General features: G+C 63.1%; 51 protein-coding genes (2 of these 51 running past the window's edge). 25 read left to right on the forward strand and 26 right to left on the reverse strand.

Features of this window, described 5'->3' with window-relative positions; translation table 11 throughout:
* Together AC1D10_RS13065 and AC1D10_RS13070 are read right to left on the reverse strand one after the other, a co-directional pair.
* On the reverse strand, nt 1-53 hold the beginning of the coding sequence (locus AC1D10_RS13065) for a sarcosine oxidase subunit beta (RefSeq protein WP_477272271.1). It extends 1,201 nt beyond the left edge of the window; only the first 53 of its 1,254 coding nucleotides appear in the window; it begins with the start codon at nt 51-53; the stop codon falls past the left edge of the window.
* Nucleotides 54-149: 96 nt separating this feature from the next.
* Complete coding sequence (locus AC1D10_RS13070; RefSeq protein ID WP_477272273.1) at nt 150-809, reverse strand: TetR/AcrR family transcriptional regulator; 660 nt, start codon at nt 807-809, stop codon at nt 150-152.
* A gap of 272 nt (nt 810-1,081) precedes the next feature.
* Here AC1D10_RS13070 and AC1D10_RS13075 point away from each other — a divergent pair, with 272 nt between their 5' ends.
* Together AC1D10_RS13075 and AC1D10_RS13080 are read left to right on the forward strand one after the other, a co-directional pair.
* Nucleotides 1,082-2,521 carry an aldehyde dehydrogenase family protein gene (locus AC1D10_RS13075; protein ID WP_477272275.1) on the forward strand — a complete coding sequence of 480 codons (1,440 nt, stop codon included), beginning with the start codon at nt 1,082-1,084 and terminating at the stop codon, nt 2,519-2,521.
* 82 nt (nt 2,522-2,603) lie between these two features.
* Nucleotides 2,604-3,179: a DUF1349 domain-containing protein gene (locus AC1D10_RS13080; RefSeq protein ID WP_477272277.1), complete on the forward strand. Its 576-nt coding sequence runs from the start codon at nt 2,604-2,606 to the stop codon at nt 3,177-3,179.
* A 28-nt stretch (nt 3,180-3,207) separates the two neighbouring features.
* On the opposite strand, the gene AC1D10_RS13085 is transcribed toward AC1D10_RS13080, so the two are convergent.
* From AC1D10_RS13085 to AC1D10_RS13100, 4 genes are all read right to left on the reverse strand, one after another.
* Complete coding sequence (locus AC1D10_RS13085) at nt 3,208-4,428, reverse strand: glycosyltransferase family 4 protein (RefSeq protein ID WP_477272279.1); 1,221 nt, start codon at nt 4,426-4,428, stop codon at nt 3,208-3,210.
* 124 nt (nt 4,429-4,552) lie between these two features.
* Nucleotides 4,553-6,088: a mercuric reductase gene (locus AC1D10_RS13090; RefSeq protein WP_477272282.1), complete on the reverse strand. Its 1,536-nt coding sequence runs from the start codon at nt 6,086-6,088 to the stop codon at nt 4,553-4,555.
* On the reverse strand, nt 6,078-7,409 hold the full coding sequence (locus tag AC1D10_RS13095) for a glucoamylase family protein (RefSeq protein WP_477272284.1): 1,332 nt from the start codon (nt 7,407-7,409) through the stop codon (nt 6,078-6,080). Before AC1D10_RS13095 ends, AC1D10_RS13090 begins: the two co-directional genes overlap by 11 nt.
* Nucleotides 7,410-7,636: 227 nt before the next feature.
* Nucleotides 7,637-8,416, reverse strand: coding sequence for a helix-turn-helix transcriptional regulator (locus tag AC1D10_RS13100; protein ID WP_477272286.1), 780 nt, complete (start codon nt 8,414-8,416; stop codon nt 7,637-7,639).
* 160 nt (nt 8,417-8,576) lie between these two features.
* On the opposite strand from AC1D10_RS13100, the gene AC1D10_RS13105 reads away from it, so the two are divergent.
* From AC1D10_RS13105 to AC1D10_RS13135, 7 genes are all read left to right on the forward strand, one after another.
* Complete coding sequence (locus tag AC1D10_RS13105; RefSeq protein ID WP_477273095.1) at nt 8,577-10,706, forward strand: hydantoinase/oxoprolinase family protein; 2,130 nt, start codon at nt 8,577-8,579, stop codon at nt 10,704-10,706.
* Nucleotides 10,707-10,719: 13 nt separating this feature from the next.
* Entirely contained in the window at nt 10,720-12,924 is a 2,205-nt protein-coding gene (locus AC1D10_RS13110; protein ID WP_477272288.1) for a hydantoinase B/oxoprolinase family protein, read from the forward strand.
* Nucleotides 12,921-13,415: an acetone carboxylase subunit gamma gene (locus AC1D10_RS13115; protein WP_477272290.1), complete on the forward strand. Its 495-nt coding sequence runs from the start codon at nt 12,921-12,923 to the stop codon at nt 13,413-13,415. The genes AC1D10_RS13110 and AC1D10_RS13115 overlap by 4 nt, the downstream gene beginning before the upstream one ends.
* 4 nt (nt 13,416-13,419) lie before the next feature.
* A complete protein-coding gene (locus AC1D10_RS13120; RefSeq protein ID WP_477272292.1) occupies nt 13,420-14,190 on the forward strand; it encodes a glucose 1-dehydrogenase in 771 nt (256 codons plus the stop codon).
* Between the two features lie 57 nt (nt 14,191-14,247).
* A complete protein-coding gene (locus AC1D10_RS13125) occupies nt 14,248-15,075 on the forward strand; it encodes an SDR family NAD(P)-dependent oxidoreductase (protein WP_477272294.1) in 828 nt (275 codons plus the stop codon).
* 82 nt (nt 15,076-15,157) lie between these two features.
* Entirely contained in the window at nt 15,158-15,508 is a 351-nt protein-coding gene (locus AC1D10_RS13130) for an ABC transporter permease subunit (RefSeq protein ID WP_477272296.1), read from the forward strand.
* 207 nt (nt 15,509-15,715) lie between these two features.
* Nucleotides 15,716-17,029: an O-antigen ligase family protein gene (locus AC1D10_RS13135; protein ID WP_477272298.1), complete on the forward strand. Its 1,314-nt coding sequence runs from the start codon at nt 15,716-15,718 to the stop codon at nt 17,027-17,029.
* Between the two features lie 293 nt (nt 17,030-17,322).
* Here the strand turns inward: AC1D10_RS13135 and AC1D10_RS13140 are convergent, their stop codons facing one another.
* The gene (locus tag AC1D10_RS13140; RefSeq protein ID WP_477272300.1) at nt 17,323-18,588 is read right to left on the reverse strand and encodes a polysaccharide biosynthesis/export family protein; all 1,266 of its coding nucleotides are present in this window, start codon (nt 18,586-18,588) and stop codon (nt 17,323-17,325) included.
* Between the two features lie 83 nt (nt 18,589-18,671).
* The gene (locus AC1D10_RS13145) at nt 18,672-19,349 is read right to left on the reverse strand and encodes a sugar transferase (RefSeq protein WP_477273097.1); all 678 of its coding nucleotides are present in this window, start codon (nt 19,347-19,349) and stop codon (nt 18,672-18,674) included.
* A 602-nt stretch (nt 19,350-19,951) separates the two neighbouring features.
* On the opposite strand from AC1D10_RS13145, the gene AC1D10_RS13150 reads away from it, so the two are divergent.
* Nucleotides 19,952-20,224: an exopolysaccharide production repressor exox gene (locus AC1D10_RS13150; protein ID WP_477272302.1), complete on the forward strand. Its 273-nt coding sequence runs from the start codon at nt 19,952-19,954 to the stop codon at nt 20,222-20,224.
* Nucleotides 20,225-20,294: 70 nt separating this feature from the next.
* On the opposite strand, the gene AC1D10_RS13155 is transcribed toward AC1D10_RS13150, so the two are convergent.
* The 6 genes from AC1D10_RS13155 to AC1D10_RS13180 all read right to left on the reverse strand — a co-directional run bounded on the left by AC1D10_RS13155 (nt 20,295) and on the right by AC1D10_RS13180 (nt 26,208).
* Nucleotides 20,295-22,139 (reverse strand): ABC transporter ATP-binding protein, encoded by a 1,845-nt coding sequence (locus AC1D10_RS13155; protein ID WP_477272304.1) that lies wholly within the window; start codon nt 22,137-22,139, stop codon nt 20,295-20,297.
* An 8-nt stretch (nt 22,140-22,147) separates the two neighbouring features.
* The gene (locus AC1D10_RS13160; RefSeq protein WP_477272306.1) at nt 22,148-23,146 is read right to left on the reverse strand and encodes a phosphoenolpyruvate carboxykinase (ATP); all 999 of its coding nucleotides are present in this window, start codon (nt 23,144-23,146) and stop codon (nt 22,148-22,150) included.
* Nucleotides 23,143-25,107, reverse strand: a complete 1,965-nt coding sequence (locus AC1D10_RS13165) for a lasso peptide isopeptide bond-forming cyclase (protein WP_477272308.1) — start codon at nt 25,105-25,107, stop codon at nt 23,143-23,145. The genes AC1D10_RS13160 and AC1D10_RS13165 overlap by 4 nt, the downstream gene beginning before the upstream one ends.
* On the reverse strand, nt 25,104-25,511 hold the full coding sequence (locus AC1D10_RS13170; protein WP_477272310.1) for a lasso peptide biosynthesis B2 protein: 408 nt from the start codon (nt 25,509-25,511) through the stop codon (nt 25,104-25,106). Before AC1D10_RS13170 ends, AC1D10_RS13165 begins: the two co-directional genes overlap by 4 nt.
* 94 nt (nt 25,512-25,605) lie before the next feature.
* Complete coding sequence (locus AC1D10_RS13175; protein WP_477272312.1) at nt 25,606-25,920, reverse strand: PqqD family protein; 315 nt, start codon at nt 25,918-25,920, stop codon at nt 25,606-25,608.
* Nucleotides 25,921-26,055: 135 nt separating this feature from the next.
* Nucleotides 26,056-26,208 carry a lasso peptide gene (locus tag AC1D10_RS13180; protein WP_379101437.1) on the reverse strand — a complete coding sequence of 51 codons (153 nt, stop codon included), beginning with the start codon at nt 26,206-26,208 and terminating at the stop codon, nt 26,056-26,058.
* A gap of 517 nt (nt 26,209-26,725) precedes the next feature.
* Between AC1D10_RS13180 and AC1D10_RS13185 the strand changes: the two genes are divergently transcribed.
* From AC1D10_RS13185 to AC1D10_RS13220, 8 genes are all read left to right on the forward strand, one after another.
* Nucleotides 26,726-27,850 (forward strand): nucleotidyltransferase family protein, encoded by a 1,125-nt coding sequence (locus tag AC1D10_RS13185; RefSeq protein WP_477272315.1) that lies wholly within the window; start codon nt 26,726-26,728, stop codon nt 27,848-27,850.
* A 94-nt stretch (nt 27,851-27,944) separates the two neighbouring features.
* On the forward strand, nt 27,945-28,967 hold the full coding sequence (locus AC1D10_RS13190) for a glycosyltransferase family 2 protein (RefSeq protein ID WP_477272317.1): 1,023 nt from the start codon (nt 27,945-27,947) through the stop codon (nt 28,965-28,967).
* Nucleotides 28,968-29,264: 297 nt separating this feature from the next.
* The gene (locus AC1D10_RS13195; RefSeq protein WP_477272319.1) at nt 29,265-29,666 is read left to right on the forward strand and encodes a hypothetical protein; all 402 of its coding nucleotides are present in this window, start codon (nt 29,265-29,267) and stop codon (nt 29,664-29,666) included.
* 151 nt (nt 29,667-29,817) lie between these two features.
* The gene (exoK, locus tag AC1D10_RS13200) at nt 29,818-30,681 is read left to right on the forward strand and encodes an endo-1,3-1,4-beta-glycanase ExoK (protein ID WP_477272321.1); all 864 of its coding nucleotides are present in this window, start codon (nt 29,818-29,820) and stop codon (nt 30,679-30,681) included.
* A gap of 67 nt (nt 30,682-30,748) precedes the next feature.
* Entirely contained in the window at nt 30,749-32,080 is a 1,332-nt protein-coding gene (locus tag AC1D10_RS13205; protein ID WP_379101445.1) for a UDP-glucose dehydrogenase family protein, read from the forward strand.
* A gap of 67 nt (nt 32,081-32,147) precedes the next feature.
* Nucleotides 32,148-33,590: a GMC oxidoreductase gene (locus tag AC1D10_RS13210; protein WP_477272324.1), complete on the forward strand. Its 1,443-nt coding sequence runs from the start codon at nt 32,148-32,150 to the stop codon at nt 33,588-33,590.
* A 14-nt stretch (nt 33,591-33,604) separates the two neighbouring features.
* On the forward strand, nt 33,605-34,054 hold the full coding sequence (locus AC1D10_RS13215) for a hypothetical protein (protein ID WP_477272326.1): 450 nt from the start codon (nt 33,605-33,607) through the stop codon (nt 34,052-34,054).
* 68 nt (nt 34,055-34,122) lie between these two features.
* Nucleotides 34,123-35,202, forward strand: a complete 1,080-nt coding sequence (locus tag AC1D10_RS13220) for a glycosyltransferase (protein WP_477272328.1) — start codon at nt 34,123-34,125, stop codon at nt 35,200-35,202.
* Nucleotides 35,203-35,226: 24 nt separating this feature from the next.
* Here AC1D10_RS13220 and AC1D10_RS13225 read toward each other — a convergent pair whose 3' ends face one another.
* Nucleotides 35,227-36,249, reverse strand: a complete 1,023-nt coding sequence (locus AC1D10_RS13225) for a phosphoribosyltransferase (RefSeq protein WP_477272330.1) — start codon at nt 36,247-36,249, stop codon at nt 35,227-35,229.
* Nucleotides 36,250-36,300: 51 nt separating this feature from the next.
* On the reverse strand, nt 36,301-37,797 hold the full coding sequence (locus AC1D10_RS13230) for a lipopolysaccharide biosynthesis protein (RefSeq protein ID WP_477272332.1): 1,497 nt from the start codon (nt 37,795-37,797) through the stop codon (nt 36,301-36,303).
* Between the two features lie 184 nt (nt 37,798-37,981).
* Between AC1D10_RS13230 and AC1D10_RS13235 the strand changes: the two genes are divergently transcribed.
* From AC1D10_RS13235 to AC1D10_RS13260, 6 genes are all read left to right on the forward strand, one after another.
* Complete coding sequence (locus tag AC1D10_RS13235; RefSeq protein ID WP_477272334.1) at nt 37,982-39,172, forward strand: glycosyltransferase family protein; 1,191 nt, start codon at nt 37,982-37,984, stop codon at nt 39,170-39,172.
* 25 nt (nt 39,173-39,197) lie between these two features.
* Entirely contained in the window at nt 39,198-40,193 is a 996-nt protein-coding gene (locus tag AC1D10_RS13240) for a glycosyltransferase family 2 protein (RefSeq protein ID WP_477272336.1), read from the forward strand.
* Nucleotides 40,193-41,143 carry a glycosyltransferase family 2 protein gene (locus AC1D10_RS13245; RefSeq protein ID WP_477272338.1) on the forward strand — a complete coding sequence of 317 codons (951 nt, stop codon included), beginning with the start codon at nt 40,193-40,195 and terminating at the stop codon, nt 41,141-41,143. Before AC1D10_RS13240 ends, AC1D10_RS13245 begins: the two co-directional genes overlap by 1 nt.
* Nucleotides 41,133-42,083: a glycosyltransferase family 2 protein gene (locus tag AC1D10_RS13250; RefSeq protein WP_477272340.1), complete on the forward strand. Its 951-nt coding sequence runs from the start codon at nt 41,133-41,135 to the stop codon at nt 42,081-42,083. The genes AC1D10_RS13245 and AC1D10_RS13250 overlap by 11 nt, the downstream gene beginning before the upstream one ends.
* A 74-nt stretch (nt 42,084-42,157) precedes the next feature.
* Nucleotides 42,158-43,054, forward strand: a complete 897-nt coding sequence (locus AC1D10_RS13255) for a UTP--glucose-1-phosphate uridylyltransferase (protein ID WP_477272342.1) — start codon at nt 42,158-42,160, stop codon at nt 43,052-43,054.
* 233 nt (nt 43,055-43,287) lie between these two features.
* Entirely contained in the window at nt 43,288-45,675 is a 2,388-nt protein-coding gene (locus AC1D10_RS13260) for a polysaccharide biosynthesis tyrosine autokinase (RefSeq protein WP_477272344.1), read from the forward strand.
* 318 nt (nt 45,676-45,993) lie between these two features.
* On the opposite strand, the gene AC1D10_RS13265 is transcribed toward AC1D10_RS13260, so the two are convergent.
* Nucleotides 45,994-47,076, reverse strand: coding sequence for an acyltransferase family protein (locus AC1D10_RS13265; protein ID WP_477272346.1), 1,083 nt, complete (start codon nt 47,074-47,076; stop codon nt 45,994-45,996).
* A 126-nt stretch (nt 47,077-47,202) separates the two neighbouring features.
* Nucleotides 47,203-49,110 carry a propionyl-CoA synthetase gene (locus AC1D10_RS13270; RefSeq protein WP_477272348.1) on the reverse strand — a complete coding sequence of 636 codons (1,908 nt, stop codon included), beginning with the start codon at nt 49,108-49,110 and terminating at the stop codon, nt 47,203-47,205.
* A gap of 113 nt (nt 49,111-49,223) precedes the next feature.
* Here AC1D10_RS13270 and AC1D10_RS13275 point away from each other — a divergent pair, with 113 nt between their 5' ends.
* Nucleotides 49,224-50,021 (forward strand): DUF2259 domain-containing protein, encoded by a 798-nt coding sequence (locus AC1D10_RS13275; protein ID WP_477272350.1) that lies wholly within the window; start codon nt 49,224-49,226, stop codon nt 50,019-50,021.
* 345 nt (nt 50,022-50,366) lie between these two features.
* On the opposite strand, the gene dhaK is transcribed toward AC1D10_RS13275, so the two are convergent.
* The 8 genes from dhaK to AC1D10_RS13315 form a co-directional block, all read right to left on the reverse strand.
* The gene (dhaK, locus tag AC1D10_RS13280) at nt 50,367-51,353 is read right to left on the reverse strand and encodes a dihydroxyacetone kinase subunit DhaK (RefSeq protein ID WP_477272352.1); all 987 of its coding nucleotides are present in this window, start codon (nt 51,351-51,353) and stop codon (nt 50,367-50,369) included.
* A gap of 45 nt (nt 51,354-51,398) precedes the next feature.
* Nucleotides 51,399-51,821 (reverse strand): hypothetical protein, encoded by a 423-nt coding sequence (locus AC1D10_RS13285; RefSeq protein ID WP_477272354.1) that lies wholly within the window; start codon nt 51,819-51,821, stop codon nt 51,399-51,401.
* A 9-nt stretch (nt 51,822-51,830) separates the two neighbouring features.
* The gene (gene ptsP, locus AC1D10_RS13290) at nt 51,831-53,417 is read right to left on the reverse strand and encodes a phosphoenolpyruvate--protein phosphotransferase (RefSeq protein ID WP_477272356.1); all 1,587 of its coding nucleotides are present in this window, start codon (nt 53,415-53,417) and stop codon (nt 51,831-51,833) included.
* Nucleotides 53,401-53,703, reverse strand: a complete 303-nt coding sequence (locus tag AC1D10_RS13295) for an HPr family phosphocarrier protein (protein ID WP_379101480.1) — start codon at nt 53,701-53,703, stop codon at nt 53,401-53,403. The genes ptsP and AC1D10_RS13295 overlap by 17 nt, the downstream gene beginning before the upstream one ends.
* Nucleotides 53,704-53,724: 21 nt before the next feature.
* Nucleotides 53,725-54,114: a dihydroxyacetone kinase phosphoryl donor subunit DhaM gene (gene dhaM, locus AC1D10_RS13300; protein WP_184873275.1), complete on the reverse strand. Its 390-nt coding sequence runs from the start codon at nt 54,112-54,114 to the stop codon at nt 53,725-53,727.
* Complete coding sequence (gene dhaL, locus AC1D10_RS13305; protein ID WP_477272359.1) at nt 54,111-54,713, reverse strand: dihydroxyacetone kinase subunit DhaL; 603 nt, start codon at nt 54,711-54,713, stop codon at nt 54,111-54,113. The genes dhaM and dhaL overlap by 4 nt, the downstream gene beginning before the upstream one ends.
* Before the next feature lie 72 nt (nt 54,714-54,785).
* The gene (locus AC1D10_RS13310; RefSeq protein WP_477272361.1) at nt 54,786-56,429 is read right to left on the reverse strand and encodes a dihydroxyacetone kinase subunit DhaK; all 1,644 of its coding nucleotides are present in this window, start codon (nt 56,427-56,429) and stop codon (nt 54,786-54,788) included.
* A 76-nt stretch (nt 56,430-56,505) separates the two neighbouring features.
* Nucleotides 56,506-57,180 carry the 3' portion of an ABC transporter ATP-binding protein gene (locus AC1D10_RS13315; protein ID WP_477272363.1) on the reverse strand. It continues 339 nt past the right edge of the window, so 675 of the gene's 1,014 nt are visible here — the last part of the coding sequence; its start codon lies beyond the right edge, outside the window; it ends in the stop codon at nt 56,506-56,508.

Below are 57,180 nucleotides of genomic sequence, written 5' to 3' on the forward strand. Positions count from 1 at the left end.
TGGCCGGCCAGCCCCTCCTTGAAGAGCGACAAAGCGGAATAAGTTGTGGTCATGGCGTGCCGGGCAAGGCTGATCTCGGAGGGTAAAGCGTAGTGGTATTGTACATATATGTCTAGTACACCTGTCGATGCTGCACGCAGCGGATGGGGCTAGCGTTTGCGCGAAATCGTCTCCTCGACATAGCGCGAGAACTCCTCGACATCCTCTGCCTGAGGCTCCTGGCCGGTGAAGCTGCGCAGATAGGCGGCGACGTGAGGCAAACGGCTGCTCATCGGCTCGTTCAGCTCGAGCGAGTAATAGCCGATCTGCATGAAATAAAGCACGCGGGCCCGCACGAACGCGTCTTCCTCGTCATAGCCATGACGCATGAACATGTCGCGAATGGCACTGACGCGCTCCTCGTCGGCCGCGTCGAGCGCGCGCCGGATGGCAGGCGAGCGGCGCGCCCAGGCCCTGATCGCGAAGTCGAGTTGCGGATCGAACAACCTCTCGTCGACCCAGCATTCGAAAATGCTCATCACCCCGCGGATCACGGTCGCGGAGGGCCGCCGGGCGCGTTCGACGATAAACCTGGTGTTGGTCTGCCGCCAGTAGTCCAGCAACTGGTCGAGCAGGTCCTGCCGGCTCTTGAAATACCAGTAGAAGCTGGAGCGTGACACGTCGAGCTTCTGGCCAAGCGTCAGCACGCGGACGCGTTCGACGCCATCAGAGATCAACGTTTCAAGTGCAAGCTTCAGCCAGTCTTCGCGAGTGGCCTTGATGTTGCCGGTGGCGCCGGCGCGCTGGATCGTCGTATCGGTGGCTTCCATCAGCACGACGCATGACACGCTGCATCAGGCAAATCAAGGCTATGGACATATATGTACAGGGCGATTCGATCAGGCCCAGCGATACCCTCACGGATGTCAGCCGGTTGGGGTTCGGTTTGGCGCTGCCGCCCGCCGCGTCATCGGCGTGACGCCAGCCCAGGGATTTTTGTCGCGGCGCTAGCCCACTTGCGTGCTTTCCCGCAAGGCAATTGTCTGGCAAATACCAATTCAGACAGATGCCGCCGCGCGGCCAATCAGCAGGAAGACAGAACATGACCCCGTTTCGACAGAACCTCATCGATGGCGAATGGGTTGGCGACGCCGGCTCCCGCAACATCAACCCCTCGAATACCGGAGATGTCGTCGGCGACTATGCCTCGGCCGGAGCCGCCCAGGCGGGGCAGGCGATCGCCGCAGCCAAGGCGGCGTTTCCGGCATGGTCCCGTTCCGGTCCGCTGGCGCGTCACGCGGTGTTGAAGAAAGCCTCGGACGAGATCCTGGCGCGCAAGGACGAGATCGGCCGAAACCTGGCGCGTGAGGAAGGCAAGACGCTGGCCGAAGGGATCGGCGAGACTATTCGCGCCGCCCAGATCTTCGATTTCTTTGCTGGCGAAACATTGCGCCTGTCCGGCGAGGTCGTGCCAAGCGTGCGGCCTGGCGTCGGCGTCGAGATCACGCGCGAGGCGGTCGGCGTGGTCGGCATCATCACGCCGTGGAATTTCCCGATCGCCATTCCGGCCTGGAAGATCGCTCCGGCGCTGGCCCATGGCAACACCATCGTCTTCAAGCCGGCGGAGCTGGTTCCCGAGAGCGCCTGGTCCATCGTCGATATCCTGCATCGCGCCGGCCTGCCGAAAGGCGTGCTCAATCTCGTCATGGGCAAGGGCTCGGTCGTTGGCCAGGCCATGCTCGACAGTCCCGACGTCAACGCCATCACCTTCACCGGCTCGGTCGGCACAGGCAAGCGTGTCGCCGCCGCAAGCATCGAGCACATGCGCAAGTTCCAGCTCGAAATGGGCGGCAAGAACCCGTTGGTCGTGCTGGACGATGCCGACCTGGCGGTCGCTGTCGATTGCGCGCTCAATGGCGCCTTCTTTTCGACCGGCCAGCGCTGCACGGCCTCGTCGAGGCTCATCGTGACCGACGGCATCCATGACCGTTTCGTCGATGCCCTCAAGGATCGCATGAGCAAACTGGTCGTCGGCGACGCGCTCGACGCACAAACCCAGATCGGTCCGGTCGTCGACGCGACCCAGTTGAAGCAGGACGAAGACTACATCGCCATCGGCCGCGCGGAAGGCGCCGAGCTTGCCTTCGGCGGCGAGCGGCTCGACCGCAAGACGCCGGGCTTCTACCTGCAGCCGGCGCTGCTGACCCAGGCCACCAACACCATGCGCAGTTCGCGCGAGGAGATCTTCGGACCTGTCGCCAGCGTCATCCGCGTCAAGGACTACGATGAGGCGCTGACTGTCGCCAACGATACGCCCTTCGGGCTGACCTCGGGCATCTGCACGTCGAGCCTCAAGCACGCCACGCATTTCAAGCGCAATTCGGAGGCCGGCATGGTGATGGTCAATCTGCCGACGGCGGGTGTCGACTTCCATGTTCCCTTCGGCGGTCGCAAGGGGTCCAGCTACGGACCGCGCGAACAGGGTCGTTATGCCGCGGAATTCTATACCACGGTGAAGACCGCCTATACGTTCGCAGGCTGATCGGGCGCAAGGTGATTGGACGCCGGCCGATCGGGCCGGCGAGCCGCACGCACATTTGAGAACACCGGACCGGGGCAAGGCGATGACATTGCAAGACCTGACCTGGCTCAACCCGCCGCCGCACCATGCCATGGATGGCGATACGATTCGCGTGCGCACCGGCAAGGAGACCGATTTCTGGCGCGAGACCTTCTACGATTTCTGGCGCGACAACGGCCACTTCCTGTACCGCAAGGTCGAGGGCGATTTCACCGCCGAAGTCACGGTCGAAGGGCGCTACGAGGTGCTTTACGACCAGGCCGGATTGATGGTCCGGCTGAGCGAAACGCACTGGATCAAGGCCGGCATCGAATACACCGACGGCGTGATGTATTTTTCTGTCGTTGTCACCAACAATGCCTCGGACTGGTCGCTGGCCACCATTCCGGCCAGTCCGCTCGGTGTGCGGATCCGGTTGACCCGTCATGCCGAGACGATCCGCATCCAGTATCTCGATGCTTCCGATGGCCACTGGAAGCCCGTGCGGCTCGCCTATTTCCCGATCTCGAAGGCGGTCGATGTCGGCATGATGTGCTGTTCGCCGCAACGCGAAGGTTTCGAGGTCACATTCTCCGGTTTCACCGTTGGTCCGCCGATATCACGGGAGCTGCACGACTGAAGCCTGCGCTTCTGCGCTGAAGCATTGGTCATGAGCCGGCCTCCTCCAGCCCCAACCCATCGCGAACAGCATTGCTGATGGCTTGCGGGCCGAACCTAGCCCAAACAGCTTGATGCGCGCTGATACGCTGCCGTGCTCTGCGGTCCGTGTCCAGGCAAAGGCTGACGGCCATGTCGGCAAGCCCTCCATCGGTATCCGACAGCAGCAACTCTTCGTTATCGACCAGGCCCAGCCCCTCGGCCGCCAACGGCGTGGCAATCACCGGTACGCCCCAGGCCATCGCCTCCAGGATCTTGATGCGCGTGCCGCCGCCTGCCGCGAGCGGAATGATGGTGAGATGCGCCCTGGACAGGAGAGGCGCCATGGTTTCGGGGTTTTCGACGAGCTCCACAGCGGGCAATCGCGCCAGCGCCCGCACGGCAGGCTTCGGGCGGCGCCCTGCAATAACCAGTCTCGCCGCCGGCAAAGTCTGCCGGATGCGGGGCAATATGCTGCCGGCTAACCGCTTGGCGGCATCGACATTCGGCGGATAGTCGAGATGGCCGACCAGCAGGATGACCGGAAAGTTCGTGTCGGCCGCAGGTTCGTCGGGCAGCGTTTCGGGGATATCGCCGGCGTGGGGAATTCCGTTCGGAACGACATCGATCGGCATATTGTACGGAAAAAGGGTCATCAGCCTTTCGCGATCCTCGTTCGAGCAGACCCAGACCCTGTCGACAAGGGAAAGCGCCTTTCTTTCGAGGCGCCTGATGGCAAGGGCCGTGGCGAGCCTGGCCGCGGCGGACCGCGCTCCATCGGCGCGATGCACTTGCCCCGCCAGGTCGGACTCGACATTGTGCATGTCGAGGATGAGCTGTTTGGTCAGCGGTCGCAAAGGCCGCAGCAGCTTGAACAGGCCGATGCCCTCGACCACAATGGTGTCCGGGTGGAAGTCTCGAACGAGCGTCTCCAGCCGCGCCAAAGCGGAGCGCGAAATGCGATGCTCTGCCCTTAAGCGCCACCAGCCGATCGACGCGGAGCGGGCCTCTCCCTCGATCGCCAGGGCCTCGATGCGGATCGGCGGATCGGGCGCGTCCGGCACCAAGGCCTGCGAACGCACCGACACCAGGCAGACGGGACCGAATGCCGCTGCGGCTAGAGCATTGCGGTGGTTCCGCAGATCTCCGCCGGAGGCCGGTGGAAAGGCAGGATCGTGCGACACGACCAGCACGCGCCGTCCGGCGCTTTGCGGCTCTATTCCAGACGGCATTCGAGGCGGTTCCGCAATCACAAAGACAGCTTCGACTTGTTTAGCCGAACGGCGCTTTCGTCAAGCACTGGATCCCCTTCCGGTGCGACAGTCTAATCATGGCCGGCCAGCATGCGGTAGGACGCTAGGGCCACCGCCTGGACCACGCCAGCCAACGCGCCGACAGCTGCCTCCAAAATGAGGTGAACCGGGTTCGCCGGTAGGCGTCGCCGGCCATCTTTATGCCTTGTGCCTGCGTTGGGAAGGGATGGATGACATCGGCCAGCGCGTGCAATCCCATACCGGATTTGATGGCGAGCGACACCGCGTTGATCATCTCGCCGGCATGGCTGGCAACCACGGTGGCACCCAGGATGCGATCCGACCCTTCCTTGACGTGGATTTTGACAAAACCCTCTTCTTCGCCGTCCATGACCGCGCGGGCGACATCGTGCATCAGCACCGTATAGGTCTTGACCGGGATGCCGTTCTGGCGCGCTTGTGCAGGATAGAAGCCGACATGGGCGATTTCCGGATCGGTATAGGTGCACCACGGAACCACCAGCTCGCTCAGCCTCTTGCGACCGAGAAACAGAGCGTTCTGCACGACGATGCGGGCCGATGCCTCCGCGGTATGGGTGAATTTGTAGTCGAGGCAGACATCGCCCGCCGCGTAGACGCGCGGATTTGTGGTCCGCAGATAATCGTCGACCTTGATGCCGTCGGGATCGTATGCCACCCCGGCGCTTTCCAGGTCGAGACCGTCGACATTGGGTGAGCGGCCGATGCCGGTGACGATCTCGTCGACGGAAATCGTCGTCGTGTCGTCGTCCCGCACCAGGTCGGCGAGCTTCTTGCCGCCTGCCGTCCGCACCGCCACCACTTCGGTGTTGAGCCGAACCTCGATCCCCTCGCGCGCCAGCGCGTCCGAAAGGACCTGGGCGGCGTCGCGCTCCTCGCCAGGCAGGAACATCGGGTCCCGCTGCGCCAGGATGACTTTCGCACCCAGCAGGCAGAAGGCCTGCGCGGCCTCGCAACCGAGCGGTCCGCCGCCGATGACCAGCAGCCTTGGCGGGCAGGCTGTGAGGTTGAACATCGTCTCGTTGCTGAGATAGCCGGCTTCGGCCAGCCCCGGAATCGCCGGCAGGCCTGGACGGGCGCCCGTTGCGATCAGCGCCTTCCTGAAACACAGCGTCTTGTCCGCCACCATGACCGCGTCCGGTCCGGCAAATCGCGCTTCGCCGAAATAGAGGTCGATCCCTTCCGACGCGATGGTCGCGGCCGAATCGGCGCGGCTGATCCGCTGCCGGATCTGACGCATCCGCGTCATGGCCCGCTGAAAGTCGACGTGAAGAGGGTCCGGCGTATCGCCGCCAAAACTTTCTGCGTCGCGCATATCGGCATAGAGCCTGGCCGTGCGGATGATCGACTTCGACGGGATGCAGCCGACATTGACGCAGGCGCCGCCGATCAGGTTGCGCTCGATGAGCGCGACCTTTGCGCCGAGGCCGGCCGCTTCGCGAGCGGCGGTCAGCCCGGCCGGCCCGGCGCCGATGACGACGAGGTTGTAGGGACCGTCCGGCTCGGGGTTCTTCCAGTGCGGTGGGTGGGCGTGCTTGATCAGATTGACATCATTGCGGTCGACAGGGAAGGCGCTGGCCCCGGTTCGGTCACCCCACATAGGCGCCATCCCCCGACAGCCAGCCGCCGTTGAAACCCGCTTTGCCCAGGCCGCGACGGATGTGCTGGTTGGACCGCATCAGCTCCCAGATCAGGCGCGAGCGATGGTTCTCGATCATCATCACCACGATGCCCTGGTCCAGACCGTAGTGGCCTTCGGACACCCAGCCGTGCCGGCCGAATTTTCGCCGGTTGGCCAGTGTCGGATTGAAGCCGCTCGGCAGCCGGAAATTGTCGATCACTTCGGGGTAGCGATCACCGAGATGGCGCAACGCCGCCAGGCAGATATCCGGCGCGAAAGGCAACGACGCCGGATAGGACCATGGGGCGATCGTCCCGTCATCCGGCCCGAAAGGCGCGCCACGCGCGGCATAGCCTGAAAATCGGCGGCGCTGCCGCTCCACGCTGGTGCGAAAGCCGCCCGGCCCGTCGCCTGCCGAAAGTCCCCACAAATTCTCGTCGTAGCCGTAATAGCCATAGGGGTTGTGCCGCGCATAATCGCGGTGAAGGTAGGTCGAGCGCCGGCTGTTTTCGAAATAGTCCGAATTCTTCTCGCGCATGAAAGCGTCGCGGATGCCGGCGAAATCGATCCAGGCATGCGAGAACTGGTGCATGAACAGCGGTCCGCCATAGAGCACGTCGTAGCCGTAGATGTTTTCCCACTGGTAGGTCGCCGTCCAACCGTCGTAGCTGTCTTCCGAGGTCGGGCTGTCGGGCGAGGCCATCGACAGCACGTAGAGGATCGTGGCTTCGTTGTAGCCCTCCCAGCCATAGTGGAGAAAGCCGCTCTTCGGCTTCCAGCCCTGCCGCAAGGTTGGACTGGTGCCTTGCGCCCATCGCCAGTCGACACGCCGGTAGAGCGCCTCGGCCAACTGGCGGATTTCGGCTTCCTCGTCATCGCCCCCGGAGAAATAGGCGCCCGCCACCAGCATGCCGGCAATCAGCAATGCCGTGTCCACCATCGACAGTTCGCAGCGCCAGACGCGCAGGCCGGTTCGCATGTCGAGAAAATGGTAGTAGAAGCCTTTGTGACCGGTGACGTCGTCGCCATTGCCTTGCGCGCTGGTCCGGAAGAAACGCAGTGCGGCGAGCGTCAGCTTCACAGCCGCCTCGCGCGTCATCCAGCCGCGCTCGACCCCGATCGGGTAGCAGGACAGGGCGAAACCGACGACGGCGATGCTGGCCGGCGAATTCGGCCGCGACGTGTCGGCGACCAGCCCGTTTTCCGGGTTCACGTTCTCAAGGAAATAGTCGAAGGCCGCACGCTGGTAGCGGTCCAGAAGTTCATCGTCGGACAGTGCGGCAGGCTCTGCTTTAGGCAAACGATGCAAACTCCAGCCTGATGGCCGCAGCTTCCGTCGATTGCCGGGCGGCGGCACGATGCCGGCGGCTTGTCGCGCATGCCGAACAGTCACTCCGTGTCATGGCTTTCCCGCAGTCTCTTCCTGGATCATCCCCGATTCGAGCGTTGGCAACTATACGCGTGTCCGGCCTCGTTCGTTACCCGTCACGCAGAATTGTAGTTACAACCGCCCGACGCAGGATGCCCTTATCGGTCGGCCTGATGCTGGAAGAACTGCAAAAACAGTTCCCGCTCTGTGGTGATGTCGAGCTTCTCATAGATGCGCCGGCGATGGTTCTTGACGGTGCCGACGGTGATGACGAGGCGCTCGGCGATGTTCGCGGTCGGGTGACCGGCGAGGACCAGCTGGACAAGTTCGCGCTCGCGCAGCGACAGCTCCGGCCACAGGCTCGCCGGGATGGTCGGCTCCTGCCGGGGCGAGGCGCCGGGGCCGGTCGGCGCCGACGTGCGTGAGAAATCGGTTCCGCGCGCCTTGATATCGAGCGCGTGCAACGCCTCGAACACCGGCAGCCGCTCGTCCAGAAGTGCGATCTCGCTGTCCTTGAATGCGGTGGTCGAGCGGTCGAGGAAGATGCCGAGGCACCAGTCGCCGCCATCCGCCAGCATAATGCCGACCTCGTCGCAGATTTCCGACTGTGCGAGGAAGCCGGCTATATACTGGCCGCGCTTGGCCTCGTCGTCGGCAAGCCGTTTCAGCGGCATGATGCCGAGCCTGCGCTCGCGCCGCCACGAGGCATAGAACGGGTCGAACACGTAATAGCTGGCGAGATAACGCTGCACCATCTCGTCTGAGAAGCGCCGGTGCTTGACGAATTCCGGCGTCTTCGTGGCTGAATAGCGCGTCACGGTGACGAGATCGTGCTCGATGTCCGCGCCGATCAGGTCGATCAGGCAGTCGACATGCCTGTCCGTGCCGGTGGCGGCGATCGCCTTAGCGAGCGGCGCCCAGATATTGCCCATGCGCATGCCCTTTTCTCGGCGATCTCAACCCAACCGTCATTGTGTCTTTAGGCATATGGCGCGAGGCCGCCCATCGAATCTAGCCTAGCGTCAACCTAGACCAGATCCCGAGGCGACCGTGACCCAACCCAACCTCACAGGCCCCACCGTTGGCAATCCGCCAGCCATCGGCAATCCAATCGTCATCGGTATCGACGCCGGCGGCACCATGACCGACACGATCCTTGTCGATCAGGACGGCCACTTCAAGATAGGCAAGTCGGCGACGACACCGAAGAACGAGGCCGAGGGCTTTCTGGCTTCGGCCGAGGATGCTGCGGACGCCTGGGGCATCTCGCTGGAGCAGCTGTTTTCCGGTGTCAACGTCGTGCTCTATTCCGGCACCGGCATGCTCAACACGCTGCTGTCGCGCACCGGGCGCCGGCTCGGCCTGATCACCACCAAGGGCCTCGAGGACATGATCCTGATGGGCCGCGGCCTGCAGGCCTGGGCTGACTATTCCTATGCCGACCGGCTGCATGCGGTCACCCATCATCACCCCGATCCGCTGGTGCCGCGCCGCCGTACCCATGGCGTCACCGAGCGCATCGACCAGTTCGGCGACATCGTGCTGCCGCTCTACGAGCATGAGGTTTCCGCCGCCGCCAAAAAACTGATCGCCGACAAGGTCGAGGCGATCTGCATCATGACCATCTTCTCGCACGTCAATCCGGTGCATGAGAAGCGCATCGCCGAGATCTGCCGCGCGGAAGTCGAGAATGCCGGCGCCGACATCATCGTCTACACCAGCCATGAGGTCCGTCCCGTCATCCGCGAGCAGTCGCGGCTGAACTCGGTGCTGATCGAGGCCTACGCCACGTCGCGCGGCCGCAAGCAGCTCAAGGGGATCGAAGACGTCTCGAGAAAATACGGCTTCAAATATGGCGTGCAGACGCTGCTCTCCTTTGGCGGCCTGACCTCGATCAACCATCCGCGCCTGCACGAAACGATGATCTCCGGCCCGATCGGCGGCATCCTGGGTGCTGCCTATGTCGGCAAGCTGATCGGCAATGACTCGCTCATCTGTTCCGACATGGGCGGCACCTCCTTCGACATGGGCGTCATCACGCGCGGCCAGACGCGGATCGAGAACGAGCCGTTGATGGACCGTTTCAAACTCAACGTGCCGACGCTGCATCTCGACACCATCGGCGCCGGCGCCGGCATGATCCTCAAGGTCGACCCGCTGACGAAAAAAGTCAGCCTCGGGCCGGAAAGCGCCGGCTCCGACCCCGGCCCGATCTGTTTCGATCGCGGTGGCACCGAGCCCACCATCGCCGACTGCGACGCCATCCTCGGTCGCCTCAACCCGCATTACTTCCTTGGCGGCAAGGTCGTGCTACAGGTCGAAAAGGCCCGCCGCGCCTTCCAGGAGAAATGCTCCGACATATTGGGCGTCGGACTGGAGGAAGCCGCCGAAGGCATGATCGACATGCTGGAATCCGACGCCAACAATGCGCTGCGCCGCGTCATCTCGGGCCAGGGCATCCACCCCTCGGAATTCACGCTGCTGTCCTATGGCGGTTCGGGTCCGTTGCATCTGGCCGGCTGCTCCAGAGGCATCGGCTTCAAGGACATCATCACCTTCCAGTTCGCCGCCGCCTTCTCCGCCTTCGGCTGCACCACGGCCGATTTCATGCGCCGGCATTCGGTGTCGACACAGCACGATATCCCCTCGCGCGCCGACGAGGCGACGCTGGCCGCCTTCGGCGCCAAGGTCACGACGGTCTGGAACGATCTGACCAAGGCGGCGGTCGACGAGATGATCGCCGACGGCCACGCCAGCGAGAAGATCAAGACCGTGCCGTTCCTGATGATGCGCTACACCGGTCAGCTCGAGGACGTCGAGGTGATGGCGCCGCTTGCCGAGGTCAATTCGGCCGACGACATGCGCAAGGTGCTCGACGAGTTCGAGGCGGTCTACGCCAAGGTCAACCACCGCGTTTCGCGCTATGGCGAGGCCGGCTTCACCATCACAGAACTCGGCCTGATCGCCACCGCCGACAAGGTCAAGCCGGTGCTGCTCAAGCGGCCGCTCGGTGCTTCCAATCCGGCATCCGCCCACAAGGGTGTGCGTGAGGCCTATATCGGTGGCCGCTGGCACAAAGCCAATCTCTACGAAATGGATCTCCTGCAGCCCGGCCATGAAGTGATCGGCCCGGCCATCATCGAACATCCCGCCACCACGCTCGTCGTCCATCCGCAAGACCGTGTCTTCGTCGATGAATGGACGCTGCTGCACTACACCCACGCTTGAGAGGGCGATCGCCATGTTGGACAAACCTGCCTCGGCCCTGCGCCTTCGCGAAAGACTGCTCGATTCCGAGCGGCTGATGGAAGAGACCGGCTGCTATGACGGCATCACGGAACTCACGCTGCGCAACCAGGATCCGTTGAAATTCGAGACGCTGCACACCAAGCTGCGCGCCTATTGCGTCTCGGCCCGCGAAATGGCCCGCCGCATCTCGGCGTCGCCCGGCGTGCGCGAGGTCGGCGAAATGGTGGTCGCCATCTACACCCCCGAGGGCGACGCCATCGCGCTGTCCAACGGCATCATGGTGCATGTCCACACAATGAGCCGCTTCATCAAATGGATGATCAAGAACAACTACGAGGAAAACCCGCGCATCCGCGAAGGCGACATCTTCGCCAACAACGACGCCTTCATCGGTACCGTGCAGGTGCCCGACGTGATGGACGTGGTGCCGATCTTCCATGAAGGCACGCTGGTCGGCTGGGCCGGTGCCGTCTGCCACGAGCTGGAAGCCGGCGGCATCACACCGGGCGGCGACGTGTGTCTGGCGCAGGAGCGCTTCACCGAAGGCTTGTTCGTCTGCGCCGAGAAGATCGGCGAGAATGACGAGATCCGCCGCGACTACGTCATTCGCTGCGAGCGCAATTTGCGCATGCCGATCTACTGGGTGCTGGACGAGAAGGCCAAGGTCGCCTCCTGCATCGACATGCGCGAAAGCGTCAAGCAGCTGATCTCCGAGATCGGCCTCGACCACTGGATGAAGGTGTCGAAGGAGTTCATCGAGGAAGGCCGCCGCGCCCAGCTCGCCCGCACCCGCCAGCTCACCGTTCCCGGCATCTATCGCGGCCACACCTTCTACGGCCACGTCACGGCGGGAAAGCCGGGCTTCCAGATGCTCGGCGACCCGGACTGGCTCTACAACATCCCGATCGAAATGGAGATCACCACGGACGGCAAGATAGCCATGGACTTCGAGGGCACCCAGCCCTGGGGCTACCATTCGATGAATTGCACGCCGGCCGGCATGGACGGCGGCATGTTCGTCACCTTGACCCAGCACATGAATTTCGAGGGCCTTGTCAATGACGGCGCCTGGATGGCGACCGAGCTGAAATTGCCGCATGGCACGTGGACCAACCCGGACAACGAGATGGTGGCGACCGCCACATCATGGGCCTTGCTGTTGCCGGCCTATGGCGTGTTCCAGCGGCTGCTGTCGCGCAGCTTCGTGGCGCGCGGCTTCGTCGAGGAAGCCTTCGTCGGCCAGGTCAACAGCCCGATGATCGAGATGGGCGGCGAGAGCCAGTACGGCACGCCGTTCGGCATGGCACATTTCGAATGCGCCGCCGCCGGTTCCGGCGCGCTCGCCATCAAGGATGGTCTCGACACCGCCTATGTCGGCTGGAACCCGGAATCCGACATGGGCAACATCGAGGTCTGGGAACAGTCGATGCCGATGGTCTATATCGGCCGCTCGATCGTCCCCAACTCCGGCGGTGCCGGCAAATATCGCGGCGGCTGTTCCTTCGTCTCGACCTGGCTGATCAACAAGACCTCGCATCTGCGGCTCCACACTTCGGAGCACTCCTCGCGTGTGTTCGACAATGGCGGCATGTGCGGCGGCTATCCGGCGCCGACCTGCCAGAAGCACCGCGCGGTGCGCAATTCCAACATCCACGAACTGGCGGCGAGGGGCGAGCCGCTGGCGCATGCGCCCGGAATCGACCCGCATGTCTCGGACTATGAGAAGAACATCGGCGGCGACCATGTCGTGGTCGAGGGCCCCTACATCACCTCGCCGCACAAATCAGGCGATATCTTCAGTCATTCCTACAATGGCGGCGGCGGCTATGGCGATGTGCTGGAGCGCGATCCGATCAAGACGGCATGGGATGTCGAGAACGGGTTCCTGACCCGCGAAGCGGCGGACCAGGTTTTCGGCATTGTGCTGAAGGATGATGCCGACGGTTATCCCACGGCCGATATCGACGCTACGGTCGAACGCCGCGCCGCCATGCGCAAGCAACGCCTGGCGAAGGCAATCCCGGTGGCGGACTGGATCGCCGCCGAGCGTGGTCGTGTCGAAAAGGCCGACTTCGCCCCCGAGGTGAAGAAAATGTATGCCAGCGCGATCAAGCTGTCGTCGCGCTTCACCAAGGATTTCAGTGATTTCTGGAACGTCGACGCGAGATCGATCTTCACGCCGGGAGCAAAGCCATGACCTCGTACAGCAAGGAAGTCATCCGCGATCTGGCTGCCGGCCAGCTGCCCTGGCCGCAGACCCGGCGCATCATGAGCGCCTACAAGGACGATGACCGCTTTTTCAAGATGGTCGCCGTCTACCAGGATCGCGTCGCCTGGAAGGATCCGATCCTGTTGCCTGTGTCGGATCACCTGTTCATCTGCCAGAGCGGCGACGAGCGGATAACCCGCTGCGAATGCGGCCATTCCTTTGGCGGCTACCGCAAGAACTGGAAGCTGAACGCCGCGATCAACGTGCGCAATACCGAGGAAGCGCTGCGCGAGATCTATCCGAACAGCGATCTTCCCGACCCCGAATGGATGGAAATCCGCGAGTTCATCTGCCCGGAGTGCGGCACGCTGCACGAAGTGGAAGCGGCGGCGCCCGGCTACCCGATCGTGCATGACTTCGAACCCGACCTCGAAGGTTTTTATCGCGAATGGCTGGGAAAACCGCTCCAGGGAACCTGATGTTGTGAACCGGGTCGCAGGCAAGGTAGCGCTCGTCACCGGGGCCGGCATGGGCCTCGGGCGGGCCGCTGCGTTGCTGCTTGCGGCCGAGGGGGCGAAGCTCGTCGTCACCGACATCGACGAGGCGGGTGCTCGACAGACCGCCGAGCAGATCGAGCAGGAAGGCGGCGAAAGCCTCTCGCTTCGCCATGACGTCTCCAACCCCGACGACTGGCCGCCAGTGATGGCGGCTGTTGAGCAAAGATTTGGACGGCTCGACGTGCTGGTCAACAATGCCGGCATCGCGATAGCCAAAAACATCGAGGACACCTCGCTGCAGGAATGGCGGCGCACCATGGCCGTCAATCTCGACGGCGTCTTCTTCGGCTGCCAGCAAGGCGTCGCCCTGATGAAGCAATCGGGTGGCGGCTCGATCATCAACCTGTCCTCCATCGACGGCATCATCGGCGAGGCCGATCTCGCCGCCTACTGCGCCTCCAAGGGCGGCGTGCGCACGCTGACCAAGGCGGTCGCCGTGCATTGCGCCGAGCAGCGCTATGGCATCCGCTGCAACTCCATCCACCCCGGTTATATCTGGACGCCGCAGACCGAGAACTATCTGCGCGATCTCGGCACGCTCGACCAGGAAAAGGCCAAAGCGCTCGCCCGTCATCCCATAGGCTTCCTCGGCGAGCCCAACGACATCGCCTATATGGTCCTCTACCTCGCTTCGGATGAATCCAAATTCGTCACCGGCTCCGAAATGGTCGTCGATGGCGGCTATCTTGCCGTGTGAATCTCAAATCGTCCCGGGCCTGTTCGCCCGCACCGAACTGTCTGGAGACAATGCCCGATGACAAACCTTTCCGGCCGCAGCGCGATCATCACCGGCGGGTTTTCCGGCATGGGCTTCGCCATCGCCACGGCACTGGCCGAAGCCGGCGCCAATGTCGCTGTCGGCTCCTACATCGCGCCCGCCGGCACTGACAAATCCGATGCAGCCTACTATCCCGGCGCCGACGAAATCGAGCGCGTGCGTTCGGCTCTTGCCGCCCATGGTACAAGGGTCCACGCCGCCCATCTCGACGTCCGCGACAGCGATGTCACCACCCGTTTCGTAGCGGATGCCGAAGCGGTTATCGGCCTCGCCGATATTCTGGTCAACGCCGCCGGCACCACCGCCGAACAGCCGGTCTGCGGCCATTCCGACGCGCTTTGGGACAAGATCGTCGACACCAATCTCACCGGCGCCTTCCGCGCCACCCGCGCCGTGCTGCCGGGCATGATCGAGCGCGGCTGGGGCCGCATCGTCAACATCGGCTCGACCGCCGCCTCCGTCGGCTGGAAGGACAATCCAGCCTACTGCGCTTCCAAGGCCGGACTTCTCGGTCTGACTCGCTGCGTGGCGCTGGAAGGCGCGGCGCATGGCGTCACCTGCGTCATGATCAGCCCGACCTGGGTCGAGACCGAACTGATGCGCCGCAACATGGCGCAGGTCGTCGAGCGCGAAGGCAAGGGGCGCACGGCAGAGGAAGCGATGGCCGAAATCGCCAGCGGCAACCCGCAGCAGCGTATGCTGCAGCCGCAGGAGATCGCCGCTCTGGCCGTGTTCCTGTGCTCGGATCTGGCCAAGGGCATCACCATGGAAAACATACAAATCACCGGCGGAGCACTGTGGTAGCGTTCTTGCGGGATGGTTGCGGTCTTCATGGGAGGAGGCCGGCACAAGGTAAGGGAAAAGTCCAACCGACAGGGGAATTGATATGAAATGGACCAAAGTCTTGAAAGGCGCCATCGTGCCGCCGATCCGCTATGTCGAGCATGGCCTGCGGCATGTCCGGGGCGATGTCGTCGAGGCGGTCGAACAGATGGGCGCTACCCCGGCGCAGACGCTGTTCCAGGCAAAGCTGCCGCTTGCGCTGCCCGTGGTCATGCTGGGGCTTAACCAGACCATCATGGCGGCGCTGTCCATGCTCGCCATCGCCGCCCTGGTCGGCACGCGCGATCTCGGACAAGCGGTCTATGTCGCGCTGGGCAAGGCCGATGCCGGCATGGGCCTGATCGCCGGCCTGTCGACCGCCTTTCTGGCGATCCTTGCGGATCGCCTGATCTAGGCAGCGGTGGCCGGACGAGCGACGACCTGATCTCCGCGTTTCCCGCAGGCTGTAAGACAAGGTGACCGGATTTGCCATTGAGCGCAGGGCACAATAGGTTATATTGCACTGCACAATGGAGACGCCGTTTATTGCACGCCCTTGTTCGCGGAAATGCCGGATGGCCAATGGCCCGCCGGCCCTGGGTCGCGCTGGCGGGACTCTGAGATGAAGATTCCAAAGTCCTTGCTGGTCGATCCCGAGAAGAACTCGGTCTATGGCAGCTTTGCCGTGGCCGTCTCGATCTGGGCGTTTTCCTACTCGGTCATTTTTGGCCAGGTGCTGATCCTGGCCTATTACGCGGTCTGGCTTCCGCTCATCCTGGTCGACTACCGGCGGTTCTTGCGGCAGCTGTCCAGTGCCTGGCTGCCGCTGCTGTTTGCCGCCTATGTCTGCTTCTCGGTCTTCTGGTCGCAGGCGCCCGGCGTCACCGCAAGGACGTCAATCCAGTATTTTTCCCATATTGCCTGCGCCTACGTCGCGGCACGCACCGTCAGCGTGCGCACATTGACCATAGGCGCCCTGGTCGGGATATTTGTCGTCCTGCTCTATTCGCTGCGGGTCGGAAACTATTCCGAGGACGTTCTCGACGGCACCTACAACTTCGTCGGCGCCTTCGCCTCCAAGAACCAGATCGGCTTCGTCGCCTCGCTCGGCATCTATTTCTGCGTTGTATTCATTGCTTTCTACCGGCGCGGCTGGCTGAGCCTCGTCTTGGCTGTGCCTATCGTTCTGTTGTCGGCCTATCTGCTGGTCGTTTCGCACTCCGCCACCTCAATGGCCTCGATACCGGCGGTTCTGGCGCTGGTGGCGCTTCTTGCCATGAGCAAGCTGCTGTCGCGGCGCTATCGCCGGGTGATCTTCCTGGTCGGCGCGGGCCTGCTGGTCGTGGTTGCCTTCGTCGCCTTGAACCTCGGGTTGATGGACTTCGTCCTTGGCCTCTTCGGCAAGGATTCAACGCTCACCGGGCGGACTTATCTGTGGGAGCAGGGCTGGAACGCGGTGCAGAAAGCACCGATTCTCGGCGTCGGCTATGCCGCCTATTGGGTGCAGGGCTTCGCCGAAGCCGAGCGGCTGTGGAACGAATTCTACATCACCACCCGCACCGGCTTCCACTTCCACAACACCTATATCGAAGCACTCGTCGAACTCGGCTTCGTCGGGGCGACGCTGGTCTCGCTGCTCATGCTGCGCACGCTCTACGGCCACGTCGCGGCAGTGATCTTCGGGGCATGGCAAGCGGATTCGGTGATCCTCATCGGTGTGATGGTGTTGCTGCTGATCCGCTCCTTCGTCGAGGTCGAGATTCTTAACCCGTACATCATGGGCTCTTTCCTGATGTATTTCAGCTTCTTCAAGCTGGCGCGGCTGCCTGTTACCCGCACGCGATGGAGCCCCGCCTTCGAGCAGGCGGAGGCGACGAAGAGAGAGGCTGGCTGGCCGAGGCATGCCGTCGGTCCAGCGGTGGCTGACCAGTCGTGAGCGATCGTTTCGCCGGCTGAAGCCGGACTCGTGCATGTCGCCCAAAACTGCGCTGCGGTTTTGGGCGATATGCATAAAAGTCAAAGGCTTCAACGCAACGCGCTTAAGGGCGGATCTTCGGCCAGGCGGCCTGGGGCTCAGGCGAGAAATCCATCCTTCGGCGCCATGGAGCATGATCCCGAAAGGTGGTCTTCGCTGGAGATCCTGCTCAGACAAATAGATAGAGCCCAGCACCGATTCGATCGGTACGGGGCTCTGGGCCGAAACGCTGGATCGTGCTGGCGATCGCGGGCTTACTGGCTGGCCATCGGCGCCAGCTTGACCTTGATCACGTCGCCGGGCAGCACCGGGGTATCTTCCTTCGCCGCGATTTCGCTGGTCTTGCCGTCGACGACCCGCACCAGGGCGTAGAGCAGGCTCGATTGCTGGTCGGTGTCGCTGGCGACTCTCGTCGCGGGATCGCTGGCCTGGGCCATCAGGCCTTTCTGCATATTCACCTTCAGCGCGGCCTCGTTCAGGTCGGCTTCGGTCTGCTGGCGGTCGGCGGCGAGGCTTGAACTCAAGGTGTTCTGGGCATCGATGGCGTCCTGCGCGGCCTTGCTGATTGCCTGCTTGGCGGTGAGGATGGCCGTTTCGTAGTCCAGGATCTTGCCCTGCAGGTCGGCGACGGACTGCCGCGAATCCAGCAGTCGGGCGTTGGCGATCAGGCCTTTCTGAGCCAGCGGGCCGATGCTGGTGAGCTGCTGCTGTGCCAGGTCGACCTGCTGCTGCTGGTTGACGATCTTCTTCTGCAGCGATTCGATCTCGGACTGCAAAACCCCTTTCAGATCGTCGAGCGCCTCGAGCTTGAGCTTCAGCGCCTTCTGGTCGGAGGTCAGGATCGTCATCTCGTCGGCGACGATGGCCTGCAACCGCGGATCGCCCTCGACCTCCTTCGGCACGTCGAAGCTCGCCTTGCCGGCCATATCGGCGTCGATGCGGGCGCGCCTGACGATCAGCCGAATGCGCTGGTCGTCAGAGATATCGAAGTTGCCCTTGGCGGTAACCAGGTCCTTGCCGAGTTGCGGACCGTAGTCGGCGTTTCGCCTGATGCCGCCGGCGACGCTGATCGCCTTCAGCACGGTCAGGTCGGGCACATAGGGAAATTGGCCGGGGTTCTGCACCTCGCCCGAGATGTAGAATGGCCGGAACTGCGCCATTTCGACCGAGGCTTCCGGCTTGTCCGACAGAGCGAGCTTGCGCTGCAGTGCCGCGCCGATCGCCGCGGCGATTTCGCCTGTGGTCTTGCCGGATGCCGGCAACTCGCCGGCGAACGGCACGGACAGAGTGCCGGACGGGCCGACCGTGTACTCGCCATTCACCGCCGACCAGTCACGGAATGTGCCTTCGACGGTCTGCCATTCGGCAACGCGGATGGTGAGCTTGTCCTGCGATCCGAGGCGGTACTCGCCGGCGGCGGCGATGTGAGGGATGACCAGCGACACGGCAACGCATGTAGCCAGCAAACGCGCCCGCCGCAGGCGGCCGGGAAACGGGCCGCTGCGAAAGGCTTCGAACATATCTGTTTTCAACTGAACGTTCCGATCCGCTTTAGCCCCATCGCCCGATGAGCTTGCCGCCGCTTGTCTGACATCGCAGCCGGTCAGTAAGAGCCGCGCGACATCCAGACCGCCGGAACGGTCTTGATGATGATGCGAACGTCCTCGAACAGCGACCAGTTCTCGACATAGTGGCGATCGAAGGCGACGCGGCTGTCATAGGACACATCGTTGCGGCCGCTGACTTGCCACAGGCCGGTCAGGCCCGGGCGGGATTTCAGGTAATACACTGCGGAGGTGCCATAGATCTCAAGTTCGTCGCGCACCACCGGCCGAGGTCCGACAAGGCTCATGTCGCCCTGCAGGATGTTGATGATCTGCGGCAGCTCATCGAGGCTGAGTTTCCTCAGGACTGCTCCGACGCGAGTGACGCGCGGATCGTTCTTCAGCTTGCGGGTCGCTACCCATTCCGCGTTGGCGTCCGGGTTGGTGGCGAGATAGGCGGCCAGCACCTTGTCGCCATCGGGAACCATGGTGCGGAACTTCAGACAAGGAAAAATCCGTCCGCCGCGCCCGATACGCCTGTGGCCGTAAAAAATCGATCCGCCGTCAGAAAATTTGACGAGCAGAGCGATCATGACAAACAGCGGGCTGAGAGCGATCAAGCCAATCAGTGAACCGGTGATATCGAAGCTGCGTTTAAGCAGGCCGCCGATCGGCGGCGGAAAATCAATGTCAGCCTGCGAAAAGCCCGCGGTGGCCGACTTGGCAACGTCCCTCATGCCGTAAACTCCATGCGTTGAACGAATGGTTCGCCGCAAGATACCAAAAAAATGTTGCAGCGCAACACACAATTTACCAACCCGTTGAAATAGTCGCGTCATGAATTGACCAAATAATAAGCTAGACATGCACAAATTTCGGGATATTTAGCATATTTGTGACAATAAACGGGCACAGTCGAAAAAATAAGGACCTTTTTGGGGCGATTTTTGGGCAGGCCTACCTATCTGCCGAGATGTGGTGGGCATTAGTGCTTCAGCACACCATGATGCTTGGGGCAAATCATATAAAATACTACTTAATATTGCCTGGTTTACTCGAAAAAGATGATGGCCGGAGACCGGCTTATATCCCGTCGCGTGCATTGCAGCATGGCTGAGTCGATCGCGAAGGCTCAATCAAAAATATCTGGCGTTGCCCTTGCCGCCTACTGCTCGCTTTAATAGAATTGCAAATTATATCTGTCAGAGTGGCGACAGGTAGAAAAGGCCGGAAGCAACCGGCCGAGAGTGGGCGACCTTAACAAGCCCACATGACAAGGGACGGCGCTCGGGTGGGGCAAACGTTAAATATACCCGAGCCGGTTTATGGGCTGTTGGGTATGGCACTTCCAAAATTCATCCTCGGGATGATATTCGCTCTTGCAATCGTCGTCGCCTGGTCCTGGCTGGGCGGTGCGTCGATCGGCACGACGCTGGTGCGCGTCATCATTTGCGCCGTTGTCATTCAGGCGGGCTACTTCGTGCTCGTCTATGCCATGATCGCCAGGAGCGCGCCGACGCCGGCCGAGAGGAGTCGCGAAGCCGAAAGAAAGCTGAATGCGCCCGAAGTGACCGAAGGCGAGAAGCTCGGCGCCAGGCGTAGCCTGCACTAGGCTGTGTCGATATTCAGGCGGTGCGGGCCTGAGACAAATCTCGACAGATCCCAACCTCACTGACGGACCCTCAGGCTACGTCGGCAGCTTCCCTTTCGGATTGCTCGCCCGACAGCATCCTCGACAGTCGGCTGCCGGCTTTTTCCTTCAGCCGCTGATATTGCCCGACTTCGACGATGCGACCGTTTTCCATCGCCACCACCCAGTCGGCGAAAGCGATCATCGACGGCCGGTGCGCAATGGTCAGGATCGTCATCGTGCCGCGCAATCCATCGATCGACCTGGCGATCAGCGACTGGTTCTGCCAGTCGAGCGCGCTGGTGGCCTCGTCCAGGATGAGCAGGGACGGCTTGCGCAGCAGCGCGCGAGCCAAGGCGATGCGCTGACGTTCGCCGCCCGAGAGCCGCACGCCACGGTCGCCGACCACCGTTTCGAGCCGGAGGTCGAGCCGTTCGACGAATTCGCCGGCGTGCGCCGAGTGCAGCGCGGCCCACAGCTCCTCATCGCTGGCCTGCGGCGCGGCAAGGCGCAGGTTCGCCGCGATCGTGTCATGCAGCAGGAACACGTCCTGCGGCACATAGGCCACCTGATCGCGCCAGCTGCGGCGATTGCCAGAATCGATCTCGACGCCATCGACGAGCATCTTACCGGCGGTCGGCTCGAGCAGGCCAAGCAGCATGTCGGCGATCGTGCTCTTGCCCGATCCGGAGGGACCGATCAGGGCGGTGACCTTGCCGGCCGGAAGGCCGAACGTGATGTCCTTGACCACCATCTTGGCAGGGTCGTCGCCATAGCCGAAGCAGGCGCCCCTGACGTTCAGCCCGGTGGCCAGCGACAGCTTGCCGCCTTCGCCGGCTCCGGCATCGCCGGGCTCGCGTTCGGCGTCGAAACGCGCCTGCAGGCTGCGCATCGCGGCATAGGCGGGCAGGTTGATCAGCACCTGCTGGGCCTGCGTCTGCATGTCCATGAAGCGCGGCGCGATGCGCATGAAAACCAGCAGCAGGACGACGATCTCGGCCAGCGACAAGTTGAAGCGGACCAGCGCGACATAGATGAACAGGCTCAAGCCAACGACGCTCGCCACCTGGAACACCGCGGTGCCGATCGTGCTGTTGCGCACATAGTCGACGTTGTCGGCCTTCATCTTTTCGAGCGTCGCTTGCAGCTGCGCGAAATAGGTTGCCTCGACGTTCAGGCTCTTAGCCACCTTGATGCCGCCGAGGAACTCCGAAACCGTCCGGTACTGATCCTGCCGATTGGCCGTCAGAACCCGGCCAAACGCCGTGGCCCGTGCCCGGAAGGGCTGCAGCGCCACGAACATCAGGATGCCGATGACGACGGCAAACAGCGTCATCACAGGCGAGATGAACACCGAAACCAGCAGATAGCCGGCCAGAAGCACGGCGATCTGCACCAGCATCAACAGCGAGAAGGCAGCGCCCTGGACACGATCGATATCGCCAGTCAGGGCATGGTCGAGGTCGGAACTGCGCATGCGTGTGAAGACGCCCCACCGTGCCTTGCCGATGCTCTCGAACAGGTTCATCCGCACGCGGTTGATGAAATCGAACAGCAGTCTGGCCATGTAGACCGACTTGAAACGGTTGAACGCCGCCTGCACGGCAACAAGCCCGACCAGCACACAAAGCACCGTCGTCAACTGCAACGTTCCGTCCGGCACCAGCCAGCGCACGACTTCATTGTTCGGCAACTTGACCGCAAAGTCCTGGTCGGCGCGTCCGACCAGATGCAGCAGCGGCACAAGCAGCAGGATGGAGATGCCTTCGGTCAGGCTGCCCAGGATCAGGAAGAGCAGCGCCGTCCAGGTTCGCCTCCCGCCGATCTGGGCAATGACGGCGCCGAACGCGGCAACCTCTCGCAACAGCGACAGGCGAAGGAGCGAGGACTTCGACATGATTGCTCTCACGCTCGCCGACGACCAGCCGACAAACCCCCAGCCGCCAGATCCGTTGTGATCAGCTCCACGGCCTCGCCGATTCTGTCGAGGCCGGCCGGGATTTCGAGGCGGCGAACGCCGACATGGTCCGCGAGCCGCGCGCATTGCCGAAGATGCATTTCCGCAAGATCGCTGGGCAGGGCCGCGCGGCCAAACCGTGTCACATAGGAGAACTTGATGATGGCCGGCAGGGCCGCGATGCCTGGCAGGGGCGTGATGTCAGCTCTTTCACCGCGCGCCAGGATATAGATCCTGGTCGCGGGCACCCTGTTGCCGGAAAAGGCGCCATTCAGTCTATGCTGCATCTTGTCGATTGCCGGATGCACTTGCGGCCGCACCACCGCGTCCCCTAGCGAAATCGCCGCCGCGGCGTCGGCCGCCAGCTTGATCTGCGGAAAACCCGGAACGATCATCGGCTCACGCGGGTTGGCGAGGTCGAGGGCCACCACGTCATCGGTAAGCAGTTCATGCCCGATCCGGATCATCGCGCTTGCCGTCGTCGACTTGCCGGCACCCTTGTCGCCCATGAAGATGGCGCTCGTGCCGGCGACCGCAATGGCGCTGGCGTGCAGGACGAGCAGACCGCGCCGATGCAGCAGCAGTGCCATGACCGGCCCCAGCAGCGGAAACGCGATCAGCGCGTCGTCGACGCCGGGCGCCGGCTCGACGTCGATGCGGCAGCCATCGCTGATCAGGAACGCGCCGACAGCATGCCACGCCAGATATTGCCGGTCGGGTTCGAAGCGAAAATCGGTCGCGGCTTCGGAGGCGGGTTTCGGCGGGTCGATCGGGCCGACGGCGATCACCACATCGGCCGCCCCCGGCGCTGCCGGCTCCAGTTCGGGCAACGTCACCTCGGACGCGATGGTCAGTCCGTAGGCGCGGTAGAAGCGGCGCTCTCTCACGGCCCGGCTATGCGGGCGGGGATCACCGTATACGGCGAGCGGCTCGTTGCGCGGCATCATGCGGCGCTCCCGCTATGCTGGAGCTGCCGTAGCCAGAGCGACAGCGATGCCGAGCGCCAGACATACTGGACATCCAGAGGCGCCGCTCGATCGGGCCGGCGCTGCAGCCGCGCATAGGCAGCACTCACCTGGCGCAGGTTGACGTAGGGCGCGATGCGGCTCGCATCCGAGATCAGCAGCTGTTCCAAGAGGTCGCGGTGGTTGCGCAGCATGCCGTTGACGAGATTGGCGGTGAAGTCGATCTTGTCGCGTCGCCACTGAACCGCTGCCGGCAGGACACCTTCCATGGCGCGGCGCAGAACATAGCGGCCAAAGCCGTGGCTGAGCTTTTCCTCACCGGGCAGGCCCAGGCAGAACTCGACCAGCGGCTTGTCCCAGAACGGATAGCGCGGCTCGACGCCGAAATTGGCCGCGGCCTTGTCGAGCACCTCGAAAGCATGCGGGACATAACCGTTCGACAGGATCCAGCGATGGCTCAAGGCGTCGCTGGCCTGGACGCCGGGCGGCATATATCCGGCTCGGTGAAATCGGTCCACAAGCTCGGTGCGCCTGGCCAGGTCCGGATTGATCAGGTCGCGCCAGCTTCGGCCGCGCGGCGCCTGCGCCGGCCTGCGTATCTTGTTCAGGGCGCGGTTTGCCAAATGTCTTAGTTTAGCGATCCGCCAGGCCGGCCCGTAGAGGGTCAGGAACTGGAAATACAGGCCCAGCGTGCTGTCGCCATAGGTGTCGGAGGCACTGCGGATCTCACGCCACAAATCCATCCATCGGCCGGCATTGGCAAGTTCATGCAGATGGCCATGACCTTGTGATACGACCTCGTCGCCGCCATGGCCGTCCAGCAGCACCTTGATGCCCTTGGCGCCTGCCGTCCGGTAGATGCCGCGGGTCAGGGTCAGGCCCGGAGCCAGGAACGTCCCCTCCTGTTCCTCCAGCACCCGTTCGAATTCGGCGAATGGCGCATAGTTGCCGACTGGGATCAGCGTTCCATCGACCTTCTGCTGGTCAAGCACGGAATCGATGAACGGCCGCTCGTCCATTGGCGAGCCCTTCTCGAAAATCAGCGAGAAGGTGGGCAGCCTCGGCTTGTGTTCGGCGGCGTTTTGCAGGCCGGCAACACAGGCGATCGAGGAGGAATCGAGGCCGCCGCTCAGCATCGCGCCGACCGCCGAGGTTCCGCGCATGCGGTTGCGCACCGACTGCGAGAACAGATGGGCGAATTCCTCAGGCGCATCCGACCGCATCGGTCGTGGCGACGGCTCGATCTGCCAGTAGCGGCGCAGCGTCACCTGTTGGCCGGTGACGGTAAGGCTGTGGCGCGCCGGCAAGCTGAAGATGTCGCTGTAGGGTGTGGACTGCGGATCGTCGGGAAGCCCGGCCAGAAACCCCGAGATCTGGTGCTCGGAGACACGTGTGCCGACCCCTTCCACGCCCAGGATCGGCCCGATCTCCGATGCAAAGGCAAAACGCTGATCCGCCGCGTGGTAGTAGAACGGTTTGACCCCGAAATGGTCGCGCGCGCAAAACAGGAGCTGCCGCTCGGCATCCCAGATGGCAAAGGCGAAATCGCCTTGCAGATGCACGGGGCAGGCTTCGCCCCAGCGCAGATAGGCCCGCATCAGCAAGGTCGCATCGGCGACCGACTGATCCCTTATGCCCAGCCTGGCCAGCAGCTCGTCGCGGTTGTCCAACCGGCAATCGGCGGTGACGGCGAGCTTGCCGCCGGCCATCGTCAGCGGACCGGGGCCGGCTTCATCGGTGGTGTTGAGCCAGGCATGGCCAAGCGCAATGCCGGGGTCCAGCCACCACGAACTTCCGTCGGGACCACGATGGCGCATGCGCGCCAGCATCAGCTGGATATCGGCCGCCGGGACCGCCTGTGCGTGTCCCCGGACCGCCGATGCGTGTCCCCGGACCGCCGATGCGTGTCCCTGTCGCAGCAGGATTCCGGCGACGCCGCTCATCGGCTGCCGTGGTCGACCAGATGGGCGAAACCGTCGATCGATCCGCCAAGCACGATATGATTATCGCTGACCAGCCAGGCATGCGCCTTGAGTTGATCGCCAGTGCCGCGTTCGATGCCGATGCGGATCTTCGAGGCATTGCCCTGGCGGGCGAGGATGTACTGGCCCGAAAGCGCCTGGGTCAGGCACGTGGAGTAAGGGACGAAACGGGCCGCCGCGGCAACCCCCCACGCAACACGCCGCAGTTCGCCCATGCTGGCGCACTGACGCGCGTCGAGCCGAGTCACCAGGCTGCGAACACGGTTGTAGGACAGCAGCGTCAACCCCAGCCGAACCGCCGCCACCACCAGCAGGCAGCGACCGAGGAAGATCATTTCCGAGCCGCTCAGGGAAAGAATCCCCAAAACACTTCGCCGGCCTTGCAGGCGCTTCGTCTGCTTGGGGCTTCTTTCTGTCGCGGGTTCCTGCCGCAAAACCATGGGCTTTTGCGAAACCGGCTTAGACAAGTTCCTCATGATGCAGCCTCGCAAGCCCGTTGTCGGCCAGGCCCTTCAGCAACGCGTCGACGTCGGCCTGGCAGCGCTCCGGGTCGACATTGTAGCGCCCAAGCACGGCGCCGCGGATGTCCACGATCGACCTGGGCTCCTGGATCAAATCCCAGATGAAGGCGCCGACGCCATTCAGGCTGTAATAGATGTTGGATTTCAGATTGAGGAGCGCCAGCCCATCGCCGAACTCGCAAGCCACGGCATCCCTGGTCGCGCTCACACGATCGTGGTCGGCCAAATCTTGGCCGGATAGCTTCCAGCTCATCCCAAAACCTCGCTTACACTACGCTTCGGCAGTTCCAGGCAATGAAAAGTGGAGTCGGAGGTTTGGCCCCCGACTCTCTTATGTTTTTTAGATCCAGAGTCCCAACGTCGTCACTCTGGGAAAACTGCGATAGACTCAGGAAAACGTCAGGTCGCCGATCGGCGTATGCGCGGGAAACGATGCGTCGATCGCCGTGCTGCCGCCGCCGCCTTGGGTGATGGTTTCGATCGAACCATGTACCGTCAGGCTTGGCGTTTCGTAGTCATGCTTTTCAACATTCTGTTCCATTTTACTCTCCAATAAGGACTGGAAACGGCCTGTCGAGTGCCGTCAGCACTTTCATGCTGCAGCGCAATAGCTGCATGGCAGCATTTATGAGTCAAGCCTGATTTACCAAGTGTTAATCAATTACGGGTTGTGCGCGCGGCCTTGTGTGTAGGCCATGCCTAAAACCTGACTTCTTTTGAGCTAATTCCATGTGCATTGGGATGATGTCAACGGCGATTCTTTAAGCATCTGATTTTGCTTGCATAAAACATTGGCCATTGGGCCTGTTTTTTAGGCATCGCTAATAGGCGGGTTTCTTTTGGCAATCCACGATGAAAAGTGGTTGAAAAGCCTTGGCAACGGCGGCATTTCAGCTGCGGTTTTCGTCGCGCCCGAGATGGTATCGATAAACGTTCCGGTTGCAAAATTCCGCACTGCAAAAGGAAAGGCTTTACGGCATCGAGGTTTTTGGTGATGCTTGCTTCGCACTTGCAGCATACGCGTTGGGCAAATCGCTTTTTTGGAGACCGTGCGCTAAATGGCCTTGCCGGATAGTTCCTATGAACGATTGCGCGCCGCCGATTGTGCCGACGAGGTTGCCTATGTGCGGGCCTGCCTGCGGTTGTACTTCGCGGGGGTGGGAGCCACCCCGGGCGACGTGTCGATGCCTGGCCCTGGCGGTGTCCATGTCGCCGACATCGCCAGGCTGAACAAGGTCGCTACCTTTGTCCTCAAGGTCGTGTCGCGTGCGCCCGCGAATGAGAGACCGCCGGAGCTTTTCCATTGGCTGGACACCTACCGCAGGAGGACGGTTTCGATGAACGCGTCCTGCATCATGGATTCGATGGCGATCCATGACGCGCTGCGCGAAAGCCGGATCGATTTCGTCTTTCTGAAGGGCCCGTTCCAGCAGCGGCTGCTCTACGACGATCACTTCATGAAGCCTTCGGGCGATGTCGACATCCTGGTTTCTCCGGCCGGTTTTGTCAGGGCGCGTGATGCGCTTCGCGCGATCGGCTACGAGGTCGCCGGCAAGTCGCGTTCCGTCTGGTGGGTTCGCTTCCTCGGCGAACAGCATATGACGCGCGGCGACGGGCCGAAGCCGTCCACGGTCGATCTCCACTATCGACTCCAGCAGCCCGGCTCGCCCAGCCCGCGCGACGCGGACGGATTTCTGCGGCGCAAACGACAGGTCGAAATCGCCGGTGCGACCGTGCCGTTCACCTCGGTTGCCGATACGCTGCTTCTGTCCTGCATCAGCGTCGCCAAGGCGCTCTTCAACAGGGAACCCTGCGCGGGCTATGTCTGCGACGTGCGCGCCAGCGCCAGCCGCCTCGACGAGGCGGACCAGCAGCTTGTGCTCGATGCCGCGACTGCGCAGGGACTGGATGACACGCTGCTGCTTGGCCTGCGCGCCGCCGATGTGCTGCTCGGCGGTGCCGATACGCTGCTGTCGAGGCGGGCGACACGGATCCTGTCGCGCATCGGCAACGAGGACCTGCTCAACATGGTCATCGCGCCGTGGCTGTCGTCGCTTAGGTGGCCGCAGCGGCGAACGGTGCTATGGGAGTTGTGCGGCCGTGCGCCGGTCCGCTATCTGGCCGAGGCCAGCTGGGCTGCGTCGGCCGACATCAGCCGGCGCATCTTTGAACGGCCGGTCTGATGGAAATAGATCGGGCGCTGATGGAAAACAGATCGGGCATCGAACGAGTACGGGGCGAGGGCAAATCGATATCACCTGTACGAGAGGCAAATCCATGTCGATGACGAAATCCCAGGTCTGCGTGATCATCGCGGCCCGAAACGCGGCGCCGACAATCGCTGTCGCCATCGCGTCCGCGTTGCGCGAACCGGAAGTGGCGGAAGTCGTCGTCGTCGACGACGCCTCCACCGACGACACCGCGACAGTCGCGCGATCCGCCGACGACGGCAGCGGCCGGCTTGCGGTAATGCGCCTCGACGTCAATCGCGGCCCCTCCTTCGCCCGCAACGCCGCGATCGCCAGCTCGAGATCGCCGTTCATCAGCATTCTCGATGCCGACGATTTTTTTCTCGAAGGCCGGTTTCGCAACCTGTTTGCCGGCGCCGATTGGGATTTCGCGGCGGACAACATCATGCTGATCAGGGATGATGCGACGGGCGACGCGACGAAAATCGTTGCCCCGCAATTTGACGCGGATCCGGAATTCCTCGATTTCGAGCGCTTCGTCGAAGGCAATATCTCGAGGCGCCGCGTGCAAAGGGGCGAACTGGGCTTCCTCAAGCCGGTGATCAGCCGTGCCTTCCTCGACTGGCATGGGCTGCGCTATGACGAGAGCTTGCGGCTGGGCGAGGACTATGAGCTCTACGCCCGCGCGGTCGCCTGCGGGGCGCGGTTCAAGGTCATCCGCTCGTGCGGCTACGGCGCCATCGTCCGCGCTGATTCGCTCAGCGGCCGCCACAAGACGCAGGACCTGAAGCGTCTGGCCGATGCGGATCTGGCGCTGCTGGCGATCGACAGCCTGCCGGAAGGCTCGAAAGCGGTGCTGCGGCGGCACGAGCGGCATGTGCGCGACAAATACCGGCTGCGCAATTTCCTCGACGTCAAGGCCGAGCGCGGGCTGGCATCGGCCGCGGCCTACGCCTTCGCCAGCCAATCCAACCTCGTCCCCATCGTCCAGGGCGTGGCTTCCGACAAGCTCGAAGCGCTGTTTCGCCGCGTCGGCCTTGTGTCCAGGCACAAGCATGTGCCGCCGTTGCGCTTTCTGATGGCCGGCACCAGCACAGGCAAGGCGCGGTGAAACTGTCCGCGTCGTCCGCATCGTCCGGGTTGCCCGCCGATGACAAGCTCATCGCGCAAACCATTTCGGTCCGATTTATGAGTTTACGAACTGGGTGGTTGCCTCGCGGCTCCGAGGATGGCAGTCTATGTTGCGGTGCAGCAAATTCAACGACCAGCCGAACTGGCCCCCGATCGGATTGGTCTGATGTCTCTCCCTCAGAGGAGCAGGACAATGCAACGTGAGTTTTTGAGCCCCGGCTGCGGGGATCGGCCAGAAGCCCCGGCTACGGGCCGGCGATGACAGGGATCTAAGTTCATGGCCTCGATATTCGGTTTCAGATCAAGGGATCCGGCCCGCGACCGGCAGACCGATGGTTCACGCCTCGATCGTCTGGCAAAGCTGTTTGAGCAGATCGCGGTCGAGATCGAGGCCGAAAGGGCCGGGTTGGAGAATCGCTATCGCACGAAAGCGACCAACGCCGCTTTCCTGGTCGAAGCGATGGAGAACGGCTCCACCTCCGACCGTCGGTCATCCGAAGTCAGCGAACTGACGAAGTCGATCCTGAACTGCGAACGCCGCATCGCGGAGTTGTCGCGCCAGAACGGCATGATGAAAGAGCTTCGTCATTCGCTGGACATGGTCTTCGTCGAGAAAGCGCCGTCCGATTCGGCCACCTCCACGGAATTCGCCAGACCGGCGGGCGCTGGCAGAGGTTGAACGTGAAGGCCCGGAATTGTTGCAGCAGACTTGATGCGAGGCAGGACGAGGGAACGAGAGGGGTCAAACAGGAGGTCAAGGTTGGCCCGTTCAGGAGCGGTTCGAAAGTCGACTTTGGGTTGGGGATGCACAGCACAAAGGTGAGTTTGGTATGAATTCGAATCCGAAAACTATGTCCACCATCGCAACCGGCGGAACGCCGTTCACGCGCCGCGCAAGGCAAGCTGGCCTCAGGCGGTTGAGTGCGATCAGCGCGTTGCTGCTGGCCGCACTTGGCAGCCTGTCGACGTCTCCGTCCCATGCCCAGGACATTGCGACGTCGCCATCATTCGTCGATGATTTCACCAGCTTCGATCGTGCACGCTGGTATGTTTCCGACGGCTGGTCGAACGGCAGTCATCAAAATTGCACCTGGTCGAAAGGCCTGGTCGAGCTTTCCGACGGCGTGCTGTCGCTTGGCTTCGAAAAGCAGAAGCTGAAGGATCGCGACTACGCCTGCGGCGAGATCCAGACCAAGCAGCGCTTCGGCTACGGCACCTATGAGGCACGGATGAAGACCGACACCGGCTCCGGTCTCAATGCGGCTTTCTTCTCCTATATCGGCCCCACCGACAAGCAGCCCTGGGACGAAATCGATTTCGAAATCCTGACCAAGGACACCTCGAAGGTGCAGGTCAATGCCTATATCGCCGGCAAGGGCAAGAATGAGAAGCTGGTCGACGTGGCCGGCGGCACCGAAAACGCCTTCAACGACTACGCCTTCGTCTGGGAGAAGGACAGCTTGCGCTGGTACCTCAACGGCAAGTTGGTGAACACCATCACCGATCCGGCGAAATTGCCAACCCATGCCCAGAAGATATTCTTCAGCCTTTGGGGAAGCGACAAGATGACCGGCTGGATGGGAGCGTTCGCGGATCCAGGCCGCAAGCTTAAGCTGCAGATCGATCGTGTCGCGTTCACCGCCCTGGGCGAGCCCTGCCAGTTTCCGGAATCGCTGGCATGCAGCATAAAGTAATTGGGAAAGTCGACTTGAACTGGCAGGGCCGAAAGCGGTCCGCTGCCTTGCATGGGAATGAAACCGAATGAATTTGACGGTCTTTGGAATTGGTTATGTCGGTCTCGTGCAGGCGGCGGTGCTTGCCGAAGTCGGGCACCAGGTGGTGTGCGTCGACATAGACGCCAACAGGGTCGAGCGGCTCAACCAGGGCTTCGTGCCGATCTTCGAGCCTGGACTGGAAAGCCTCGTCAAGGAGAACCACGCCGCTGGCCGCATCAAGTTCACCACCGATGCCGCGGCCGCGGTCAGGCATGGCGAAATCCAGATGATCGCGGTCGGCACGCCGCCCGGCGAGGACGGTTCGGCCGATCTCAAATATGTGCTGGCCGTCGCCGAGACCATCGGCCGCGAGATGGACTCCCCGAAGATCATCGTCGGCAAATCGACCGTGCCGGTCGGCACCTGCGAGAAGGTGAAGGCCAGGATCGCCGAAACACTGAAGAAAAGAGGCCGCGAGGACCTGGCCTTCGACGTCGCTTCGAACCCGGAATTCCTCAAGGAGGGTTCCGCGGTTGCCGATTGCATGAAGCCCGACCGCATCATCGTCGGCACCGACAGCGAGGGCACCGAGGCGGTGATGCGCGAGCTCTACGCTCCCTTCAACCGCAACCACGAGAAGATGATCGTGATGGACGTGCGCAGCGCCGAGTTCACCAAATACGCCGCCAACTGCATGCTGGCGACCAAGATCAGCTTCATGAACGAGATGGCCAACCTGGCAGAGCAGCTCGGCGCCGACATCGAAGAGGTCCGCAAGGGCATCGGCAGCGATCCGCGCATCGGCTACCACTTCATCTATCCGGGTCTTGGTTATGGCGGCTCGTGCTTTCCCAAGGATGTGCGCGCCCTGATCAAGACGGCCGAGGGCGTCAAGTTCGACGCCAAGCTGCTGCGCGCCGTCGAGGAGCGCAACAACGAGCAGAAATCGGTGCTGTTCGACAAGGTGAACCGCTATTTCAAGGGCAACCTCAAGGGCAAGACTTTTGCGCTGTGGGGGCTGGCCTTCAAGCCCAACACCGACGACATGCGCGAGGCGCCGGCACGCACGCTGATGGAGGCACTGTGGAACGCCGGCGCCAATGTGCAGGCCTATGACCCCGAAGCGATGCAGGAATGCCAGGCCATCTACGGGCTGCGCGACGACCTGCTGCTGTGCGGCACCAAGGAAGCAGCCCTGCGTGGCGCCGATGCGCTGCTGATCGCCACCGAATGGAAGAGTTTCCGTGCGCCGTCCTTCGACGCGATGAAAGATGCGCTGACGACGCCGATCATCTTCGATGGCCGCAACCTGTATGACCCCAAGGTCATCGCCCGCCACGGCATCGAATATCACTCGATCGGCAGAATGGCGGCGTGAGGCTCGGAGCGAAGAGCCGGAAGCAGAACCTGGCGGGCGCGCCCGGCGCGGAAAGGAGTTGTGGCTGATGGTGCTGGACGTAAAGCCCGAGCAAATCACCAGGGATCATTTCGATCTCGTCGCAATCGGTTCCGGCTTCGGTTCGGCCTTCTTCCTGCATGAGTTCGCCAGGCGGCGAAAGGCACGCGTCCTGGTGCTCGAATGGGGCCGGCACAACACCCATGAATGGCAGCTCGCGCAGAACGCCAACACCGATATCGACGACGAGACGACCTACAAGACCAATTCCGACAAGCCGTGGAATTACACCATCGGACTGGGTGGCGGCACCAATTGCTGGTTCGCGCAGACGCCAAGGTTCCATCCCAACGACTTCAGGCTGAAAAGCACCTATGGTATCGGCAACGACTGGCCGATCAGCTATGACGACGTCGAGCCGTTCTACTGCGACGCTGAAGACATCATGTCGATCTCGGGCGATCCCGACATGGCGGCGATGCTGCCACGCTCGAAGCCGTTTCCGCAACCGCCGCATCGTATGTCGACGCCGGACCGGATGATGAAGGCGGCGCAGCCCGGCCAGCATTTCGTCATGCCAACGGCACGGGCGCGAGTGCCGACCGCGCAGCGCACCTCCTGCTGTGCCAATCTGCGCTGCTGGCTGTGTCCGGTCGACGCCAAATTCACCGTCAACAACGGGTTGATGCATGTCTTCGAGCATCCCGACATTTCGGTCTGCCTCGGTGCGGAGGTGCGGCGGCTCGATCACGTCGGCGGCACGGTCCGCTCGGTCACGTTCACGCATGATGGCAAGGAATACCAGGTCAGCGGCGACCTTTTCCTTCTTGGCGCCAATGCCATCCAGAGCGCGGCGATCATGCTGAGATCCGGGCTGGGCGGCGAATTCGTCGGTCGCGGCCTGCATGAATCCTACGGTTGGAACTTCGAGGTCTATCTCGACGGTGTCGACAATTTCGACGGCAGCACCATCACGACCGGCCTGAACTTCGGCCTCTATGACGGTCCGCACCGATCGGAGCATGCGGCGGCGCTGGTCTATTTCGAGAACCGCTGGCAGCACGGAATGCGTGCGGAAAAGGGACGGCTGCGCCAGGCGCTGCCACTCGTCGTGGTCACCGAAAACCTGCTCGACCACGAAAATTTCGTCACCCTCGACGAGGACGAGAACGCCTTCGTCAGCTTCAAGGCGCCGTCGGACTACGCGGTGAAGGGCATGGCTCGCGCGCTGGAGAAATTGCCTGACCTTTTGGCCCCGCTGCCAGTCGAAAAGCTCTTCGATCGTGGCATCCGGCCAACCGAATCGCACGTCCAGGGCACGCTGAGGATGGGCTCCGGCCCGGCCGATTCGGTGATCGACAGCGACATGATCCATCACCAGCTGAGAAACCTGGTTGTCGTCGGCACCAGCACCTATCCGAGCTGCTCCTGCGCCAACCCGAGCCTGACCGCCGCGGCCCTCTCCCTGAGGGCGGCGAGCCGCATGGCCTAGAAGGAGGGCATCGAATGATCGAAATTTCCAGACGCTCGGCCTTGGCGATCGTGGCCGGTGGGGTGGTGTCGACCGGTGTCGCCTTTGCCGCCGTCAGTTCGTTTTCGGATGAGGATCTGGTGCGCGTCACACTCGAAAAATACCTCGGCAGGCTGAACATCCGCCTCGAGCATCTGCAGCAGTTCGTGCTGGAATTCCGCAACCGGAACCCGTGGATATTTCCCAGCGAGAAGCTTAGCGACGCCGTCACGTTGGTCGAGGAGCTCAAATTGGGCGCCGCCCGCCGCCTGCTGCCCCAGGAGAAGCGGGAAGATCTGGTGCATTTCGACCGCTGGGTCATCGCCGAATTCCATATGCTGACAGACTATGCCTGGCGCAGTTCACCAAGTGATCCGATCCGCTTCACCGGGTGGCAGTCATGCACCAATCCGTTCGCGAATCTGGAGCCGCCGAAGCTTGCCTGACGTCGAAAGCGAGGCGCCGCCGGTGGCCTCGGAACCGAAATACGAGATGCGACAAGGAGCCCGATCCCATGAAAGTCCTTTTTGCAGGTGGCAGTGGCTACCCACCCGAGTTCAGCGGCGGTGTTCAGTCGAGCACGCACCATCTGGCCGAACAACTGATCGAACATGGGCACGAAGCCGCGGTGCTCGCCGCCCTGTTCGGCGATGGTGTCTTCGGCCTGAAGGCGCGCGCCAAGATGAAGCTGCTGCGGCAGCCGGCGGGTATCGACTGCTATCCCGGCTATCCTGTGGTGCGGGCCTGGTTTCCCTGGGAAGCGGCGACCTTTGCCGTCGACAAGCTGAAGCCGGATGTGGCCGTGGTCCAGTGCCACAAATCGGTTCCGCTCGGCAAGGCGCTGCAGGCGGAGGGCGTGCCTTTGGTCGTCTATCTCCGCAACGTCGAATTCCATGAACTGGGCGGCGACCTGCGCGAGCTCCATTCAGCGCTGTACATCGCCAATTCGGAGTTCACCGCGCGCACCTATAGACGAGAATTCGGCATCGAGGCGACGGTGATCCCGCCGACCATCAATCCGGCGCACTACAGCACGCCTACGACGGGCCAGTTTGTCACACTGATCAATCCCTATGAGGAAAAGGGTTTTGAACTCGCGGTGCGCATCGCCGGCGCGTGTCGCGAAATCCCGTTCCTGTTCGTCGAAAGCTGGAAGCTGGAGGACGATCATCGGGCGCGAATCGAACAGACGATCGCCCCTTTGGGCAATGTCGTGCTGGAGAGCCGCACCAGCGACATGAAGACGGTCTATGGCCGCACCAAGATCCTGCTTGCTCCCAGCAAGTGGGAAGAGGCCTGGGGTCGCGTCGCGTCGGAGGCCCATTGCAGCGGAATCCCGGTCGTCGGCTCGCGGCGTGGTGGCCTGCCCGAGGCGATCGGTTCAGGTGGCGTGGTGCTCGACTACGATGCTCCGCTGGCCGACTGGGTAGCTGCCGTCAGGCGGCTGTGGAACGACAGCCAGGAATACGACCGGCTTTCGGGCCTCGCGCGCGGCTTCGCCGGGCGCCCGGAACTCGATCCCGATCGCCAGTTCATCACCTTCTTCTCGATATTGGATAGGGCGATGCAACAGCGCGCGCGCCAAGCCGCGTAACCAGGGCTCGAGGCTGGCAGCGGATCAGGCCGGGCGTTTGACCCGGCTTTTCAGCGTCTCATAACCACGGGCGCCGAGCAGGGCGCGGGCAAGGGTCTTGGCGGCGCTCTTGCGGCCCTCTTGCGAGTTGATCTGCCGCAACCGTGCCGGCAGGTTGCGGGCTGCCTGGCCAAGCGCCGGCAACGACAGCGCGTCTGGAAAGCTGACCATATGCGTTTCGACGCACAGCACCGGCTTGCCGGACAGTTCGGTGATCCTCAGCGCCTGCTCGTGCTCGCTCTCGATGAACAGGATGGCATCGGATTTGCGGTAGAAATCGGCCTTGAAACTGCCATGCGCGCCAAGCCGCTGCCGTTCCGCCTTGCTCGGCAGATCGAGCATGACCAGCTGGTCGTATTTGATCCCGCTCTTGTCGAGCCACGCCTCGGTCAGCGCGCGGTATTTCTCCAGCCGACTGGTGACCAGCCAGCCGATCTTGTGGGTGGGGGCATAGAGAGGCCGCGCTTCGCTGAGGAACTTTTCGTAAGCCGGGCCGTCGTCGTTTTCGGCTTCGGTCGGATCGAGGCACAGCACGCCGTCAATATCGACGCAGCATTGCGCCAGGAATTTGTGATGCATGAAGTTCCACTGGAACATGCGCGGATGCGGCACGACCTCGAACACCACATCGGTCTCCTGATGCCGAGGCTCGAGACCGAACACGGCGGCAAAGGTGAAGTCTCCTTCGATGCCGGCAGCCTGAATACGGGCGCGCGCGTCACGCATCGCGTTGCCGCCGGCGACGCTGTCGTCGATCACCAGCACCTTGCGCATCTCGGAGACCTTGCGGTCGAGTGCCGCCCGGCGCTTGGTGATGCCGGACGTGTAGACCCGGCCGGCCAGGAAGCTGTCGAGATCAGTCATCGGAATGTTCGCCGAAAGACTGACCAGCGTCGCAGCCAGGATGCCGCTTCTCGGAACGCCGACGACCAGGTCGATGTCGCGCGGCAGACGGTGCAGGCCCCTGACGATGGCGTCGTTCATGTCGGAAATCGATCGGTAATGCATGGGTTCAGACCTGGTCCTGGAGTGAATGTCGTACCTGTCGAGGTCGCGCAACTATTGCGCCTCGCGTGGTGTCGCCGCGGGCAGCCTTGCCGGCAGCATCTTCAAAGCCTCGCGCAGGGCTTCGCGGCCGGATGCGAATGCCAACGCAATGACGATGGTGATCAGGTAGGCGAGAATGGCGCCGCTGGCCAAGCCAATGACATGCTGCTGCGGCAGCAGCGGCTTGATGAACCAGATGGCGGCCAGCGCCAGATGGGCGCCAAGCACGAATGGCGTTGCCGCGCGCAGCACATGATGCGCCTGCAGCGGACCGCTCTTGCCGACATAGAGCCATAGGAATGGCGTTCTCAGATACTCGCTGATCGCATAGGCAATCGCCACGCCCAGTGCGCCATAGGGCAGGCCAAGCGCGAAGGCCAGCACCGAGGTCACGGCCGTGACGATGCCCCAGCGCATGAAGTCGCCGGAGCGGCCCTGGCTGACGAAAAGCCATCCCGCCGGATTGTTGAGCGGCTGCAGCAGCCCGGCGAAGCCGAGCGCCAGGAAAATGCTGGCGCTCGCGCGCCATTGCTCGCCGAGCACGAAGGGGATCAGCACGTCCGACATCGCGGTGGCGAAGGCGACCCCCGGAAGCGCCACCAGCAGGATCAGCGGCATGACGCGCAGATAGGCGCTGCGATAGCGGTCCGGCTCGTCCTTCAGCCTGGACAGCGCCGGAACCATGACCTTCGACAATGGGTTGGTGATCTGGCTCAGCGGAAACAAAAGCAGCTTGTAGGCGCGGTCATAAAGGCCGAGCTGGGCTTCGCCCCAGTATTTGCCGATCAGCACGTTGTCGAGGTTGCGGGCAAAGAAATTGGCGAAGTTGAAGCCGGTGATGCCGGCGCCGAAATTGATCAGTTCACTGATTCCGGCTACCTTGCGCGGCAGGCCGGGGCGCCAGCGCGAGCTTGCCCAATAGCAGAGCGTCGGCAGCACCGCGCCGGTCAGCGTGCCGACGAACAGCGCCCAATAGGAGCGGTCGATGAAGGTCCAGGCGATCGATACGGCCAGACCCACGACGGCGCTGGCGACGTCGATGACGGCCAGCCGGCCGAACTGCATGCGGCGCGTCAAAAGCGCCAGATGCTGCGCGCCGAGCCCATAGGCCATGATCTGCAGCCCGAACGCGGCTACCAGGCCGGCCACGCGCGGCTCGCCATAAAAGGCGGCGACCAGCGGAGCGGCACCCGCAAGCACACAGGCCAGGATCGCGCTGACGGCAACATTGATCCAGAAGAGGTAGTTCACCTCCTCATGCCGAATGCCGTTTTTCTGGATTGTCGCCTGGGTCAGGCCGAAATCCTGGAACAGCGCGATGAAGGCCAGCACTGGCGCACACATCGCAACGACGCCGAAATCCTGCGGCGACAACAGCCGCGACAGCACGATGACGGATATGATCTGTGTCGCGACCCGCACCGATTGCGCCACGGCCGTGACAACCGCGCCGCGCCCGACAGATTTGCGCAGAGAGCCTTCCGGCGGATCGAATGCATTGGCTTCCAAATTCAGGATTCCTGATTTTTGCGCGGATTCCGAGCCCGAAAATCCACTACCGCCGCCAACGGACAAACTACGGCAATAATTTTGCAGTGCAACAGAAAACGTGGATCACTGCGCCAAAAATGTTGCGATGCAGCAAGACCTGTACTAGGTTCCCCTTGGGTGGGCCAACAGCGGTCGAGTTTTCATGCTGCATGTCTTGTACCTTGTACACGACGTTTCCGACCCGGCAGTGCGCCGGCGGATCATAATGCTGAGGGCAGGTGGAGCCCAGGTCACCTTGGCCGGCTTTCGTCGCACCACGAATCCGATTGCGGATATCGAGGGATTGCGGCCGATCGACCTTGGCGCGACGCGTGACGGGCGATTCGGCCAGCGGCTCGCGGCCATCGCCAAGGCGGCGGTTTCAATAGGCTCCAAGCTTGGCGGCATGCCAAGGCCCGATCTCATCATTGCGCGCAACCTGGAAATGCTGGCGCTTGCCCGCCGCGCCGGATCGGCCTTCAGTGCATCGGTTCCGATCGTCTACGAATGCCTCGACATTCATCGCCTTGTGCTTCGCAACGATGTCCTGGGCAAGGCACTGCGTGCCACCGAACGCTTTCTGGCCAGGGACGTGAAACTGCTGGTGACCAGCTCGCCTGCCTTCATCGCCAATTATTTCAAACCGTTCGGCCAGGTCGCGGCGCCGGTCGAACTGGTTGAGAACAAGTATTTCGAGGCCGCCGCGATCTTGCCCGGCGCTTCCGAGGCGCCCGGTGATTCGGAGGCGGCTGAGAGTCCGGTCGGACCGCCATGGCGGATCGGGTGGTTCGGCGCGCTGCGCTGCCGGCGCTCGCTCAAACTGCTGGCCGATTTTTCGCGCCGGATGGAGGGACGCTTCGAGATCGTGCTGCGCGGCCGTCCGGCCCTGTCCGAATTCCCGGATTTCCATGCGTTCGTCGAATCCGAGCCGTGGCTGTCGTTTCGCGGGCCGTATCGCAATCCAGAGGACATGGCGGCGATCTACGGCGAAGTCCATTTTTCCTGGGCGATCGATTTCTTCGAAGCGGGGCAGAACTCGGAATGGCTGCTGCCCAACCGCCTCTATGAAGGCTGCCGCTTCGGCGCGGTGCCGATCTCGATGGGCAACACCGAAACCGGGCGGTTCCTCAGCCAGCAGGATATCGGCATTCTCTTGCCAGTGGCTTCGCCCGAGGCGCTCAAGGCCACACTTGGCAAGATGGACGAGCATTGCTTTGCCAGATTGAAGACGCGTGTTGTTGCCCGCAATCCGAGGACCTGGAGCTACGACCGCAGCGATTGCCGGGCGCTTGTCGAGCGGCTGCGCAGCCTGACCGCCGTATCGGGTTCGTTTGCAGCCGAGGCATTGGCATAGGATGACTGAACATGGACAGAGGCTGATGACGCAGACTAAAAAAACTTCATCCAGCCTGATTGTTATTCCGTGCCTGAACGAAGCGGCCCATATCGGTGTGCTGCTCGATCAACTGCGCCCCGCCGCGGCAAGGCTTGGCGCCAGGATCATCGTCGCCGACGGCGGCAGCACCGACGGCACGCTGGCTATCGTCAAAGACATCGCAAGCAAGGATCCGCGCGTTATCCTGCTTCACAACGAACGGCGCATCCAGAGCGCGGCGATAAACCTCGCCGTCGGCACCTTCGGCGAAGGTGCCGACTATCTCATCCGCATCGATGCGCATGGCGGCTATCCCGACGACTATTGTGATCGGCTGGTCGAGGAGGCGTTGGCCACCGGGGCGGATTCGGTTGTGGTTTCGATGCTGACCAGCGGCAGCGGCACCGTGCAGAAGGCCGTCGCGGCGGCACAGAATTCCAAGCTCGGCACCGGCGGCTCCAAGCACCGGCACCTCTCAGCCGGAGAGTGGGTCGATCACGGTCATCACGCGCTGATTCGGATTTCGTCCTTCGGTTCTGTCGGCGGCTATGACGAGACGTTCAGCCACAACGAGGATGCCGAACTCGACTACAGGCTGAGGCAAGCCGGCTACAAGATCTGGATGAGCGGCAAGACGCAGATGATCTACTATCCGCGCGCCTCGCTCCGTGGCCTCTATTTCCAGTATCTCGGCTATGGTCGCGGCCGCGCCAAGAATGTGCTGAAGCACCGCGTCATCCCGAAGGTCCGGCAGATGGTGCCGCTCCTGGTGTTTCCGGTCGTGTTGCTGGCGGCCTTCTCCTTCGTGCACTGGCTGGCGGCGGTGCCGCTTTTGCTGTGGGCCTCGGTGTGCCAAGGCTATGGCCTGTGGACGGCCATCCGCCAGCGCAACGCCGACATCGCGCTTGCCGGCGTCTCGGCGATGGTCATGCATCTTGGCTGGTCTGTCGGCTTCTGGCTGCAGCTTCTCGGCCTCCGGTCGCGGCGCGGGGTGGCGTGATGGCGATGCAGGCCAAGAACCGCAGCATCGACATCGGCGTCTGCACGTTCCGCCGGCCGGAACTGGCCGACACGCTGCGCTCGCTCGACGCCATGGATATGCCGGTGGGGTTCGATATCAGCATCATCGTCGCCGACAATGATGACACGCCGACCGCCCGGGATCTGGTGACGGCGCTGTCGCGGGAATTGACGCTGCCGATCCGCTATCAGCATTGCCCGGCGCGCAACATCTCGATCGCCCGCAACGCTTGCCTCGACACCAGCACGGCGGATTTCGTCGCTTTCATCGACGATGACGAGACGGCCACGCCCCGCTGGCTCGCCGAGCTGGTCGCCATGGCGCAATCGAGCGGTGCGGCCGCCGTGCTTGGCCCGGTCAAGGCGCGCTATCGCCCGGATGCGCCGGACTGGATGCGGCGCGGCGACTTCCATTCGACCTTGCCCGTCTGGGTGCGCGGCGAGATCCAGACCGGCTACACCTGCAACGTCCTGCTCCGCATGGGATCGGACAGCCTGCGTGGCCGCCGCTTCAGCCTGGCGCGTGGCCAGACCGGCGGCGAAGACACCGAGTTCTTCGACCAGATGCACAAAGCGGGCGGCCGCATCTTCTTTTCGCCCGAGGCCTGGGTCGACGAGGTGGTGCCGCGCTCGAGGGCGGCCTTCGACTGGCTCGGCCGCCGCCGCTTCCGCGTCGGGCAGACGCATGGGCATCTTCTGGGGCGCAACGCGCGCGGCATCGGCCTGGTCAAGCAGGTCGGCCTGGCGTCGGCAAAGGCCATCTATTGCTTCGCCTCGGCAGTTCCGGTCGTCATCAGTCCGGTTCGCAGGAACCGCAGCGTGCTGCGCGGCATTATGCATGTCGGCGTCGTCAGTGGCCTCGTCGGCATCCGCGAAATCCGCCTCTACGGCCAGCCTTCGCCGCAGGAAGGAGGCAAGCGTGCAGCCTGACGTTAGCTTTGTCATCGCCGCCTACAACGCCGAGGCGACCCTGGACCGGGCGATCGCGAGCGCCATTGCGCAGAAGAACGTCACGGTCGAAATCATCGTTGTCGACGACAAGTCGCGCGACGCGACGCTCGACGTGGCGCGGGCCTACCCTCCCGAAACCGTTCGCGTCATCGCCCTGGCCAGCAATCGCGGTCCCGGCGGCGCCAGGAATGCCGGGCTCGATGGCGCCCGCGGCAGATGGATCGCGGTTCTCGATTCCGACGACGCCGTCTTTCCCGGCCGCATCGCCGCCATGATCGCCCGCGCCGAAAAGGCAGGCGCGCAGATCGCCGTCGACAATTTGCAGGTCATCCGCGAGGACGGTGTCGTCGAGGACGCGATGTTTCCCATGCGCTATCTGGAGGAGTTGAGCGAAATCTCGCTGGCCAGCTACATCGCCGGCAACGTCGTCTTCGAATCGAAGTTCAATCTCGGCTACCTCAAGCCGATCTTCCAGCGCGAGTTCCTGGATGAAAACGGACTTCGCTATGATGAAAAACTGAGCATCGGTGAAGACTACATCCTGCTTGCCAACGCTTTGGCCAAGGGCGGCAAATGCGTGGTCGAGCCGACGATCGGCTATGCCTATCATATCCGCAGCGGCTCCATCTCCCGCGTGCTCGAGCTTCACCATGTCGAAGCGATGCGCAAGGCAGATGCCGTGTTCGCTCAAACCCATTCGATGGACGAGGCCGCGCAAGTCGCGTTCGCCCGGCGCGGCCGCAGCCTGCGCAAGGCCGCATCGTTCCTGTCTATGGTTCAGCACATCAAGGCGCGGTCCCCGCTCAAGGCGATCCGGACAGCGCTCAGCGACCCGGCGGCGGTCAGGCATATGGGCATGCCGATCGCCTTGCGGTTGCGAAGAGTGGCGGCGCAGTTTGCCGTTGGGGTGGGGAGGTGAAGATGCAGGCACATGGAGGGGTTTTTCGTGGCCTGCGAATGGACTGAAGTCGATCTCCTCAGAAGGAATTTGCGATGAAGAAAATCAGGAAGGCCGTGATACCGGTGGCGGGGCTTGGAACACGGTTCCTGCCGGCGACCAAGTCGATGCCGAAGGAAATGCTTCCCGTCGTCGACAGGCCTGTCGTGCAATATGCGGTGGACGAAGCCTTCGAGGCGGGCATCGAGCACATCGTGTTCGTCACCGGCCGCAACAAGGCGGTGATCGAGGACTATTTCGACCTCCATCCCGAACTGATCGGAACCCTGGAGCAGACCGGCAAGAAGGCGCAATTGCAGTCGCTGGAAAGCCTGCTGCCGGTGGCCGGCGCCACCAGTTTCATCCGCCAGCAATCGCCGCAAGGCCTCGGTCATGCCGTCTGGTGCGCGCGCGAAGTCATCGGCAACGAGCCCTTCGCCTTGCTGCTTCCGGACATGGTGTCGTTTGGTGGGCGAGGCTGCCTGGCCGAGATCGTCGACCTCTATGCTGAAACCGGCGGCAACGTGATCGCCGTCGAGCGCTGCGATCCGACCGAGACCAACAAATACGGCATCGTTGGCCGCGGCGCCGATGTTGGCGGCGGCTTCGAAGTGACGGCCATGGTCGAAAAGCCGGCGCCGGCCAACGCGCCGTCGAACTTCTACATCAACGGCCGCTACATCCTGCAGCCCGAGATTTTCGCGCTTCTGGGCAATCAGCAGCGCGGCGCCGGCAACGAGATCCAGTTGACGGACGCCATGGTCCGCCTGTCGCGGGATCAAGCGTTCTTCGCCCAACCTTTCAAGGGGCGCATGTTCGACTGCGGTTCGAAGGAAGGGTTCATCCAGGCCAACATCGCCTTCGCGCTGGCGCGCGACGACATGAAGGGCCCGATTTTCGAGATGCTTCAGGAGTTCGTCCGGTCGCATGAACGCCAGGAAGAAGCCGCATAATGCCCATGTTTTGGGAGCATTTTCAGATGGCTGATGACGCGGGGCGATAGCTCCCGCGTTGTCTGGCACGAAGCTTGCGTTGTGTTGCGCAATGCTCCGATCTTCGCGGCGCTCGCAAGCCAAGGCATGATCCCGAAAAGCGGCTACCGGTTTTCGGAAAGGATCATGCCCAAACACTGAGATAGACCCATCCCGATCATTGGGATGGACCAGGCTCTAGAATTGGACCGAAGATGAATTATGCCAACTTTCCTCTCGACAAGAGGATGCCATTGCCGAATTCAGACGCAGGAGACGGCGACGACTTCATCGATATCGAGCGGCTGCTTGGCATGGCTTCACGGCAGGCCAAGGTGGTTGCCGTGTGCGCCATCATCGGTCTTTTTCTGGGCCTGCTCTATCTGCAGACCACGCCGCCCCAATATCAGTCGGTCTCAAGCGTGTTGATCGACGAAGGCTTGAACAAGATCGTCGATGACATCTCGGCTGCATCGACAACCATGCAGACCGATTCCGCCATCCTGAGCCAGATCGAAATCCTGACCTCGACGCGGCTTGCCGCGGTGGTCGTCGACAAGCTGAAACTCGACCAGAACGATGCGTTCATGAACCCGCCCGTGTCGGCTCTGGCCAAGGGCGTCGGTCTGGTCCGCAGCCTGATCCAGTATGTTCGCCCCAGCCCCGTCTTGCCGGGCGTTGGTGACATCAGCAAACTCGACCCCGCCACCCGCGATGCGCTGATCGCCTCGTCCAGTCGCGACTACGCGATCCTCAAGCTGCAGAACGAGGTGCGGGCAGAGCGCACGGGGCGAAGCTACGTCATCGCCCTTGGGTATCAGGCGACGGATCCGGCCCTGGCCCATGCGATCACCAAAGCCTATGCCGATGCCTATCTCGCCGATCAGCTCGATGCCAGCTTCGATGCCACCGAGCGGGCGGCGGTCTGGTTGCAGGGCCGGTTGACGGAATTGCGCGAGAGCTCGCAGGCGGCATCGCTCGCGGTCGAGAAATTCAGGGCAGAACATGGTCTCGCCGCCAACAGCGATGGCCAGCTGATGAGCGACAAGCAACTTTCCGATCTCAACGCCCAGCTTATCGTCGCGCAGGCCGACACCGCCCGCGCCAGTGCCCGCTACCAGCAGTACAAGGCGATTGTCGAAAGCGGCTCCGACAACGCGTTCAAGGATGCCGCCATATCCAGCGACCAGCCGAGCAGCTCGGTCATCGCAGCGCTCAAGACCCGCTACCTAACGGTCGCCAAGCGGCTGCAGGACGTCGAGGCGAATTTCGGCGAGCAGCACCCGCAGGCGGTGGCACTTGCCAAGGAGAAGGCCGACATATCGACGCAGATTTTCGGCGAGCTGAAGCAGCTGACCGAAAGCTATCGCAACGAATATGAAGTGGCGCTGGCGCGCGAGACCGCGCTCAGGGCCAATGTCGCGGCCGCGCAAGGCAAGAGTTCCGTCGACAACCAGACGCAAGTCAAGCTGCGTGAACTCGATCAGCAGGCGACGGCGCTGACCACGCTCTACCAGACATTCCTCGGCCGCTACGAGGAAGCCGCGCAGCAGCAATCCTTCCCGGTCGGCAAGATCCGCATCATCTCGGACGCCTCGATGCCGCTCACCGCGTCAAGCCCACGCACGATCGTCGTGCTTGGACTTTCGCTGGTGCTTGGCATGCTGATGGGCGCCGGCTTCGGCGGCCTGAATGAATTCAACGAACGGTTCTTCAGGACCGGCGAGGATGTGCGCGACCGTGTCGGGCTGAAATTCCTCGGCTATCTGCCGGCGATCGGCGGCAAGCTCGGCAAGGAGGAAAAGCCGGGCGAGACCCAGGTGGATGCCAAGGCCGCCAAATCACTGTCGGCCGCCGAAAAGCGGGCGCGCATGCGGGTCAGCATCGATTCGCCTGCGTCGATGTTCTCCGAGACGCTGCGCAGCGCCAAGATTGCCTTCGACGTCGTGATGGAAGGGCACGGCAGCCGAGTCATCGGCATCATCTCGGTGCTTCCCGGCGAGGGCAAGTCGACGGTCGCGGCAAATCTCGCCGGATTGCTTGCCGCCAATGGCGCCAAGACACTGCTGATCGATGGCGACCTGCGCAATCCCGGCCTCAGCCGTGGTCTTGGCATGGAAGCCGAGCAAGGCTTGATGGAGGCGGTGGTCAACGGCCAGAACTGGCAGTCCGTCGGCAAGATCGACCGGCAGACGAAGCTGGCGATCATTCCGGCCGTGCTGCGCGGTCACTTCTCGCATACCAGCGAACTTCTCTCCTCGGCCGGGATGCGGCGCTTCATCGAGAACGCCAAGGAGACGTTCGAATACATCGTCGTCGATCTGCCGCCGCTCGGACCGGTGGTCGATGCCAAGGCTTTCGCGCCGCTGGTCGACGGTTTTGTGCTCGTCACCGAATGGGGACGCACGCCGCGCGCGATGGTGAGGTCGATGCTGGAATCCGAGCCCTATGTCGCCAACAAGATCGTCGGGGCGGTGCTGAACAAGGTCGAGCTGAAGAAGCTGGCCAAATACGGGTCGTTCGGCGGCTCGGAGAAATTCTTCGACAAATACTCGAGCTACTATCTGGAAAAGTCGGAAGTGCGCAGCAAGGCAACGGTCTGATATCGGCCGTTGCCCACGCAGGTCCTTTCGGTGAATCGGAGCCAGTCGGCGCGCGTTAAGCCTTTGTTTTGATGCATGTCGTTGCCCCAAAGGCGCTGCGCGCTTTTAGCCGACATGGGCTGGGAGCAGATCAGTTCCAGGAGCAGATGGCCCTGCTCCGCTTATCGACAATTCTGATGGCAATCAGTCGTCCGCTGTGGGAGGCGGTGTCGAGCTGGGCCTCGGAGATCGGCCGCCGGACAGCACGGCTCCTGCGCGGGATTGAGCTCCGAGCTACCCATTGCTCAACGAGGTGCCCATTGGTCAACGAGGTTGCGATCAGGCGGCCTTGAGCCGATAGCGGAAAACGGTGTGATCGAGCAGCAGTCGGATCCGCGGTTCGGCCTCGGTCGCCACCAGCCAGCTAGCGGCGATCATTGTCGCGCCGACCACCGCCATTGAGAAGAGATGCGGCAGTCCGGCGCGGACCAGGACGCCGAGCAGGGCCGCGCCGACGACATCGTGCAGGAGGTAGAGCGGATAGGTCATCAGGCCGATCCGGCGCCAGCCACTCCAGGACAGGTCGAGCCGCAGCGACCACGCCATAAGTCCGACCGCCGCGAGGAAGATGAGGATTGGTGGCGCGAACGGCATCTCTCGCCCGACCTTCAGGATATGAACGTCGACCGAACTGGCGATCTGCAGCACGCCGCCGGCCAGGAACAGGGCGCAGAAGGCAAGGCGAGCCGTCGTCACCGCCTTGAAGCGCATCAGCCACAGCATGACGCCGGTCGCGAAGAAAACGCCGTGGTGAACCAACAAAAGGTCGAGAGTGCGTGTCTCGGCAAGGTCGGCCCAGCCGAGCGGGTAATAGAGGCACCAGAAAAGCGTACTGACCATGCCGATGGCAAGGGCCACCAGTTCCATCTGATGGAAGCGGCCGAGCCTCAGCAAGGTCCAGACGATGGCATAGAAGGCGATCTCGATGCCGAGCGTCCAGTAGACGCTGTCCACCCAAGGGCCATAGGGGACGAACATGCCGGTACGGACGAGCCTGATGACAGCGTCGGTCGGCCAGCTGAGGCCGACGGCCAAAAGCACCATCGCGGTGACGGGCGCACAAATCCAGACCGCCGGCGCCAGCCGTTTCACCCTCGCCTCGAAAAACCGCAGCGGCGTCGATGTCTCGGCGCTGAAGGCGATGACGAAGCCGCTGATGACGAAGAAAATCTGAACGCCGACCCAGCCGGATTCGACCCAGGCGCCTATTGCCGGCTGCGCGGGAATGCCGCCCGTCGCGCGTGCCGAAACACCGTCCGGATACGCCCACACCCAGAAGCCATAGTGGTAGACCATGACCATGACGGCGGCGAGGAATCGCAGGATGTCGACGCCGCCAAATGTGATCTTTTTCTGAGCCATGCGACCTTTGTCGATGGCCCCCCGACACACACTGTAGGGCGCATTGCTGCGTTGCACAATAAAAGTATTGCTTGCCGCACCTGGCGCAGCCGTTTTCGTGGCAGCACGTGGAAATATGCGGCCGTGCTAAACCCCGATCCCACGCTCCTTCAGGGCGGCGGTGATCTCGTCGAGAATGACCGGATCGTCGATGGTCGCCGGCATCGTCCATGCTTCCTTGTCGGCGATCTTCTGCATGGTGCCGCGCAGGATCTTGCCGGAGCGTGTCTTGGGCAGGCGCTTGATCGTCACCACCATCTTGAAGGCGGCGACCGGGCCGATGCGTTCACGCACCAGGCCGACCACTTCGCTCTCGATGACACCCGTTTCGCGTGAAACGCCGGCATTCAGCACCACGAAGCCGAGCGGAACCTGGCCCTTCATCGTATCGGCGATGCCGATGACGGCGCATTCGGCGACGTCTGGATGGGCGGAGAGCACCTCCTCCATGGCCCCGGTCGACAAGCGGTGGCCAGCGACATTGATGATGTCGTCGGTGCGGGCCATGACGTAGAGATAGCCGTCCTCGTCGACCATGCCGGCATCCGCCGTCTTGTAGAAACCGGGGAACTCGTCGAGATAGGCTTGGCGGAACCGTTGGTCGGCGTTCCACAGCGTCGGCAGGCAACCGGCCGGCAGCGGCAGCTTGACCACCACATTGCCCAGCGTGCCTCGCGGCACCTCATGGCCGGCATCGTCAAGCACGCGGATGTCGTAGCCGGGCATCGGCACGCCGGGCGAGCCGTATTTCACCGGCAAGAGGCCGAGGCCGGCGGGATTGATCGTCATCGGCGAGCCGGTCTCGGTCTGCCACCAATGGTCGACCACCGGCACGTTCAGCTTCTGCTCCGCCCATTTGATGGTTTCGGGGTCGGCGCGCTCGCCGGCGAGGAACAGCGTGCGGAATTTCGACAGGTCGTATTTCGGAATGAACTCGCCTTTCGGATCCTGCCCCTTGATCGCACGAAACGCGGTCGGCGCGGTGAACAGCGCGACCACGCCATGCTCTGATATCACCCGCCAGTAGGTGCCGGCATCGGGCGTGCCGATCGGCTTGCCCTCGAACAGCACGCTGGTGCAGCCATGCAGCAGCGGCCCATAGACGATATAGGAATGGCCGACCACCCAGCCGACATCCGACGCTGCCCAGAACACCTCGCCCGGCTTGACGCCGAACTCGTTTTCCATCGTCCATTTCAGCGCGACCATGTGGCCGCCATTGTCGCGCACGATGCCCTTGGGCTGGCCGGTCGTACCCGACGTGTAGATGATGTAGAGCGGGTCGGTGGCGAGCACCGGAACGCAGTCGACATTGGCGCCGGCTGCCCGTTCGCGGGCGACGGCATCGGCGTAGTCGATGTCGAAATGCTCCCGCAACTCGCAGCGCAGCTGGTCGCGCTGCAGGATCAGGCAGCCGTCCGGCTTGTGACGGGAGATATCGATCGCCTTGTCGAGCAGCGGCTTGTAGGCGACGACGCGGCCCGGCTCCAGGCCGCAGGAGGCGGAAATGATCAGCTTCGGCTTGGCGTCGTCGATGCGGGTGGCAAGCTCATGCGAGGCAAAGCCGCCGAAGACCACCGAATGCACGGCGCCGATGCGGGCGCAGGCCAGCATGGCGAAGGCCGCCTCCGCCACCATCGGCATGTAGATGATGACGCGGTCGCCCTTGCGAACACCGCGGTTCTTCAGCACCGAGGTCAGCGCGACGACCTCGCGCTTCAGCTCGGCATAGGTGAACTTCTTGATCGTCCCGGTGATGGCGCTGTCATGGATCAGCGCGATCTGGTCGGCGCGTCCGCCGGCGACGTGGCGGTCGACGGCGTTGTAACAGGTGTTGCAGGTGGCGCCGGTAAACCAGCGACCATAGACGCCGGCAGTGGCGTCGAACACCTTGTCGTAGGGCGAATACCAGTCGATCGCCTCGGCCGCATCCGCCCAGAACTTTTCCGGATCACGTTTCCAGCCGTTATAGACCTCGTGATAGCGTGACGCCATCCGACCCTCCCCAGGAATGTTTTTCTTCCCTCCAGATAGCGCGCTCTAACCTTGGCCGCAAATGCGCGCCATTGTGCAGCCGGCATCGACCTGGCGCTTGGGGGCAAGCTGCGATGAAATTTCGATACGAGTTTGGCGCAGCAGTGCTGGCCGCCCTGTCATTGACAGTCGCGTCCGCCGCCCAGGCAGGCGATGCCGCGGCACGGCACATCATCGGCTTTTCGCCCGACGGCAGCTATTTCGCCTTCGAGCAATATGGCACGCTCGACGCCGGCGCCTCCGCTTCCGGCTATTCGGAGATCGACATCATCGACACCCGTACCGATCAGTTCGTCGGCGGCAAGCCGATCCTCATCGTTGACGAATCCGAGGATGCCACACTGACGCTCGAACAGGCGAGGGCGCAGGCCGCCGCCAAGGCGGCGCCCTTCCTTGCCAAATATGCCATCGCGTCGCGGGGCGAGCAGACGGCTTCCGACAAGTTCACCTTTCCGGGCGAAATGGTTGCCTACAACGACATTTCGCGCCTTGAGCAGGTGTCGCAGAAATGGCTGTCGCCGCTCTATGACCAACTCGACATCTCGACCATCCAGCTCGACCAGATCCTGGCGGACAGCACGACCGACTGTTCGGCGAGTTTCGACGCCACCCGACAAGGCGAGACATCAGGCAAGGCGCTTGGCTTCCGGCTGACGCTGCAAGGGCAGGACGGCAGGCCGTTCAAGGTCCTGCATGAAGACAAGACCGTGCCGGGGTCGAGGAATTGCCCGACCTCTTACAGCCTGTCGGAATCCTACGAATTTGCCCCGGCCGGCAAGCCGGCGGTGATTGTGGTGCTGGTGCAGCGCTTCAGCCAAGGCTTCGAGGGACGAGACCGCCGCTTCATTGCCGTGACCGGTGAGCCGCGCTGACAGATCCGCGTCCCGGGTTTCCCCTAGCAGGCTACCCGTTCGATGAATCCAGATTGCCTTAGATCGGCAAAGCCACAAGCATCAGGCCGATGCCGCCGAAGATCAAAATGGCTGTCGCCAGGGCTTTTCTGTGACGTTCAAAGCTCGTCGGAGCCCGCTCCCAATTGTAACGCATACGCTATCTCCACTAGTCCCAAGCGAATTCTACCTTACTCTAGGGAAGAAATGCAACGGCTCCTGCCGACCGGTTCGCTGCTTGCCGCTTCGCGTTGAAGACTATTTCTGGGACGAGTCCTGCCGGAAACCGCGGCGAGCGCGGTTCCCGCCGCCGGCCTGGCAGCAAGGCTACATGCCCCAGCGCAACGCCGCCGTGTGCACCGGCGCATCCCAGAATGCGGTCGTTTCCGCATCGAGCATGGTCAGCGTGATCGAGCAGCCGGCCATGTCGAGTGAGGTGACATAGGAGCCGACCAGCGAGCGGGTCACCGTCACGCCGTGCTTCTCGAAAATCCGCCGCGCGCTGTTGTACATCAGATAGAGTTCCATCAGCGGCGTGCCGCCAAAGCCGTTGACGAACAGCAGCGCCGGACCTTTCGCCTCGCCGCCGAGATCGCCCAGGATCGCGGCGCAGATCTCCTCGGCAATGGCATCGGCACTTTTCAAGGTATCGCGTCGCCTTCCGGGCTCACCGTGGATGCCGACGCCGAACTCCATCTGGCCATCGCCGATGTCGAAAGTCGGTTTGCCTGCGGCCGGCACGGTGCAACTGGTCAGCGCCACGCCCATCGAGCGGGTAGCAGTGTTGACGCGTTCGCCCAGTGCTTTCAGCGGCGCCAGCGCCAGGCCATGCTCGGCCGCCGCGCCAACGATCTTTTCGACGACCAGCGTGCCGGCGACGCCGCGCCGGCCAGTCGTGTAGGACGAGTTCTCGACAGCGACATCGTCATTGGTGACGATCTGCTGGACGCCTTCCGACATCTCGGCCGCCATCTCGAAGTTCATCACGTCGCCCTCATAGTTCTTGACGATGAACAGGCAGCCGGCGCCGGTGTCGACGGCTTCCGCCGCCGCCAGCATCTGGTCCGGGGTCGGCGAGGTGAACACCTGGCCAGGGCAGGCGGCGTCGAGCATGCCGTGGCCGACAAAACCGCCATGCAGCGGCTCGTGGCCGGAGCCGCCGCCGGAGATCAGCGCCACTTTGCCCGGCCGCAAGGCCCTGCGGCGGACGAACTTGTGCTCGTCGCCAAGCGCGAGGATATCGGCATGGGCGGCAACGAAGCCGTCGAGGCTTTCGGTCAGCACCGTGTCCACCGAATTCATAAATTTCTTCACGGCCGTCTCCTCCCGAAATGGGCCTTGTTGAACCGCTCTAGCGGATCAACCACCCTTGCCGGTGATGCTGGTGATCTTCTGGATAAAATCATTCACTGCCCGGTCGAGCGCGGCGTTCTGCTTGTCGTCGCCGAAATCGGGCACGATGAGTGAAACATGCCGCGTCTTGCGCATGCCTGCCGCGACAGACATTTTTCCCGGATGCGCCTGATGGTAGGCCGCAAGAAACTGATCGCGCTCGGCCGGGCTGAAATGGCAGACGGAGAAGATCGAAGGCAAATGTTTTGACGGAATCGGGACCGAATAAGCCGGACTGGAAATCTGCGTAACGAAGCTGCGGTGCTTGCCGAGCGCATCGGCAAGGCGCTGGCGCATGCCGGACGGCCGCTGGTCGATGACGTGCGACAGGATCATCTTGTAGGCGCGGATCGCCTCTTCGGAACCGGGCTCAGGTGTGTTGTCGACCATGCGCGGCGCCTAGACCGAAACGTCCGCGATGGCCGCCTTGGCCATGGCGAGTTGCGCCGGAGCGACGGAAAGATCGCGCAGGCCGGCCTCGAGCAGCGACGGGATCGAGGCGGGGTCCCCGCCGGCGTCGCCGCACAGGCTGACCGGAATTTCTTCACGCAGGCCAAACGCGGTCACGGCAGCGACCAGCCGCAGCACGGCTGGATGACGGACCGAGTTGAGGTGCGCCACCGCGGTGTTGTCGCGGGCAGCCGCCATGACATATTGGGTGAGGTCATTGGAGCCGATCGAGAAGAAGGCGGCTTCTGCAAAGGCCTCCGGCACGATCGCCACCGAAGGCACCTCGACCATGATGCCGAGCGGCGGCATTTTATGCGCGATGCCACGCGCGGCGAGTGCTGCCTGCTCTTCGGCGAACATCGCCGCTGCCTGTCTGTATTCCTCCACAATGGCGATCATCGGGACCATCACTTTCAGACTGCCGTGGCTGGCGGCGCGCAGCAACGCCCGGATCTGTACACGAAACACCTCCGGTCTTGCCAGCGACAGCCTGATGCCGCGCAGGCCGAGGAACGGATTGCCTTCCTCGACGGTGAAGCCGGGCACCGGCTTGTCGCCGCCGGCATCGACGGTGCGGATCGTCACCGATTTGTCACCGGCCCATTCCAGCACCTTGCGATAGGCGCGATATTGGGTTTCCTCATCCGGCAACGTCCTGCCGAACAGGAATTCGGTGCGCATCAGGCCGACACCGTCGCAGGTCGCAATGTCGATGCCGTCGACGTCGGACGGGTCGGCGATGTTGACCTGCACGCGCACCGTTGTGCCGGTCCTGGTCACCGCCGGCCGCGCCAGGAAGGTCCCTGCCTGGTCGCGGCGGGCCGCGAACGATGATAACGATTGGCGAAAGGCGGCGATCTCGGCCTTGGAGGGCGACAGCACGATGCCGCCATGTTCGGCATCGAGCAGTGCGATGCCGGCAAGAGCGGCAGGCGGGTAGCCAAGCCCCACAACCATGGGCACGCCGCGCGAGCGCGCCAGCATGGCGACGTGGCTGGCGGTGCTGCCTGCCTTCAGCGCGATGCCGCCACCGCCACTCCAGTCGGTTTCGAGAAAGCGCGTCGGCGCGATGTCCTCGCCATAGAGAATGGCGCCGGGTGGTATTGCAATGTCGCCGTCCTCGGTCAGCGCCCGCAAAACCTGGTCCCTGATGTCGCGTATGTCGGCCGCGCGCGCGCGGAAATAATCTTGGTCCGAGGTCTCGTAGCCGGCGATCTCGGCGTCGAGCGCCTGTCGCCATGCCGCATCGGCGGGATGTCCGGCGTCAATCTGTGCAAAAGCCGGGCCGCTTAGCGCGTCGTCCTCCAGCATGGCGATCTGGAATTCGAGGATGTCGGAGGCGTCACCGTCTGCCTTTCCGATCAAGCCGGTGAGGCGACCCGTCGCCATGGCGATTGCGGTCTCGAGCGCAGCCTTCTCTTCGGCGGCATTATCCTTGCAGGCGTAAGCAATGGCAATCCGGTCGAGATCGAACAGCGGCCCCTCGGCATAACCGGCCGAGGCCGAGATGCCTTGCAGCCTAAGCGATGCGGGCATGGTCCGCGCCTTCGTCGAAATCGCGCCGCACCAGTTCGACCAGCGCGTCGACGGCGTCATTGGCGCCATCGCCGCTGGCCCGGATGTGCAGCACCGTGCCTTTCGGCGCCTTGGTTGCCATCACCTTGACGATGCTCTTGGCGTCGAACCATGGTCCGTTGGCGGCCAGCGCTATTTCCACCTCGGCGGCAAAGGTCTTGGCAAGCTTGGTGAACTTCACCGAAGGACGCGCATGCAGACCCACCTCGTGGGTGATCAGGACGGTCGCTTCGGCGGATGCGGACATGTCTTCAAAGTTCCCGTTCGCTCACGACGGCGACAATTCGTGCGCCGTCGCCACCACTTCCCGCAGCGAGGCGCCGCCGGATGCCTCGGTCGCCGCCATCACCGCGCCTTCGACGATCGGCGCGTTGCAGACGATGATCTTCTGCGCACGCGGCTCGCCGATCATCTCCACCGCCATTTCGCTGTTGGTCTCGGCGCCGCCGAGATCGACCAGGATGGCGACTCCGGCTTCCGACCAGGCCCTGTCGATGGCGCTCATGATCGCCTCGACATTGGTGCCGAGCCCGCCATGGCCGTTTCCGCCGCACCATGCAAGCGGCACTTCGTCGCCCACCATCTGCCGAACCATGTCGGCCGTGCCCTCGGCAACCAGCGGCGAATGCGAAACGATGACGATGCCGACATTGCTCATGCGCTTTCCCCGATGGTTTCCGCCACCGTCCGCACCAGCAGAGCGGTTGAACGCGCGCCGGCGTCCATATGGCCGATCGAGCGGTCGCCAAGGAACGAGGCGCGGCCACGCAGTGCCTTCATCGGCACGGTCGCTTCAGCTGCCGCGTCGGCGATATCGGCGATTTCCGCCGCCGTCTTCCCCTGCAGCAGCGCATCATTCACAGGCTGCAACACGTCGAGCATCGTCTTCTGCCCGACCTGTGACTTGCCCCGTGCCGCCACCGCTTCGATGGCCTTGCCGAAAGCCAGGGTCAGATTGGCGCGATCGGGCGCGGCGGAAATCTCCTTGCCGAGCGCCATGAACAAGGTACCGAACAGCGGACCGGAAGCGCCGCCGACCGTCATCACCAGCTTGGTGCCGATTGCTTTCAGGGCATCGGGCAGCGGCTTGGCCGAAAACGCCTCGGCTTCGCTGCGCACGGCCTCAAAACCACGCTTCATGTTCAGCCCGTGGTCGCCGTCGCCGATTGCCTGGTCGAGCGCCGTCAACGCCTCGGCGTGGGCGGCAATCGTGTCCGCGGCGGCCGCGATCAGCCTGGAGAGGTTCAACGCAGCCATGTCAGCCAACTTCCCGGTTTCCGTTCTGCCGGCAGTAGCGAAAGAACTTTCATTCGACAACTGAAGCATGCGTCAGGCCGCTGCAAGCAGCGCTGCCGCGGCTGCGAAGGCCTCGGCCACCGCAAAGGCGCCGGGGTCGACCACGCCTTGCAGCTTGCTGCCGACATAGGCGGACCGCCCGGCTTTAGCTCTCTCCATGGCGGACGTGGCCTCGGCACCGCGTCGAGCCGCCGTTGCCGCCTCCTCCAGGCCGCCGGCGTCCAGCGCTTTCAGGGCTGGCTCAAGGGCATCGACCATGGTGCGGTCGCCGACCTTTGCGCCGCCGTAGAAGGTCATCCGTTCAAGGCCGGCAAGCAGCGCTTTCGCCACGCTGGCGCCGCCATCCAGAGCCTGCGCCGCCGCCGTGAAGAAGATCGACAGCAGCACCCCGCTGGAGCCGCCCATGGACGCGCTCAGAATGTCGCCCGCCGCACCGAGGGTTGCCGCAGGATCGGCCAGCGGCAGCGTATCAAGCCGCACCAGCACACTGCGTGCGCCGGTCGCCACCGTCGAGCCGGTGTCGCCGTCTCCCGCCTTGGCATCCAGCCCGTTCAATGTGGCTTCGAGCGCGATCAGCCTTTCGCAGATGGTGACGACAAGGCGCCGGGTGCGAGCATCCTGGCTGGGCTTGCGTGCCGCGCTCAAAGTGGCTGGTGTCGCCAGCGGCACGACAGCGGGCGCAACAACCGGCTTTGCCGGCATCCAGGCGTGCGGGCCAACCGGCGCCAGCAGGGCGGCTTCGCGCTCGGCGTCGAGCCGGATCAACGACAGCGAGAAGCCGTTCATGTTGAGCGCCGTCATCAGCGGTCCGGGGCCGATCGCCAGCTTGATGGTCTTGGCGAGCGGCGAGGCCAGCACGGCATTGGCGACAAGCGACATTTCGAGCGGCGGCACCGAACCGAGATTGTTTATCAGCAAGCCATAACCGGCTGCAGGATCGAGCTGTACTGCAAGGCGCTCCGCCATGATCGCGACCAGCCTGTCGGCGCTTTGCACCGCGATCCGCTCGACGCCCGGCTCGCCATGAATGCCGAGCCCGAGCTCGCCGTCGTTTTCGCCAAATCTGTCTTCGTGCGGTTGGCCCGGGATCGAGCAGGACGACAGCGACATGCCGAGGGAAACGATATCCTTCGCCGCGGCCCGTGCCGCCGCCGCGATATCAGCCAGTTCGTGCCCGGCTTCCGACAGGTGGCCTGATATTTTGTGCACGAACAACGTGCCGGCAACTCCGCGCGGCTGGGCAATGTCGGGGAGCGCGATGTCATCGGCGACGATCACCATTTCGACGCGAAAACCTTCGGCGCGCGCCTTCTCGGCCGCCAGACCGAAATTGAGGCGGTCGCCGGTGTAGTTCTTGACGATCAGCAGGCAGCCGGCAGGGCCCGTGACCACGCGAATGGCTGCCAGCACCGCTTCGACGCTTGGCGAGGCAAAGATCTCGCCCGAGACCGCCGCTGTCAGCATGCCCTTGCCGACGAAGCCGGCATGCGACGGCTCGTGCCCGGCGCCACCGCCGGAAACGACGCTGACTTTTGTCTTGTCCCAGTCGGCGCGCAGGACGACCTTGATCTCGGGATAGCCGTCGAGGCGCGCAAGGTCGCCGGCGCCAATGGTCCGCAAGAGGCCATCCAGCGCCTCGGTGACGATCGTTTCCCTGCGATTGAAAAAGTGCTTCATCGAATTCGTCCAGTCACTTGTCTGCAGTCATCAATCAGAAGCCGGTGTTGAACCCCTGGCAGGGGAAACAACCCGTTCACATCAGCCTTTGTCCATCGGCGCCAAAATACAGCGGCGACCGGTAGCGGATCACCACTCTGTCGCCTTGTCCCAGATCGGTGTCGGGATCGGTCAGCGTCACCAGCTTCCTGGTCCCCACCGTCACATGCAGGTGATTCTGGTCGCCGAGATGCTCGACCCAGTCGACGACGCCGTCGGCTTGGCCGTTCGCGGCCTTCTCGATCGACAGATGCTCGGTGCGTGCGCCGATCGTCTTGGTGCCGGCCGGCGCGCCGCCATCGGGTAGCAGTCCGGTCGGCAGAAGATTGATCGCCGGCTGGCCGAGCCTGGCCGCGACATGCAGATTTGCCGGCTCCGAATAGATGGTGCGAGGCGAGCCGATCTGCACCAGCACGCCGTCGGCAAGGATGCCGATGCGGTCGGCCATCGTCATCGCCTCGATCTGGTCATGCGTGACATAGAGCATGGTTGCGCCGAGTTCGGACTGGATGCGCTTCAGTTCGAGCCGCAGATCCGCGCGTAGCTTGGCATCGAGCGACGACAGCGGCTCGTCCATCAGGTAGATGGCGGGCTTGCGCACCAGCGCGCGGCCGATGGCGACGCGCTGCATTTCGCCGCCTGAAAGTTTGGTCGAGCGGTTGGCGAGCTTGTGATGAATGCGCACCATCTTCGCCACTTCTTCGACCCGGCG

Source organism: Mesorhizobium sp. P2_A8, assembly GCF_056404935.1.

Bases quoted from the DNA above. Each gene is read 5' to 3' on its own strand.
- AC1D10_RS13175 (WP_477272312.1), bottom strand. From the start codon at position 25,920: ATGAGCTGGAAGCTATCCGGCCAAGATTTGGCCGACCACGATCGTGTG.
- AC1D10_RS13220 (WP_477272328.1), top strand. From the start codon at position 34,123: ATGAAAGTCCTTTTTGCAGGTGGCAGTGGCTACCCACCCGAGTTCAGC.
- AC1D10_RS13155 (WP_477272304.1), bottom strand. From the start codon at position 22,139: ATGTCGAAGTCCTCGCTCCTTCGCCTGTCGCTGTTGCGAGAGGTTGCC.
- AC1D10_RS13115 (WP_477272290.1), top strand. From the start codon at position 12,921: ATGACCTCGTACAGCAAGGAAGTCATCCGCGATCTGGCTGCCGGCCAG.
- AC1D10_RS13225 (WP_477272330.1), bottom strand. From the start codon at position 36,249: ATGCATTACCGATCGATTTCCGACATGAACGACGCCATCGTCAGGGGC.
- AC1D10_RS13235 (WP_477272334.1), top strand. From the start codon at position 37,982: ATGCTGCATGTCTTGTACCTTGTACACGACGTTTCCGACCCGGCAGTG.
- AC1D10_RS13165 (WP_477272308.1), bottom strand. From the start codon at position 25,107: ATGAGCGGCGTCGCCGGAATCCTGCTGCGACAGGGACACGCATCGGCG.
- AC1D10_RS13090 (WP_477272282.1), bottom strand. From the start codon at position 6,088: ATGTGGGGTGACCGAACCGGGGCCAGCGCCTTCCCTGTCGACCGCAAT.
- AC1D10_RS13210 (WP_477272324.1), top strand. From the start codon at position 32,148: ATGGTGCTGGACGTAAAGCCCGAGCAAATCACCAGGGATCATTTCGAT.
- dhaL (WP_477272359.1), bottom strand. From the start codon at position 54,713: ATGGCTGCGTTGAACCTCTCCAGGCTGATCGCGGCCGCCGCGGACACG.
- AC1D10_RS13195 (WP_477272319.1), top strand. From the start codon at position 29,265: ATGGCCTCGATATTCGGTTTCAGATCAAGGGATCCGGCCCGCGACCGG.
- AC1D10_RS13265 (WP_477272346.1), bottom strand. From the start codon at position 47,076: ATGGCTCAGAAAAAGATCACATTTGGCGGCGTCGACATCCTGCGATTC.
- AC1D10_RS13080 (WP_477272277.1), top strand. From the start codon at position 2,604: ATGACATTGCAAGACCTGACCTGGCTCAACCCGCCGCCGCACCATGCC.
- AC1D10_RS13190 (WP_477272317.1), top strand. From the start codon at position 27,945: ATGTCGATGACGAAATCCCAGGTCTGCGTGATCATCGCGGCCCGAAAC.
- AC1D10_RS13255 (WP_477272342.1), top strand. From the start codon at position 42,158: ATGAAGAAAATCAGGAAGGCCGTGATACCGGTGGCGGGGCTTGGAACA.
- AC1D10_RS13285 (WP_477272354.1), bottom strand. From the start codon at position 51,821: ATGGTCGACAACACACCTGAGCCCGGTTCCGAAGAGGCGATCCGCGCC.
- AC1D10_RS13160 (WP_477272306.1), bottom strand. From the start codon at position 23,146: ATGATGCCGCGCAACGAGCCGCTCGCCGTATACGGTGATCCCCGCCCG.
- AC1D10_RS13245 (WP_477272338.1), top strand. From the start codon at position 40,193: ATGGCGATGCAGGCCAAGAACCGCAGCATCGACATCGGCGTCTGCACG.
- AC1D10_RS13185 (WP_477272315.1), top strand. From the start codon at position 26,726: ATGGCCTTGCCGGATAGTTCCTATGAACGATTGCGCGCCGCCGATTGT.
- AC1D10_RS13075 (WP_477272275.1), top strand. From the start codon at position 1,082: ATGACCCCGTTTCGACAGAACCTCATCGATGGCGAATGGGTTGGCGAC.
- AC1D10_RS13205 (WP_379101445.1), top strand. From the start codon at position 30,749: ATGAATTTGACGGTCTTTGGAATTGGTTATGTCGGTCTCGTGCAGGCG.
- AC1D10_RS13310 (WP_477272361.1), bottom strand. From the start codon at position 56,429: ATGAAGCACTTTTTCAATCGCAGGGAAACGATCGTCACCGAGGCGCTG.
- AC1D10_RS13145 (WP_477273097.1), bottom strand. From the start codon at position 19,349: ATGAGGGACGTTGCCAAGTCGGCCACCGCGGGCTTTTCGCAGGCTGAC.
- AC1D10_RS13150 (WP_477272302.1), top strand. From the start codon at position 19,952: ATGGCACTTCCAAAATTCATCCTCGGGATGATATTCGCTCTTGCAATC.
- AC1D10_RS13085 (WP_477272279.1), bottom strand. From the start codon at position 4,428: ATGCCGTCTGGAATAGAGCCGCAAAGCGCCGGACGGCGCGTGCTGGTC.
- AC1D10_RS13275 (WP_477272350.1), top strand. From the start codon at position 49,224: ATGAAATTTCGATACGAGTTTGGCGCAGCAGTGCTGGCCGCCCTGTCA.
- AC1D10_RS13140 (WP_477272300.1), bottom strand. From the start codon at position 18,588: ATGTTCGAAGCCTTTCGCAGCGGCCCGTTTCCCGGCCGCCTGCGGCGG.
- AC1D10_RS13240 (WP_477272336.1), top strand. From the start codon at position 39,198: ATGACGCAGACTAAAAAAACTTCATCCAGCCTGATTGTTATTCCGTGC.
- ptsP (WP_477272356.1), bottom strand. From the start codon at position 53,417: ATGCCCGCATCGCTTAGGCTGCAAGGCATCTCGGCCTCGGCCGGTTAT.
- AC1D10_RS13130 (WP_477272296.1), top strand. From the start codon at position 15,158: ATGAAATGGACCAAAGTCTTGAAAGGCGCCATCGTGCCGCCGATCCGC.
- AC1D10_RS13295 (WP_379101480.1), bottom strand. From the start codon at position 53,703: ATGTCCGCATCCGCCGAAGCGACCGTCCTGATCACCCACGAGGTGGGT.
- dhaM (WP_184873275.1), bottom strand. From the start codon at position 54,114: ATGAGCAATGTCGGCATCGTCATCGTTTCGCATTCGCCGCTGGTTGCC.
- AC1D10_RS13070 (WP_477272273.1), bottom strand. From the start codon at position 809: ATGGAAGCCACCGATACGACGATCCAGCGCGCCGGCGCCACCGGCAAC.
- AC1D10_RS13215 (WP_477272326.1), top strand. From the start codon at position 33,605: ATGATCGAAATTTCCAGACGCTCGGCCTTGGCGATCGTGGCCGGTGGG.
- AC1D10_RS13125 (WP_477272294.1), top strand. From the start codon at position 14,248: ATGACAAACCTTTCCGGCCGCAGCGCGATCATCACCGGCGGGTTTTCC.
- AC1D10_RS13100 (WP_477272286.1), bottom strand. From the start codon at position 8,416: ATGCGCATGGGCAATATCTGGGCGCCGCTCGCTAAGGCGATCGCCGCC.
- AC1D10_RS13270 (WP_477272348.1), bottom strand. From the start codon at position 49,110: ATGGCGTCACGCTATCACGAGGTCTATAACGGCTGGAAACGTGATCCG.
- AC1D10_RS13180 (WP_379101437.1), bottom strand. From the start codon at position 26,208: ATGGAACAGAATGTTGAAAAGCATGACTACGAAACGCCAAGCCTGACG.
- AC1D10_RS13135 (WP_477272298.1), top strand. From the start codon at position 15,716: ATGAAGATTCCAAAGTCCTTGCTGGTCGATCCCGAGAAGAACTCGGTC.
- AC1D10_RS13110 (WP_477272288.1), top strand. From the start codon at position 10,720: ATGTTGGACAAACCTGCCTCGGCCCTGCGCCTTCGCGAAAGACTGCTC.
- AC1D10_RS13260 (WP_477272344.1), top strand. From the start codon at position 43,288: ATGAATTATGCCAACTTTCCTCTCGACAAGAGGATGCCATTGCCGAAT.
- exoK (WP_477272321.1), top strand. From the start codon at position 29,818: ATGAATTCGAATCCGAAAACTATGTCCACCATCGCAACCGGCGGAACG.